The organism is Lactococcus sp. S64 (genome assembly GCF_016516525.1).
In the GTDB taxonomy this organism is placed as follows: domain Bacteria; phylum Bacillota; class Bacilli; order Lactobacillales; family Streptococcaceae; genus Lactococcus; species Lactococcus lactis.
In genome coordinates, this window is sequence record NZ_JACVUQ010000007.1 from 1 (window position 1) to 57,671 (window position 57,671).

At 34.4% G+C, this 57,671-nt stretch carries 47 protein-coding genes, 8 tRNA genes, 1 rRNA gene, 1 other RNA gene and 1 other annotated feature (1 of these 58 running past the window's edge); of the genes, 42 read left to right on the forward strand and 15 right to left on the reverse strand.

Annotated features, from left to right (window positions below; translation table 11 throughout):
- Positions 1-668: 668 nt before the first annotated feature.
- From dnaA to IAE51_RS08390, 5 genes are all read left to right on the forward strand, one after another.
- Positions 669-2,036, forward strand: a complete 1,368-nt coding sequence (dnaA, locus tag IAE51_RS08370) for a chromosomal replication initiator protein DnaA (RefSeq protein WP_015425593.1) — start codon at positions 669-671, stop codon at positions 2,034-2,036.
- A gap of 156 nt (positions 2,037-2,192) precedes the next feature.
- On the forward strand, positions 2,193-3,335 hold the full coding sequence (gene dnaN, locus IAE51_RS08375) for a DNA polymerase III subunit beta (RefSeq protein ID WP_003130856.1): 1,143 nt from the start codon (positions 2,193-2,195) through the stop codon (positions 3,333-3,335).
- A gap of 105 nt (positions 3,336-3,440) precedes the next feature.
- Entirely contained in the window at positions 3,441-6,740 is a 3,300-nt protein-coding gene (gene rexB, locus IAE51_RS08380; protein WP_200095177.1) for an ATP-dependent nuclease subunit B, read from the forward strand.
- Positions 6,733-10,344, forward strand: coding sequence for a helicase-exonuclease AddAB subunit AddA (addA, locus tag IAE51_RS08385; protein WP_200095178.1), 3,612 nt, complete (start codon positions 6,733-6,735; stop codon positions 10,342-10,344). Before rexB ends, addA begins: the two co-directional genes overlap by 8 nt.
- Positions 10,345-10,380: 36 nt before the next feature.
- A complete protein-coding gene (locus tag IAE51_RS08390) occupies positions 10,381-10,581 on the forward strand; it encodes a DUF951 domain-containing protein (protein ID WP_003132155.1) in 201 nt (66 codons plus the stop codon).
- 54 nt (positions 10,582-10,635) lie between these two features.
- Here the strand turns inward: IAE51_RS08390 and IAE51_RS08395 are convergent, their stop codons facing one another.
- A complete protein-coding gene (locus tag IAE51_RS08395) occupies positions 10,636-11,148 on the reverse strand; it encodes a helix-turn-helix domain-containing protein (protein WP_200095180.1) in 513 nt (170 codons plus the stop codon).
- Between the two features lie 281 nt (positions 11,149-11,429).
- Here IAE51_RS08395 and ychF point away from each other — a divergent pair, with 281 nt between their 5' ends.
- The 30 genes from ychF (at position 11,430) to IAE51_RS08545 (ending at position 35,780) form a co-directional block, all read left to right on the forward strand.
- Positions 11,430-12,545 carry a redox-regulated ATPase YchF gene (gene ychF, locus IAE51_RS08400; protein ID WP_015425597.1) on the forward strand — a complete coding sequence of 372 codons (1,116 nt, stop codon included), beginning with the start codon at positions 11,430-11,432 and terminating at the stop codon, positions 12,543-12,545.
- 111 nt (positions 12,546-12,656) lie between these two features.
- Positions 12,657-12,980: a helix-turn-helix domain-containing protein gene (locus IAE51_RS08405; RefSeq protein WP_010905027.1), complete on the forward strand. Its 324-nt coding sequence runs from the start codon at positions 12,657-12,659 to the stop codon at positions 12,978-12,980.
- Positions 12,981-13,235: 255 nt separating this feature from the next.
- Positions 13,236-13,577, forward strand: a complete 342-nt coding sequence (locus tag IAE51_RS08410; protein WP_058212275.1) for a hypothetical protein — start codon at positions 13,236-13,238, stop codon at positions 13,575-13,577.
- Positions 13,578-13,586: 9 nt separating this feature from the next.
- A complete protein-coding gene (locus tag IAE51_RS08415; RefSeq protein WP_058212276.1) occupies positions 13,587-15,557 on the forward strand; it encodes a DUF1430 domain-containing protein in 1,971 nt (656 codons plus the stop codon).
- Position 15,558: 1 nt separating this feature from the next.
- Entirely contained in the window at positions 15,559-16,194 is a 636-nt protein-coding gene (locus IAE51_RS08420) for an ABC transporter ATP-binding protein (RefSeq protein WP_200095182.1), read from the forward strand.
- Positions 16,195-16,356: 162 nt separating this feature from the next.
- Positions 16,357-16,923, forward strand: coding sequence for an aminoacyl-tRNA hydrolase (pth, locus tag IAE51_RS08425; protein WP_003132167.1), 567 nt, complete (start codon positions 16,357-16,359; stop codon positions 16,921-16,923).
- Complete coding sequence (gene mfd, locus IAE51_RS08430; RefSeq protein WP_017863935.1) at positions 16,924-20,409, forward strand: transcription-repair coupling factor; 3,486 nt, start codon at positions 16,924-16,926, stop codon at positions 20,407-20,409. It begins immediately after the preceding gene.
- Between the two features lie 158 nt (positions 20,410-20,567).
- Positions 20,568-21,038: a hypothetical protein gene (locus IAE51_RS08435; protein WP_003132169.1), complete on the forward strand. Its 471-nt coding sequence runs from the start codon at positions 20,568-20,570 to the stop codon at positions 21,036-21,038.
- Between the two features lie 118 nt (positions 21,039-21,156).
- Entirely contained in the window at positions 21,157-21,426 is a 270-nt protein-coding gene (locus IAE51_RS08440) for an RNA-binding S4 domain-containing protein (RefSeq protein WP_003132170.1), read from the forward strand.
- Between the two features lie 28 nt (positions 21,427-21,454).
- Positions 21,455-21,829 (forward strand): septum formation initiator family protein, encoded by a 375-nt coding sequence (locus IAE51_RS08445; RefSeq protein WP_003132171.1) that lies wholly within the window; start codon positions 21,455-21,457, stop codon positions 21,827-21,829.
- Positions 21,829-22,152: an RNA-binding protein gene (locus IAE51_RS08450; protein ID WP_200095184.1), complete on the forward strand. Its 324-nt coding sequence runs from the start codon at positions 21,829-21,831 to the stop codon at positions 22,150-22,152. The genes IAE51_RS08445 and IAE51_RS08450 overlap by 1 nt, the downstream gene beginning before the upstream one ends.
- Before the next feature lie 137 nt (positions 22,153-22,289).
- On the forward strand, positions 22,290-23,639 hold the full coding sequence (locus IAE51_RS08455) for a serine hydrolase (RefSeq protein WP_200095208.1): 1,350 nt from the start codon (positions 22,290-22,292) through the stop codon (positions 23,637-23,639).
- On the forward strand, positions 23,636-24,907 hold the full coding sequence (gene tilS / locus IAE51_RS08460; RefSeq protein ID WP_033900585.1) for a tRNA lysidine(34) synthetase TilS: 1,272 nt from the start codon (positions 23,636-23,638) through the stop codon (positions 24,905-24,907). Before IAE51_RS08455 ends, tilS begins: the two co-directional genes overlap by 4 nt.
- Positions 24,888-25,439, forward strand: coding sequence for a hypoxanthine phosphoribosyltransferase (hpt, locus tag IAE51_RS08465; RefSeq protein WP_010905038.1), 552 nt, complete (start codon positions 24,888-24,890; stop codon positions 25,437-25,439). The genes tilS and hpt overlap by 20 nt, the downstream gene beginning before the upstream one ends.
- A 205-nt stretch (positions 25,440-25,644) precedes the next feature.
- The gene (gene ftsH / locus IAE51_RS08470) at positions 25,645-27,732 is read left to right on the forward strand and encodes an ATP-dependent zinc metalloprotease FtsH (protein ID WP_003132177.1); all 2,088 of its coding nucleotides are present in this window, start codon (positions 25,645-25,647) and stop codon (positions 27,730-27,732) included.
- A gap of 221 nt (positions 27,733-27,953) precedes the next feature.
- Positions 27,954-28,025, forward strand: a tRNA-Glu gene (locus IAE51_RS08475).
- Between the two features lie 5 nt (positions 28,026-28,030).
- Positions 28,031-28,120, forward strand: a tRNA-Ser gene (locus tag IAE51_RS08480).
- Between the two features lie 10 nt (positions 28,121-28,130).
- A tRNA-Met gene (locus IAE51_RS08485) sits at positions 28,131-28,204 on the forward strand.
- A 4-nt stretch (positions 28,205-28,208) separates the two neighbouring features.
- Positions 28,209-28,281, forward strand: a tRNA-Phe gene (locus IAE51_RS08490).
- An 11-nt stretch (positions 28,282-28,292) separates the two neighbouring features.
- Positions 28,293-28,363 (forward strand) — tRNA-Gly (locus IAE51_RS08495).
- Between the two features lie 14 nt (positions 28,364-28,377).
- Positions 28,378-28,451: transfer RNA gene (locus IAE51_RS08500), tRNA-Ile, on the forward strand.
- A 2-nt stretch (positions 28,452-28,453) separates the two neighbouring features.
- Positions 28,454-28,569: ribosomal RNA gene (gene rrf, locus IAE51_RS08505) — 5S ribosomal RNA — on the forward strand.
- 6 nt (positions 28,570-28,575) lie between these two features.
- A tRNA-Asn gene (locus IAE51_RS08510) sits at positions 28,576-28,649 on the forward strand.
- Between the two features lie 149 nt (positions 28,650-28,798).
- A complete protein-coding gene (locus tag IAE51_RS08515; protein ID WP_058202945.1) occupies positions 28,799-30,622 on the forward strand; it encodes a PTS transporter subunit EIIC in 1,824 nt (607 codons plus the stop codon).
- Between the two features lie 59 nt (positions 30,623-30,681).
- Positions 30,682-32,619, forward strand: a complete 1,938-nt coding sequence (locus tag IAE51_RS08520) for a transcription antiterminator (protein ID WP_012896914.1) — start codon at positions 30,682-30,684, stop codon at positions 32,617-32,619.
- A 48-nt stretch (positions 32,620-32,667) separates the two neighbouring features.
- Positions 32,668-33,099 (forward strand): PTS sugar transporter subunit IIA, encoded by a 432-nt coding sequence (locus tag IAE51_RS08525; RefSeq protein ID WP_003132182.1) that lies wholly within the window; start codon positions 32,668-32,670, stop codon positions 33,097-33,099.
- A gap of 137 nt (positions 33,100-33,236) precedes the next feature.
- Complete coding sequence (locus IAE51_RS08530; protein ID WP_003132184.1) at positions 33,237-34,394, forward strand: mannitol-1-phosphate 5-dehydrogenase; 1,158 nt, start codon at positions 33,237-33,239, stop codon at positions 34,392-34,394.
- A 105-nt stretch (positions 34,395-34,499) separates the two neighbouring features.
- Positions 34,500-34,692: non-coding RNA, 6S RNA (gene ssrS, locus IAE51_RS08535), on the forward strand.
- A gap of 319 nt (positions 34,693-35,011) precedes the next feature.
- Complete coding sequence (locus IAE51_RS08540) at positions 35,012-35,461, forward strand: GNAT family N-acetyltransferase (RefSeq protein ID WP_047205962.1); 450 nt, start codon at positions 35,012-35,014, stop codon at positions 35,459-35,461.
- A gap of 76 nt (positions 35,462-35,537) precedes the next feature.
- On the forward strand, positions 35,538-35,780 hold the full coding sequence (locus IAE51_RS08545) for a TM2 domain-containing protein (protein WP_012896919.1): 243 nt from the start codon (positions 35,538-35,540) through the stop codon (positions 35,778-35,780).
- An 80-nt stretch (positions 35,781-35,860) separates the two neighbouring features.
- Here IAE51_RS08545 and IAE51_RS08550 read toward each other — a convergent pair whose 3' ends face one another.
- A complete protein-coding gene (locus IAE51_RS08550) occupies positions 35,861-37,483 on the reverse strand; it encodes a SulP family inorganic anion transporter (protein ID WP_200095186.1) in 1,623 nt (540 codons plus the stop codon).
- 209 nt (positions 37,484-37,692) lie between these two features.
- On the opposite strand from IAE51_RS08550, the gene IAE51_RS08555 reads away from it, so the two are divergent.
- The 5 genes from IAE51_RS08555 (at position 37,693) to IAE51_RS08575 (ending at position 40,995) form a co-directional block, all read left to right on the forward strand.
- On the forward strand, positions 37,693-38,214 hold the full coding sequence (locus IAE51_RS08555) for a GNAT family N-acetyltransferase (RefSeq protein ID WP_033900573.1): 522 nt from the start codon (positions 37,693-37,695) through the stop codon (positions 38,212-38,214).
- A 241-nt stretch (positions 38,215-38,455) separates the two neighbouring features.
- Positions 38,456-38,528, forward strand: a tRNA-Lys gene (locus IAE51_RS08560).
- A 150-nt stretch (positions 38,529-38,678) separates the two neighbouring features.
- Positions 38,679-39,854, forward strand: coding sequence for a pyridoxal phosphate-dependent aminotransferase (locus tag IAE51_RS08565; protein WP_200095188.1), 1,176 nt, complete (start codon positions 38,679-38,681; stop codon positions 39,852-39,854).
- Between the two features lie 98 nt (positions 39,855-39,952).
- Positions 39,953-40,708: a DNA repair protein RecO gene (gene recO / locus IAE51_RS08570; protein ID WP_003132217.1), complete on the forward strand. Its 756-nt coding sequence runs from the start codon at positions 39,953-39,955 to the stop codon at positions 40,706-40,708.
- Between the two features lie 113 nt (positions 40,709-40,821).
- Entirely contained in the window at positions 40,822-40,995 is a 174-nt protein-coding gene (locus IAE51_RS08575) for a helix-turn-helix transcriptional regulator (RefSeq protein ID WP_021214949.1), read from the forward strand.
- A 70-nt stretch (positions 40,996-41,065) separates the two neighbouring features.
- Here the strand turns inward: IAE51_RS08575 and lpdA are convergent, their stop codons facing one another.
- From lpdA to trpS, 8 genes are all read right to left on the reverse strand, one after another.
- Positions 41,066-42,484: a dihydrolipoyl dehydrogenase gene (gene lpdA / locus IAE51_RS08580; protein WP_010905074.1), complete on the reverse strand. Its 1,419-nt coding sequence runs from the start codon at positions 42,482-42,484 to the stop codon at positions 41,066-41,068.
- Positions 42,485-42,677: 193 nt separating this feature from the next.
- On the reverse strand, positions 42,678-44,276 hold the full coding sequence (locus IAE51_RS08585) for a 2-oxo acid dehydrogenase subunit E2 (RefSeq protein ID WP_012896925.1): 1,599 nt from the start codon (positions 44,274-44,276) through the stop codon (positions 42,678-42,680).
- Complete coding sequence (locus tag IAE51_RS08590; RefSeq protein WP_010905076.1) at positions 44,269-45,249, reverse strand: alpha-ketoacid dehydrogenase subunit beta; 981 nt, start codon at positions 45,247-45,249, stop codon at positions 44,269-44,271. Before IAE51_RS08590 ends, IAE51_RS08585 begins: the two co-directional genes overlap by 8 nt.
- Before the next feature lie 2 nt (positions 45,250-45,251).
- Positions 45,252-46,376, reverse strand: a complete 1,125-nt coding sequence (locus tag IAE51_RS08595; protein WP_010905077.1) for a thiamine pyrophosphate-dependent dehydrogenase E1 component subunit alpha — start codon at positions 46,374-46,376, stop codon at positions 45,252-45,254.
- A gap of 88 nt (positions 46,377-46,464) precedes the next feature.
- Positions 46,465-47,466: a lipoate--protein ligase gene (locus tag IAE51_RS08600; protein WP_200095190.1), complete on the reverse strand. Its 1,002-nt coding sequence runs from the start codon at positions 47,464-47,466 to the stop codon at positions 46,465-46,467.
- Positions 47,467-47,664: 198 nt separating this feature from the next.
- A complete protein-coding gene (locus tag IAE51_RS08605; RefSeq protein ID WP_012896926.1) occupies positions 47,665-48,510 on the reverse strand; it encodes a glycerophosphodiester phosphodiesterase in 846 nt (281 codons plus the stop codon).
- Between the two features lie 80 nt (positions 48,511-48,590).
- Positions 48,591-49,241: an HD domain-containing protein gene (locus IAE51_RS08610; protein WP_200095192.1), complete on the reverse strand. Its 651-nt coding sequence runs from the start codon at positions 49,239-49,241 to the stop codon at positions 48,591-48,593.
- A gap of 116 nt (positions 49,242-49,357) precedes the next feature.
- Positions 49,358-50,383: a tryptophan--tRNA ligase gene (trpS, locus tag IAE51_RS08615; protein WP_033900570.1), complete on the reverse strand. Its 1,026-nt coding sequence runs from the start codon at positions 50,381-50,383 to the stop codon at positions 49,358-49,360.
- A 104-nt stretch (positions 50,384-50,487) separates the two neighbouring features.
- Positions 50,488-50,722: a binding site (T-box leader), on the reverse strand.
- A gap of 161 nt (positions 50,723-50,883) precedes the next feature.
- Between trpS and IAE51_RS08620 the strand changes: the two genes are divergently transcribed.
- Together IAE51_RS08620 and IAE51_RS08625 are read left to right on the forward strand one after the other, a co-directional pair.
- Positions 50,884-51,321 (forward strand): OsmC family protein, encoded by a 438-nt coding sequence (locus IAE51_RS08620; protein ID WP_003132235.1) that lies wholly within the window; start codon positions 50,884-50,886, stop codon positions 51,319-51,321.
- 160 nt (positions 51,322-51,481) lie between these two features.
- A complete protein-coding gene (locus IAE51_RS08625; RefSeq protein WP_023163567.1) occupies positions 51,482-52,795 on the forward strand; it encodes an APC family permease in 1,314 nt (437 codons plus the stop codon).
- Positions 52,796-53,262: 467 nt separating this feature from the next.
- Here the strand turns inward: IAE51_RS08625 and plsX are convergent, their stop codons facing one another.
- The 5 genes from plsX to IAE51_RS08650 all read right to left on the reverse strand — a co-directional run.
- Positions 53,263-54,258 carry a phosphate acyltransferase PlsX gene (plsX, locus tag IAE51_RS08630; protein WP_058212291.1) on the reverse strand — a complete coding sequence of 332 codons (996 nt, stop codon included), beginning with the start codon at positions 54,256-54,258 and terminating at the stop codon, positions 53,263-53,265.
- Between the two features lie 102 nt (positions 54,259-54,360).
- Positions 54,361-55,173, reverse strand: coding sequence for a Cof-type HAD-IIB family hydrolase (locus IAE51_RS08635; RefSeq protein WP_180259430.1), 813 nt, complete (start codon positions 55,171-55,173; stop codon positions 54,361-54,363).
- A gap of 125 nt (positions 55,174-55,298) precedes the next feature.
- On the reverse strand, positions 55,299-56,936 hold the full coding sequence (locus IAE51_RS08640; protein ID WP_033900563.1) for an ABC-F family ATP-binding cassette domain-containing protein: 1,638 nt from the start codon (positions 56,934-56,936) through the stop codon (positions 55,299-55,301).
- A 312-nt stretch (positions 56,937-57,248) separates the two neighbouring features.
- Complete coding sequence (locus IAE51_RS08645; protein WP_012896934.1) at positions 57,249-57,452, reverse strand: hypothetical protein; 204 nt, start codon at positions 57,450-57,452, stop codon at positions 57,249-57,251.
- A 21-nt stretch (positions 57,453-57,473) separates the two neighbouring features.
- On the reverse strand, positions 57,474-57,671 hold the 3' portion of the coding sequence (locus tag IAE51_RS08650; RefSeq protein WP_012896935.1) for a hypothetical protein. 270 nt of this gene lie beyond the right edge of the window; 198 of the gene's 468 nt are visible here — the last part of the coding sequence; its start codon lies beyond the right edge, outside the window; it ends in the stop codon at positions 57,474-57,476.

Genomic DNA, 57,671 nt, shown 5'->3' on the forward strand with positions numbered 1-57,671 from the left:
TAAACTTGTCAAGAATTAACTGTGACTTTTATACCTTTTTTTATCTTACGTTCGCTTTTTCCCTCTCCTGTATTCGCTTTATTTCATGCCACCACTGATTTTCATTAGTTTTTATTTTTTCTTTTTTTAATAAGATAAGGTCCTTATTTTAGTCTTTCTTACCTTCTGAGAATAAAATTCTTTGATTTTTTATGTAGAAATGATGTTTTTAAACTTAAGTAAATTTTTATTATGGATAGTAGAAAATTGAACTTTCTCTTATTTTGTAGCAAATAGTTCGTCTCTATATTATGTCTTTATATAGTAGAAAACTTAAAATTTAACAATTTATTTTCAAATTCTTGGATTTTATTACATTAGAGATAAAATATCCCCAAAGATAGAACTGACTGTCTAAAAGCTGTGGTAAATTTTTCTTAATTTTTTCTTTTTCCACAGTAAATAATCTATAAATTTGACTTTTTTTGATTTGTGGATAAGTCCGTATGCATTTGGTATTCCTTATCTTTTTCTGTGGATAAAAAAACTTTTACACATTATCCACAGTTTTGTTAATAACTTTTTCTTATGGTGGAAAACTTTCTTTTGTTAATTTCAACAGACTGTGGAAAAATATAATGTGAAATGATATAATGAGTTATCAACAAACTAAAAAGTAAAGGAGTAATATGGCATCCCTTAATGAAAATCAAAAATTTTGGGCCCGTGTAACCGAACTAGCTCGGCAGAGTATCGGTAAACAAGCTTATGATTTTTTTATTGAGCCTGCTCAATTAATGTCTGTCGAGCAAGATACTGCCAATATCTTGCTTGATAGTGGAATGAAAAAAGATTATTGGAAAAAACAGTCCGATTTGATCACAACGGCGGGATTTGAGGTCTTTGGTCGGATGATTGATTATGAACTCTATGCAAATGATGAGTTAACTGAACTGGAACTTCATCGTTTAAATAATCAATCTTCTATTGAAGAGCAGCCGCATTCTACTGCTAAACCCGCTTCTCCTTTGGTTAGTGGTCTCAACGAGAAATATAATTTTGAAAATTTTGTGCAAGGTCCTGGTAACCGTTGGACTTTGGCTGCGGCAATTGCTGTTGCTGATAAACCTGGTGATACCTATAATCCACTATTTATTTATGGTGGAGCTGGTCTAGGTAAGACGCATTTAATGCATGCAATTGGAAATCAGATTTTGACTGACAATCCGACGGCTCGAATTAAATATGTTTCTTCGGAGAATTTCGTTAACGACTATGTTAATGCAACGCGAAAAAACCAAATGGAGAATTTTGAAAATACTTATCGTAATTTAGATTTACTTCTATTGGACGATGTGCAATTTTTCAGTGATAAAGAGGGAACGAAAAATGAATTTTTCAATACCTTCAACGCACTCTATGATAAAGGTTCCCAAATTGTTTTAACTTCTGATCGTATTCCGCAAGAATTAAATAATTTGGAAGATCGCTTGGTTTCACGCTTCTCTTGGGGTTTGACTACTGATATTACGGCTCCTGACTATGAAACTCGGATGGCTATTCTTTTGATTAAATCTGAATCAAGTCGTTTAGAATTTCCGAGTGAAACTCTATCTTATATTGCTGGTCAGATTGATTCAAACGTTCGAGAACTCGAGGGCGCTCTAAATCGAGTCGAATTTGTGGCTCGAGCAAATGGCATTGCCGTGGTCGATATTGAGACAGCAAGTCAGGCTTTGCGTTCTTTAAAAAATGCAACTCAGCAATCTTTATCAAATCTTACTATTAAAAAAATTCAAGATGAAGTTGCTAATTATTATCATATTTCATTCTCAGATCTTGTTGGTCCTAAGCGTCCTAAGGAAATTGCCTTTCCAAGACAGATTGCGATGTATCTTGTCAGAGAACTTTTAGGTACAAGTCTTCCGGCAATTGGAACTGCTTTTGGCGGCCGTGACCACACAACGGTAATGTATGCTTATAAACAAATTTCGGATAAGATGAAAAATGATATGGATGTTCAAAAAGACATCGATAGCATTAAACGTAAATTTTAAAACTGTGGAAAACTCAAGGACTTATAAAATGTTTATTCTTTAATTATCCACAGGGGAAAAGCTTATACTTCTAAGTGGATTTGTCTTATACAGATTATCCACAGGACCTACTACTATTACTATTATATTTATAAAAAGAAATTATAAAGGAATCTCATGATTAAATTTTCAATTAATAAAAATGCGTTTCAAAATGCTTTGAGAATTACTAAACAAGCAATTGGTTCTAAAGTAACAATTCCTGCTTTAACAAAGTTAAAAATTGAAGTTGAAGAAAATGGAATTACTTTAATTGGTTCAAATGGTCAAATTTCAATTAAGAATTTTTTACCTGTTGATAATAAAGATGCAAGTATGCTTATTTCAGGAACGGGTTCAGTTTTGTTAGAAGCTGCTTTCTTTGAAAATGTGGTAAGTCAATTACCAGAAGTCACTCTTGAATTTACTGAAAAAGAACAAAAGCAAGTTTTGTTAACTTCTGGTAAGTCAGAAATTACTTTAAAAGGCCTGGATTCAGAAATCTATCCGCATTTACAAGAAATTTCCGAAGGCTCTTCATTGAAAATGAAAGTTAAAGTACTTAAAGAAATTTTTACAGAAACAGTTTTTGCTGTAAGTACTCAAGAAAATCGTCCCATTTTTACAGGTGTTCATTTAGAAACTTTATCAACTGGAGAATTAAAAGCAGTCGCAACTGACTCACATCGGATGAGTCAACGTTTATTGCCTTTAGAAGATTCAGAATTAAAATTTGATGTTATTTTGCCAAGTAAATCAATCAATAGTTTTAAAAATGTTTTCACAAATGATGAAGAAGAGATTGAAATTTTCATTAGTGGAAGCCAAATGCTTTTTAGAAATGAAACAATTAGTTATTATAGTCGTTTGATTGAAGGATCTTATCCTGATACTAATCGTTTAATTCCAAATGAAGCTGATTATACTTTAGATTTAGTTTTTGATGCTGCGCAATTGCGTCATACAATGGATCGTGCGCGTTTGTTGACAGTAATGACAACTAATGGAACTGTAAAATTGACGGTTTCTGGTGATTCTGTAGTAACCACAGCCAACTCTCCTGAGGTCGGTTCTGTCCATGAAGAATTGACGGCCTTATCAAAAGAAGGAAATGACTTAGCAATCAGCTTTAATCCTGAATATTTGATTGATGCTTTGAAAGTGATTAAAGCACCAGAAGTTCGTATTCGCTTTATTTCTAATGTTCGTCCGTTCACTTTACAACCACGTAATGAAGAATCTGGATTTGTTCAATTGATTACACCAGTACGTACAAATTAATTTTACTGACAGCTCTTTTGTCAGCTTCGATTTACTGACGAAAATTTCTGTCAGTAAATTTAGATTTTGTTATAATGGACTTAACGAAAGTTAGGTCTATTTTTTATGGAAATTTTATATACTGAAATTACACAAGATTTAACAGAGGGACTATTAGAGATTTCTCTTGAAGAACTTGGAAAAAATCGAAAAGTTTATTACATTGTGCCTTCTTCAATGTCATTTGAGAAGGAGAAAGAAATTTTAGAGCGCTTGGCTAAGGGAAGTGATGCAGCAGTTTTTGACTTACTCATCACTCGTTTTAAGCAATTGCCTTATTATTTTGATAAGCGGGAAAAAGCGACAACAAAGACAGAGTTAGGCACAGCAGGCCTTTCAATGCTTTTTCGACGTGTTTTGAGGAGTTTTTCAAAAGAAGAAATTCCGCTGTATTTTTCTCTACAGGATTCTGCTGGTTTTTTGGAAATGCTAATTCAGTTAAGAACAGAGTTACTGACAGCAAATCTGTCAGTAGAAAATTTACCTGACAGCCCTAAAAATCAAGAATTAAAAAAAATTTTAAGTAGATTTGAAGAAAAATTAGCAAATGACTATGCTAACTACTCAGAATTTGGTGATTTTACTAGTCGTCTTGCTGATGGGGAATTTGATTTTCAACTCAAAGATGTGACAATTGTCATTGATGGATATACTCGATTTTCTGCGGAAGAAGAGCTTTTTATTGAAAGTATTCAAGATAGAGTGGCACGTTTTGTCATTGGAACTTACAGTGATGAAAATTCACTGACAGCCGGATCTGAAACAATTTATATCAGTACGAGTCAAATGATTGGGCGTTTTCGCAGTAAATTTCCAGTAGAACTAAGAAAAATGGCTTTTTCATCTGTCAATGAAGTTTACAATAAGTTGACAAAATTACTCGATTTGGATTCACGATTTGCCATTTCTGATCAAAATATTGAAATAAATTCTGCTGATGCAAAATATTTCAGAATTTGGGAAGCCGAAAATCAAAAAGTTGAAATTGAAGGTGTCGCAAAGGAAATTAGACAAAAAATAAGTCAGGGGGCTTTTTTCAAAGATTTTACAGTTTTAGTAGGCGATCCAGCTGCTTATGAAATTACTTTGAAAGAAATTTTTGAACTTTACGAGATTCCATTTTTCTACGCCCAAGAAGAATCAATGAGTCAGCATCCTTTGGTTATCTTTTTTGAAAGTTTACTTTCAATTAAAAAGAATAATTATCGGACAGATGATGTTGTCAATCTTCTAAAAAGTAAGGTTTACACTGATGTCAACCTAGATGAAGAAGTCATTGATTACTTTGAATACTATGTTCAAAAATATAAGATTTCTGGTCGAAAAAAATTTACGGAAGCATTTAATGAAAGTGAGTTTTCTAAAATTGAATTAGTGAATCAACTTCGCGAAAACTTATTGGGAAATGATTCTCCTTTACAAGCCTTTTTGGGGACAAATCGGCAAAAAACAGGAAAAAAATGGGTTTCTGATTTACAAGTTTTACTTGAAAATGGAAATGTAATGGCCAATATGAACACTTATTTTTCAGAAGCAGAATCTGAAAATAAGCACCAAATGGCTGATAAACATGAACAAGTTTGGCAAATGCTTATTTCGATATTGAATGAGTTTTTGGCCGTTTTTTCTGATGAAAAATTGAAAAGTGTGGAGTTTTTAGATATTTTATTAGCAGGATTGAAAAATGCGAAATATCGACAAATTCCAGCAAACGTTGATGTTGTAAACATCAAAGATTATGAACTTGTTGAACCTAAAACTAATAAATATATCTATGCCATTGGTTTGAGTCAAACCAATTTTCCAAGAATAAAGAAAAATTCAACACTTTTATCCGATGAAGAACGACTAGAAATCAATCAAACAACTGATGAAAATCAGTTTATTGAACAGTTGAATGTTGTCAACTATCAAAAAAATCAGTTTACAGTCCTTTCTTTAGTGAATTCAGCAAAAGAAACTTTAGTTTTGTCCATGCCACAAATTATGGCAAATGAGCAAGGAGAATTTTCACCAGTTTTCCAATTATTTTTGAATCATTCGGATGAAAAAATTCTTCAAAAAATTCAAGAAGTCAATCTTTTTGAAAGCTTAGAGCACATTGGAAACAGTCGTTCAGTGATTTCTATGATTGGAAAAATTGAGCGTGAACTTGTTGAAACTGAAGAAAAAAATGATGACAAAAGAGTTTTTTGGTCTAGTATTTTCCGAATCTTAGTTAAGTCAAATCCTGATTTTCAAAAAATATTATTGGATTTAGCTAAAGATATTGATACGGTCAACTTATCAAAAGAAACCTTAGACAAAATTTATGGTGATAAACTTTATGCTTCTGTCAGTTCTTTTGAACGCTTTTATAACTGTGAATATCAGTACTTTTTAGAGACCACTTTGGGTCTGGAAACTTTTGAAAATATTGATATAAATTCCAAAATTGTCGGTAACTTTTTCCATGAAGTTTTTGAAAAAGTCATGCAAGAAGAAGCTTTGTCAGCTGAAAATTTTGATGAAAAATTGACAAAAGTTTTACATGATGTTGACAGTAATTACTCTCGTTATTTTACTCAGGATGCAACAGCAAGATTTACTTGGACCAATTTAGAAGAAATTGTTAGACAGACTGCAACAGTTTTAAAGGAAACAGTTTCTACTGATGAACTTAAAACTTTACTGACAGAAAGTAGTTTTGGCTTACCAAAAAGTGAATTAGGTAATTTTTCTGTTGACGATATTTACTTACGAGGAAGAATTGACCGTTTGGACCAACTTTCTTCTGATTATTTAGGAGCTATAGATTACAAATCAAGTGCTCATTCCTTTAAATTACAGGATGCTTATGACGGTCTGAGTTTACAATTTATGACCTATTTAGACGTGATTAAAGAAGCTTTTCCTAATCAAAAAATATGGGGTGCTCTTTATTTACAATTTAAAAATCAACCAATTAACTTATCAGAAATCAATCATTTATCAGAGATTGCTGGCTTATTGAAAGAATCAATGCGCTATGATGGTTTAGTTTTGGAAGAGGCAGCTGACCAAATTAAAGCAATAGAAAATATTACTGTAAAAAAATCTAATATTTACAATCAAGAAGAATTTGAACAGCTTTTAAAATTGAATGAAAATCATTATCAGCATGCTGGTCAGCGACTTAAGAGCGGTCAGATTGCAATAAATCCAATTATGAAACGCTCCGAAGGGATTGATCAAACAGGTAATGTTCGAGGTTGTCGCTACTGTCCGCTTAAATCTATTTGTCGATTTGAAGCAAATGTACACATGAAGGATCACAGTCGTGAAATTGGTCAAAAATCTCAAGCAGAAATCTTAGCAGAATTAAAAGGAGAAGGGCGAAATGAGTGAAGTAAAATTAACTCCAGAGCAAAATGAAGCCATTCATAGTTCTGGTAAGAATATTCTAGTTTCAGCGAGTGCTGGTTCCGGAAAAACTTTTGTTATGGCTCAAAGAATTGTCGAGAAAGTCAAACAAGGAATTGAAATTGATCGACTTTTCATTTCCACATTTACAAAAAAAGCAGCAAGCGAATTACGGATGCGGCTTGAGCGAGATTTAAAAAAAGCCAGACAAGAAAGTTCTGATGAAAATCAAGCTCGTAGGTTGACACTTGCTTTACAGAACCTGTCAAATGCTGATATTGGAACTATGGATAGTTTCACCCAAAAATTGACAAAAACGAATTTCAATCGAGTAAACATTGACCCGAATTTCCGAATCTTAGCTGATCAAACAGAGAGTGATTTAATTAGACAAGAAGTCTTTGAACAATTGGTTGAGTCTTATCTATCAGAAGATGATGGATTGAATATTTCAAAACAAAAATTTGAAGAACTTATAAAAAATTTTTCTAAAGACAGAAATATTGCTGGTTTTCAAAAAGTAGTTTACACTATTTACCGTTTTGCGTCAGCAACTGAAAATCCAATAAAGTGGTTAGAAAATCAATTTTTAAAAGGTTTTGAAACATATAAATCACTGACAGACTTGTCTGCAGATTTTTCAGCAGATATAAAAGAGAATTTACTGATATTTTTTGAACTTCTAGAAGCTTCATTAACCAATGGAGTAATTGCTAAAAAAGGGGCTGGACGTGATAAGGCCAATCTTATTTTAGATAATAAAAATGAACTCTTAGAAGCAATAACCACTAAAGATTTTGCAACTTTCACAGAACTATTTTTATCAATAGATACAGATATTCGAGTGGGTTCTTCAAAAGATGAAATACTTTCGGCTCTGAAAAAAGATTTTTCAGCACAAAAGCAAGACTTAGTCGGCTCAAAATCCAAACCTGGAGAAATTCGGAAGTTTGTTGATAAAATAAAACATGGTCAGTTGATTGAAAAATATCAAAATCAAGCATTTGAAATCGCAGAAAACTTACAAAAATTTGTTATTGAGTTTTACCAAAGTTATTTAGAACGTAAAAAGAATGAAAATGCCTTTGAGTACTCTGATATCGCACACTTTGCCATCGAAATTTTAGAGGAAAATCCAGATATACGTGAAACTTTAAGAGAACATTATGATGAAATCATGATTGATGAGTATCAGGATACCAGCCACACTCAGGAGCGAATGCTGGAACTTTTATCGAATGGACATAATCTCTTCATGGTTGGTGATATTAAGCAATCAATTTATGGCTTTCGTTTAGCTGACCCTGGCCTCTTTTTAGAAAAATATAAAGACTATGCCAAGACAGAAAATCCAAATCAACTAATTCGCTTAAAAGAAAACTTTCGTTCACGTGGTGAGGTTTTAACATTTACAAATGATATCTTTAAACACCTGATGGATGAAAAATTAGGTGAGATGACTTATGGCAAAGAAGAAGCATTAGTTCAAGGAAATATTACTGATTATCCAGTTGAATCTGAGAAAGATTTTTATCCAGAACTTCTTTTATACAAAGAAAATACAAGTGATGAAGAAACAGATGAATCCGAAGTAAGAATTTCGGATGGAGAGATTAAAGGAGCAGCTCAAGAAATAAAAAAATTGATTGAAGCTGGAGTTGAACCAAAAGATATAGCAATCTTGGTTCGTTCTAAATCAAATAATAATAAAATTGAGGATATTCTGCTTAGTTACGATATTCCGGTCGTTCTTGATGAAGGTCGAGTTGATTTTTTGAAATCAATGGAAGTCTTAATTATGCTAGACGTTTTACGAGCAATTGATAATCCACTCTATGATTTATCATTGGTTGCGATGTTAAGGTCTCCGTTATTTGGATTTAATGAAGATGAATTAACTAGAATCAGTACTCAAGGAAGCCATGACCTTAGATTTTGGGATAAAATTCTTTTGTCACTTAATAAAGAAGGACAAAATCCAGAACTTATCAATCCTTCCTTAGAGAACAAGCTTAAAGCATTTCATAAGAAGTTTACAGAGTGGCGTAAACTTGTAAACCAAGTTGCAATTCATGATTTACTTTGGAAAATATATACTGAAACCTACTATTTTGACTATGTTGGTGCCTTAAAAAATGGTGAAATGCGCCAAGCGAACTTACAAGCCTTAGCGGTTCGAGCAGAATCATATGAAAGTTCTGGTTATAAAGGATTATTTAAATTTGTAAGATTAATCAACAAATTTATGGAACAAAATAATGATTTAGCTTCTGTTAGTATAAAACTTCCTCAAAATGCTGTTCGAGTGATGACCTTCCATAAATCAAAAGGATTAGAATTTGATTATGTCTTTTTAATGAATTTACAATCTCGTTTCAACGATCGTGATTTGAAAGAAGATGTTATCCTAAGTCGTGAAAATGGTTTAGGAATGAAGCTTATTGCTGATTTAAAGGATGAAGCAGATGTTATAACTGATTTCCCTTATGCTTTAGTGAAAATGGAAACATTCCCTTATATGGTGAATAAAGACTTAAAACAAAGAGCAGCTCTCTCAGAAGAAATGCGTGTTTTATATGTTGCATTTACACGAGCAAAGAAAAAACTTTATCTTGTTGGAAAAATAAAAGAAACAGATAAAAAATCAGGACTTGACCTTTATGATAATGCAAGTTTAGAAGGGAAGATTTTAGAAGATAAATTTCGTAATTCAAGTCGCGGTTTTCAACACTGGATATTGGCGCTTCAAAATGCCACAAAACTTCCGATGAAACTCAATGTCTACACAAAAGAAGAGTTGGAAGCAGAAAAACTTGAATTTACAAGTCAACCTGATTTCAAAAAATTGGTCGAAGAATCGGAAAAATTTGATAATGTCATGGCCTATTCTGATGAAATACAAAAAGCTCAAAAAATTATGAATTATGAATATCCACATCAAGCAGCAACAGAGCTTTCAAGTATTCAAACACCAAGTCAGGTTAAAAAACGAAGCTACGAAAAACAATTACAAGTGGGTGAAATTCAACCGAAAAGTGAATTTACTCGGGTCAAAAAACTAGATTTTTCTGATTTTGGTCCTAAGAAAGTTACTGCTGCAGAAATCGGTTCGGCAACACATAGTTTTATGCAGTATGCAGATTTTTCTCAAGCAGATTTATTTAGTTTTCAAGCGACACTTGATGAAATGGGATTTGATGAAAAAATAAAAAATCAAATTGATATTGCTAAAATTTTGACTTTGTTTGATACAGATTTCGGTCAGTTTTTATCAGAAAATGTTGATAAAACAGTTAAAGAAGCACCATTTTCAATGTTGAGAACAGATGAATTTGCTAAAGAGCAGTATATTGTTCGGGGAATTTGTGATGGATTTGTTAAACTTACTGATAAAATCGTTCTATTTGATTATAAGACAGATAGATTTACAAGTTCTTCAGCTATTTCTGAAATAAAAGAGCGTTATAGAGATCAGATGAATCTTTATAGTGAGGCTTTGAAAAAAGCCTACGATGTCAACCAAGTTGACAAGTATCTCATTTTATTAGGAGGCCCTCAGCAAGTTTTTGTTGAAAAACTAGATGATTAGATTATAATGACAGGAATTGTATAGAAAGGATAGATAATGCTGGAATATGAATTAGGTTCGATTGTCGAGATGAAGAAACCTCATGCCTGCACTGTTAAGGCGACTGGTAAAAAAGCAAATGCTTGGGAAATCACTAGATTGGGTGCAGATATCAAGATAAGATGTACAAACTGCAATCATGAAGTGATGATGAGTCGTTTTGACTTTAATAAAAAAATAAAAAAGGTACTCAAGTGAGCCCTTTTTTTAATTATAAACCGATTTGAGATTAAATTTGATGTATTTAATAAGTCAAAAGTAAAGTAACTTTGTAAATCGCCAAATCAAAGGGCTAACAAGAACCATCAGCGAACAAGTGATAATCGCAACTAACCAGTACCACCAGTCAAAACCTGTTGCTCCATTCGCATTCCCAAAAGTAATATGTGGGTTATGAGTAGCAACAGCGAAAATCATAATAAATGGAGCAAGGAATAAAGCTAATATAATAGCATAGAGAGCCAAAAGAATCAAAGCAGTAGTAATTATCAACCAGAAACCAAGAACGAAGTTAAAAAAGACTAAGCCAAAACCAGCAAATAGGTTGATATGTTTCTTTCTTTTTTGTGGTTCAATTCCTTGAGCAAAAGCTGATAAATCTGATTCATATAATTCGGCTAGGGCAATCAATGTTTCAAAATTTGGTTCAGTTTTATTGGATTCCCAACGTGAAATGGCTTGTCTACTAAAATAAAGTTCTTTTGCAACTTCTTCTTGTGTGAGCTTCTGGGCAAGACGAGCTTTTTGTAAATTTTCTCCGAGCATTTTTTCTCCTTAAATCTAAATGGGTGATTTAGTGATTTGTTTCTGATTTCATTATCAACTAAAGCGAAGTTAAAAGCAAGAACATAGGTGGTATTTTAGGGTAACATTTTGTGGCAAGCCTTTAAAATAAGGGCTAGTGATGACATGCTCTATTGTTTACGAGCCTTGTGTAAACTTGTAAACTTAGAGATTTTCTATGATTTTCCTTGCCTTTATTGTGTTTTTAGGCGATTTACAGTATAATTAGAACTAATTAATCTTAATTTTGGAGAATATAAAACATGGCTTTAACAGCAGGTATCGTTGGTTTACCAAACGTTGGTAAATCAACTCTTTTTAATGCAATTACAAAAGCAGGCGCAGAAGCTGCAAACTATCCTTTTGCAACAATTGACCCAAATGTTGGGATGGTAGAAGTACCGGATGAACGTTTAAACAAGTTAACAGAGTTGATTAAACCTAAGAAAACTGTTCCGACAACTTTTGAATTTACAGATATTGCTGGGATTGTTAAAGGGGCTTCACGCGGAGAAGGTCTAGGAAATAAATTTCTTGCCAATATTCGTGAAGTAGATGCCATCATTCACGTTGTTCGAGCTTTTGATGATGAAAATGTAATGCGTGAAAATAATCGTGAAGATGCTTTTATTGATCCAATGGCAGACATTGAAACAATTAATCTTGAATTAATTTTGGCCGATTTAGAATCAGTCAATAAACGTTATGCGCGTGTTGAAAAAGTTGCTCGTACGGCAAAAGATAAAGATGCGGTCGCAGAATTTAATGTTTTGAAAAAGCTCAAACCGGTACTTGAAGATGGTAAATCAGCACGAACAATTGACTTTGACGAAGATGAAACAAAGGTTCTTAAAAGCTTGTTCTTATTGACAAGTAAACCAGTTCTTTATGTAGCTAATGTTTCAGAAGATGAAGTAGGCGAACCTGATAATATCGAATACGTGAAACAAATTCGTGAGTTTGCGGCGACTGAAAATGCTGAAGTTGCTGTGATTTCTGCTCGTGTTGAAGAAGAAATCTCAGAGTTGGAAGATGATGAAAAAGCAGAATTTTTGGAAGCAATTGGCTTAAAAGAATCTGGTGTTGATATGTTGACTCGTGCAGCTTACCACCTTCTTGGCCTGGCCACTTACTTTACTGCTGGTGAAAAAGAAGTCCGTGCTTGGACCTTCAAGCGTGGAATGAAAGCTCCACAAATGGCAGGAATTATCCATACAGACTTTGAAAAAGGCTTTATCCGCGCAGTAACTATGTCTTATGATGATTTGCTTAAATACGGTTCAGAAAAAGCTGTTCGTGAAGCCGGTCGATTGCGTGAAGAAGGAAAAGAATATGTTGGTCAAGATGGCGACATTATGGAATTCCGTTTCAACGTGTAAACCTTGTAAATGAAATGAAGAAATGCACCGAATCGGTGCATTTTTGCAACCTAAAAATGCTTGAGTTGAAGAATAAAAAACGATACTCTTAAAGCATGAAAGGAAGGCAACATGGAAATCTCTCAGATAATCAAAGAAAATCGTAAAATGAAAAATCTCAGTCAGGAAGAATTGGCGAAAAAAATGCATATTTCTCGTCAATCAATTTCAAAATGGGAGACAGGAAAATCACTACCAACAACAGACCAAATTATCTTACTTAGTGAAATTTTCGATTGTTCTTTGGACACGTTGCTCAAAGGTGACAAAAAGATGGAAGAAAAAGCAAAACATGAAATTGATGACAAACGGACATTGAAGTTAATCTATAAGGTGGGGTGGGGATTTATCATTCCATTTCTCTTTACTTTAAAATTTATTTTACATTTATTTTGATGAAAATAAAAAGGCCATTTTGGTCTTTTTTTGTTTAGCGAAAGTAATTGATTGAATACTACACTTGTTCATAAATTACATTTAATAAATAAAAGTGTTTATAAAATTAAAATATTGACAAACAAGTTAATTAAGACTATAATCACAATAAAGAAAGCGCAAACAAAAAAGTATTACATTGTCTTATCAGAAAAAAAGCACTAGCGCTCTGATGGAGACTTTAGCTAGCTTATTAATATTTAAAGGAGGAACACAATGGAACTTACAATGACACGCGCTCTGATTAGACGCAGAAATCTAAAGAGAAAAGTATCGGTTTTAGTACTGGGGACTGCACTTATCTCTGGAACAGCTTTTGCTTCGGCACAGGTTTTCGTTTCTGGTGGTTGGAATACGAACTATATTGAGCGGTTTAATCCGACGATTAGTCAAGCTACTGGACATGATAATGCAAAAATTAACCAAAGACATTATAGTTGGGTCAAAGTTGGCAGTCGTAAAGGCTCCAGTGGCTGGGTTGGTCATAACCAAATTGCTTATGCAAGAATTGTCGGACAATGGTATAGCCCATTAGATGGTTGGTATGTCAAAGGATAGGGAGAAGTTATGAATAAGGTAATTAAATTTGTGCTCCTTATATTATTTGCTGTAATTGCCTTTTCAGCAGCTAATGTTGCTAAAAATGATTTGGCAGATTCAAAAATTAAACAAATATATAATGTTCAAGGATATAAACAAATATTTCTTCCCTCATCCATTGATAAAAACGAAGAGTTAGTTTCTATTATGAAGAGTGTATCAGAAAAAAATGATACACCCTTTCTTTTTAGAAGTGTATATATTGGAGTTGAAAACAATAACAATGGAAATCCAAATTTATTAAAAGAAAAAAATGACGTTATATTTTTTAGTAGTAAAAACTCACCACAAAACTCAAAAACTATTTTATCTCATGGTTTTACTTATAACTTTTTTTATGAACCCTTATCCGAAATATCATTAGTTCAGTTAACAAATAGTGATATTTATATATATGATAAACATTTAAATATCACACTTCAAGAGCTTTCAAAGATACTTAATCAGAAATATAAATTAAAAATTAGTTCACAAAAATTGGTAGTTCGTCCTAGTGACTATCCTCCAACTAGTTATACTGATTTTATCTCTTATAACAACTACAATTTAGTTTTCTTTATAACTGTTTCTATCATCTTTTTTTCTATCTTTTTATTTGTCTGGCTTATGGCTAATAATAAAGCAATCTCCATTAATCGCTTAAATGGTCTGAGTGCTTATAAAATAGGGAAACAATTATTTTTAAAAGAATTCGTTATGCTTTCTTTGACAACTTATATAATAGCGAGTTTGGTTGCTTTTAGAGCTTTCAATCTTAATTATACGATTCAAATGCTTTTACTTAGTGGACTAGTAATTATTTTTTCTTATGTTGCCATAGTAATTGTGTCTAGTTTTTCTCTTACAAATCAACTTAATTCTAAACCTTTTTTTAAATATAGTTACTATATTCTTTATGCCGTAAAAGCATTTGTCTTTTTAGTGACGGTTTCTACTACCGCATCATTACTATATTTTATGAACGCTGATATTGGAACAAATTCTAAAATTGGACAAGAATATGCTGTTCTTTATCCGGAATTTGTGGGTTATGGTCTAAATAGTAATCAGATGCCCTCGTCAGTTAAATTATTTGATTATGCAGAAAAGCATGAGGGACTTTATGTTTATTTGGCTTCTGCTTATGATGAAAATAATATTAATGTTCTGCAAGTAAATGATAATTATCTTTCAAAATTTTCGATAATTTCTAGTGATAACCAAAGAATAAAAATAAATTCTCAAGAAAAATCAGGAATTGTTTTGATTGCTGAAAAGGACAAGTCAAAACTATCTGAAATAAAAAAAGAATATGATTTTTCTAATTCGTTTAAAAGTTCTAAGATTAAATATTATTTTATTAAAAATAATCAAAGAGCACCACTTCTAGATGGCAATAATGGAACAACTGACCCAGATGTAATGGAGGTTTTTACTTCAAAAAATGCGTCCAAAAATACTAATTTTCTATATAATTCAGTTTTAAAATTTAAAATTAAAGATTCAAAAACGAGAACTTATGAAAAAATAGCTCCAACTTTGAAAACTATGGGAGCTTTGACAACTCATCCTTCAATGATAACTGTGAATAGTATAAATAAAACAACGAATATGTCAATAGTTGGTTCTATACCTAGTTATATTGTTTTGAATGGCTTGATTATTGTTATTTTTCTTTCGATGATTTTGGCAACGACTTTATTTTATTTTGAAACATACAAAAAGAAGATTGCAGTCAAAAGATTATACGGAATTTCTTTCTTCGTAACTTATAGATCTCTTTTTACAATAGTTTTTGTGCAGGGACTTTTATACTTTGCCTTTGCTTTAACTCGAAGTAACGTTAACATTACTTTGGAAGCATTGGGAATTTATTTTGTCTTAGAAATTTTGATTATTATTTTGATATTGCTAAAACTACAAAAAGGACTATTTTTGAATGTCTTGAAAGGAGAATAGAATGATTGAGATTGAAGAACTGACAAAAAGTTACAAAGGGCATATTATTTTTGATAAATTAAATTTAAAAATTCCGGAAGGAAAAATGACCGCAATTTATGGGACAAGTGGTGCGGGAAAGTCAACGCTTTTGAATATTATTGGTTTAATTGAGGATTATGATGATGGGAAATATTATTTTAACGGTCAGTTTGCACCACCTTTTAATAGTTCCTTAGCTTTAAAGATGAGGAGAAATAAAATTTCCTATCTTTTTCAAAACTTTGCTTTATTGGAAGATGAAACAATCGAAAAAAATTTAGAGATAGCACTGATTTATTCTAGAATTTCAAAAAAAGAAAAACGAAAAAAGATGAAGAAATTGTTACTCCAAGTAGGCATAAATCATCGATTAAATACAAAAGTTTATAGTCTTTCTGGTGGAGAGAAACAAAGAGTAGCAATTGCACGGGCTTTATTAAAAGAAAGTCAGCTGATTTTGGCAGATGAACCAACAGGTTCGCTTGATACAGAAAATAGAAATGAAGTGATTGCTCTTTTGCGTCAAGAAGTTGATAAGGGAAAGACGGTTGTCATTGTGACACATGATTCTTACCTGAAAGAAGTTAGTGATTTGGTTATTGAGATTGGTGAATAATGAATTATCTATGATAAAAGTTAATAGGCTCAATAGAAATATTGGGTCTTTTTTTTGCTCCTCTAGGTAAATAAACATGTTATAATAAACTTAATTGCTGATTTTTATAAATCGGCCTTTTGGCATTTATTAGACAAAATAAGGAAAAGAAAATAAGAGAAAATGACAAAAATGATTGTTGGCTTGGGAAACCCAGGCGATAAATATGAAAAAACAAAACATAATATGGGCTTTATGGCACTTGATTTACTGGCAAAAGAACTGAATGTTGATTTTAAAGAAGAAAAACCTTTTATGTCGCTTGTCGCGTCAACGTTTGTGAATGGTGAAAAATTGTTTCTCGTGAAACCTCTGACTTTTATGAATGAATCTGGGCGTGCGGTGGCGCCACTTTTGAAATATTATAATATAGACGAGGCAGATTTAACGGTCATGCATGATGACTTGGATTCACCAGTCGGGCGCGTGCGTCTAAGACAAAAAGGGTCATCAGGTGGACAAAATGGAATAAAATCAGTCATTACACATGTGGGAAGTCAAACTTTTAACCGTGTAAAAATTGGGATTGGCCGTCCAAAACATGGGATGACAGTTGTGAATCATGTACTCTCTGGTTTTGACAATGAAGATAAGGAAATCGCTCAAGATGGAATTTTCAAAGCTGTTGATGCAATGAAATTCTATCTTGAAAATGGTGATTTTCAAAAGACAATGAATAAATTTAACTAAATGAATATTATTGAATTTTTTGACCAAAATTGGCAACTACAAAAATGGCAACAAGGTTTTTCAAAGCGTGAGCGAACTTTACTGACAGGATTGTCAGGAACAGCAAAGAGCTTAGTGATGGCAAATGCTTATGAAAATGTTGCTGACAAATATATTATTGTTACTGACAGCCAGTTTCATGCGAATGAACTTTATGATGAACTGTCAACTTTGCTTGGTGAAGAAAAAGTTTTTCAATTTTTTTCTGACGATAACATCTACGCAGAGTTCGCACTTGCATCTAAAGATCGAGTTGCTTATCGACTTGAGGCACTTAATTTCCTACTTGACGAAAAGTCAACAGGATTTTTGGTCGTACCTTTTTTGGCATTACGGAGCTATTTACCAAGTCCCGAAAATTTTTTAGAAAATTATCTTTTACTGACCTCTGGGGATGAGTATGATTTATCAAATTTAGTTAATTTATTATCAAAAGCTGGTTATGAAAAGACACAGCGCGTGATGACGCCAGGTGAATTTTCAATGCGAGGAGATATCGTTGATATTTATCCTTTAGATGCGGAAAATCCGGTACGTTTAGAGTTTTTTGGTGATGAAGTAGATACGATTCGCTCATTTGATGTGGAGAGTCAACGTTCACTGACAAGCCTTGAACGTTTGGAAATATATCCGGCCAGTGATTTTATTTTGACTGACAAAGAATTTGACAAGGGTGCAAAATCACTGACAGAAATGACAAATTTACTGACAGACCCGTCAGCAAAATCATATATGGAAGAAGTGATTTCAGCAGCTCAAAATCACTATTATCACAAAGATTTACGAAAATTTGCGGAGTATTTTTATGATAAAAAAACTTCACTTTTAAATTATTTTCCAAAAAATGTTCAAATATTCATTGATGATTTTCAAAAAGTAAATGAAATGAATAATAAGTTAGAAATGGAATTAGCAGATTTCATTTTATCTGAAAAAGCAATGGAAAGAGGATTTGAAGGGCAGACTTATTTGCTAGATACAATGGCAAAAGTTAGAAATTATAAGCCTGCTACCTTCTTTTCAAATTTCCAAAAAGGGCTCGGAAATCTCAGATTTGAACAACTTTATAATTTCAAACAACATTCAATGCAACAATTTTTCGGTCAATTAGAACTTTTTTACACTGAAGTTGAACGATTTATTAAGCAAGAGTTTACAGTTGTTTTAGCTGTATCATCAGAAAAACTCCGTAAATCACTCCATGAATTAGATTTAAGTTTACAAGAGGTTGACAGAGAATCTATTCAAGTGGGTAAAGTCAATCTGATTGATTTGCAATTATCCAATGGTTTTAATTTCCTCGATGAAAAATTAGTCGTCATGACTGAGCATGAAATATTTGGTAAAATGCGTAAGAAAAAGGCACGCAAACTGAATATTACAAATGCAGAAAGGCTAAAAGATTACAATGAACTCGCTGTTGGTGATTTTGTTGTCCATAAGAATCATGGGATTGGGAAATATTTAGGTTTACAAACGCTTGAAGTCGGCGGAATGCATCGTGATTATCTGACCATTCAATATCAAAATGGGGATACAATTTCTGTTCCAGTTGATCACTTAGATTTACTCAGTAAATATACAGCTGGTGAAGGAAAAAGTCCTAAAATCAATAAACTGAACGATGGGCGTTGGCGTAAAACCATGTCTTCTGTCAGTAAACAAGTTGAAGATATTTCAGATGATTTGATTAAACTTTATGCTGAACGTCAGGCGAAAAAAGGATTTGCATTCTCGCCGGATGACACCAGTCAAGAAGAATTTGATTCTGGTTTTTCATATGTTGAAACTGAAGACCAGATGCGTTCAATCAATGAAATTAAGCATGATATGGAACTTGAACGGCCAATGGACCGCTTGTTAGTTGGTGATGTTGGTTTTGGTAAAACCGAAGTTGCAATGCGAGCAGCCTTCAAAGCCATAAATGACGGGAAACAAGTCGCAGTTCTTGTGCCAACGACTGTTCTTGCTGAGCAGCATTTTAATAATTTTACTGAACGTTTTATCAACTTTGGTGTAAATGTCGAAGTTCTCAGCCGTTTTCAAACGAAAACACAGCAAACTGAAATTCTAGCCAAATTGAAAAAAGGACGAGTTGATTTAATTATTGGAACTCACCGTTTACTTTCAAAAGATGTTGAATTTTTTGATTTAGGTTTGATGATTATTGATGAAGAACAACGTTTTGGGGTTAAGCATAAAGAACGTTTGAAAGAATTAAAAACCCAGGTTGATGTTTTGACATTGACAGCCACACCTATTCCTAGGACTCTACATATGTCAATGCTTGGAATTCGTGACTTGTCAGTTATTGAAACACCACCAACAAACCGTTATCCAGTTCAAACCTATGTCATGGAAACAAACTACGGTGTGGTTCGTGATGCAGTGTTGAGAGAAATCTCTCGTGGTGGACAAGTTTACTATGTTTACAATAGGGTTGACACGATTGAGCAAAAAGTTTCTCAATTAGAAGAATTAATTCCTGAAGCAAGAATTGGTTTTATACACGGCCAAATGACTGAAGTACAACTTGAAAATACTTTACTTGCCTTTATCGCAGGTGATTATGATGTGCTTGTTGCAACGACAATCATTGAAACTGGGGTTGATATTCCAAATGCGAATACGCTTTTTATTGAAAATGCGGATATGATGGGCTTGTCACAACTTTATCAATTAAGAGGGCGAGTGGGGCGTTCAAATCGGGTGGCTTACGCCTATTTCATGTATCGACCTGAAAAAATATTGTCTGAAGTTTCGGAAAAACGTTTGGAAGCTATTAAAGGCTTTACAGAATTAGGCTCAGGTTTCAAGATTGCCATGCGTGATTTGTCTATCCGTGGTGCTGGTAATTTACTGGGAAGTGAGCAATCAGGATTTATTGATTCTGTTGGTTTCGATTTGTACTCACAACTGTTGGAAGAAGCCATTCACGCTAAACTTGGGACAAGTAAGCAAAAACGGACTTCAAATGTGGAAATTTCTTTGGAATTGGATGCCTTTATTCCTGCTTATTATATTTCTGATGAACGTCAAAAAATTGAAATTTACAAACGAATTCGTCAAATTGATAGTCGGGAGATTTATGAAGAACTACAAGAAGAATTGGTTGACCGTTTTGGAGAATATCCAGATGAAGTCGCTTATCTTCTGGAAATTGGTCTCTTAAAACACTTTGCAGATAATGCCTTAGTTGAAAAAATTGAAAAATCGAGATTTGAAGCAACTGTTACTTTGGAAAAAGTGGCTAATACCACCTATGACCCACAAGATTATTTCAAAGCCTTGGCTAAAACAAGCATGAAAGCTTCTGTGGGGGAAAAATATGGTAAAATGACTTTCCGCTTTAAAATTGAAAATCGAAACTCCGTTGTTCTTTTGAGCGAAATAATGAATTTTATTGAAGAATTATCAAAAATACGAGACAGTTACGAAAACAAGTAATTATTTTGTAAAAAAAGATAAATATGATACAATACTTTTATATAAAACTATAAAAAATAGAGTTTAATAATTTTATGGAAACAAAAAACATAAAGAGAAAAAATTCTCAAGATGTAATTTATAAAATTAAACTCATATCTTAAAGGAGATTTATAAAAGTGGATTTAAAAGCAGCAAAAGCGGAGTTGAGAGAAAAAAGCCGACCCTATCAAACTTATTCTTACTATCTTATTATTCCAATCTTTATTATTCTTGTTTTTCTATTATCTTTAGTGGGGTACAATAAAGGAACTTTTGGAACAATCGTTTTTGTTTTTGTGATTTTTGCTCATGTTTGGGCAAGTAAACTGGATTTAGTAAGAAAAAGAAAACATGTGGCACCAATTTTAATGTATGTAACTCAAGGATTAGGAGTTGTTCTTATGGTTTTATTAGTTACCGAAGTTTCAGCGGGTGGGACAGGAAATATTGCTTTAGGACTTTCAAGTCTTATTCTACTTCCAATTGAAATTATTGCGATTGTTTTCTTCTTTATTTCAGCTAATGATATAAAAAAAGCTTATCCAACAATGAAAGAAGACGCCAAAGCAGCAAGGCTAGAATATCAAGAACTTAGACGTTCAAAATAATAAAAAAATTACTGACAGGGCTGTCAGTAAATTAATAAGGTTCTGTCACTAATGATGGAGCCTTATTATTATAAATAAAGGCATTTTCAAACAAAATGAAATATGTTATAATCAAACCATGAGATTAGATAAGTTTTTAAAAGTTTCGCGCTTGATTAAACGCCGTCCAGTTGCGAAAGAAGTTGCCGACAAAGGTCGGATTAAAATTAACGGAAAATTAGCGAAATCTTCATCTGATGTAAAATTTAATGACACAATTGAAATTCGTTTCGGAAATAAAATTGTTGAAGTTCGGGTTGCTGAATTAAAAGAGTTTACACGTAAAGAAGATGCTGATAAAATGTATGAAATGATTAGCGAAACTCGTATTACAGAAGAAGTTGAGTAATTATCATCAAAATAGATTGGAGGTTGTCATGGCAAAGCAAGTGATTCAACTAAATAATAAGTACACTCAGAAGCATAAAAAAAGAAATTTAAACCCAGTACCAAAAAGAAAACATTTAGGGCTTATTTTGATCGTGGCAATTTTACTTTTTAGTTTAGCAAGTATGAGTTTGATAAAATCATATGAAACTTTGCACAGTCAAGTAGCTTTAGAACAAAGTGCAAAGAAACAATATGAGAGTCTTTCTAAAGAAGTAACGATTAAAAAAGAAGAAATATCAAAACTTCAGGATCCTAACTATCTCCAAAAATTTGCTCGGAGTGACGGTCAAGAATATTCACAAAGTGATGAAAAAGTTTTTACTACTGACAGTCCCTTGATTGGAAGTAACGGGTCAAAATAATGATTGGACAAGTTGAAAACATTACAAAATTTGGACTTTTTGTAAAAATTTCTACTGACAAACTTGACGAAAGTACAGAAAAACTTGCTGACAAAGCTGTCAGTAAAAATAGAGGACTTTTGCGTTGGTCACAAATCCCTAAAAATGTACCCAAAGTACAAATTGGAGATTTGATTGGTGTTGAAATTTCAAAAATACACGAAGATGGTAAGGTTGATTTAAATTATCAAGAAAAAATTTTTAAAAATGTCTATGCCGAATTTTTAGAAACAAGTCACCAAAGACTTACAGAACTTGAGCAAAAAAATCGTGAATTGAACTAAATAATTAAAAAGAAAAAATATTATTTAGTTTTTTCTTTAACTATTCTATTGACTAAAAATAGCACCTATTTTATGAAAAATTCTAGGAATTAAAAAGATAAAGATTACAACAGAAATTATTCTATGGAATGGATAAGATGTTGGGCAAGGTTTTAATCATGCAAAAACAGAGAACAAAAATTAATAGTGGAGTAGCCTTGGTGATGCTTTTAATGATTATCACAGGCTTTTTTGCTTTTTCACAAACAAGATATTTTGCTGACAAAAAGGTCAGTAAATCAAAAAATATTGTTGCAGCTGACAAAGTTACAGACAAAGAAAAAGAAACTGAAACTTGGACTGCAATCCCCCAAAGAGCAGTGGCTTATCAAGAATTAACAACTTATGAGGACTCAAACCTTACTAAATCAGTTGGTGAAATTCCAGCTAAGACACAATTAGATATTGCCGAAATCGTTGGGAAATCCTTTAAGTTAAAGACAGGAAAGTATATTTCTACTGACAAAAAAGCTGTGATATCAGATCTTACAATTTCTAAAGAGTCAACAAATACAACAATATATACTGATAAAAGTGTCAATGTATTTTACAACCCCGTAACCACTTATGATAATCAAATAATGACAAATTTAAGTGGTACACATCAACTTTCTGCTGATAAAATGGCTAAGACTAACTGGGGAACTTACTACGAAGTATCTTTGGATAATGGCCAAACGGGTTGGGTTTCAGAAAATGATATTTCTTTGGAAAATCCCAAAATCAAACAAGTTCAGGCATTATTGAATCAGAAATACAATGACAAAAAGTATTCAATCTATGTCAAAGAACTTGACGATAAGTTTACAGCTGGTGTAAACCAAGAACAGAAAATGTATTCAGCGAGTCTTTCTAAAATTCCAATTCTTTATTGGACTCAAAAACGACTTAATGAAGGTTTGGCTTCACTTGATGACAAACTATTGTACACCCCAGCCATTAATACTTTTTATGGAAGTTATAAACCAGAAGGAACTGGAAATTTACCAAAAACAGCAGATAATAAATATTACAGTCTTCAGGATGTTATCAATAGAACAGCCAAACTCTCAGACAATGTCGGAAGTAATATGCTCGCCTATTATGAAACCCAGGAGTTTAATCCAAACTATCAAAAAGAAATAAATAGGATTGCTGGACAAGAGTGGAATCCAAAAGAGCGAAATGCCTCAGCTCAAATGGTAGGTAGAATGCTAGAAGCTCTTTATAATGAAGGAGGGGCTTCCTTTAACGCTTTATTTGATACCTCTTTTGATGATGTTAAAATTAGAGCAGGCGTTCCTAAAAATATATCGGTTGCTCACAAAATTGGTGGTGCAGATACAGATAATCATGATGCAGCCATTGTATTTGCAAGTAAACCATATCTTTTGGTAATTGAAACTGATGGGGCAACAGATGATGAAATAAAAGCAATTTCTCAAGATGTTTATGGAGTTATGAAATGACACCAGCTCAACGTAAATTTTTAAAAATAGTCAAAGATGAACACTATTTTGATAAAGATTCAAAAATATTATTGGCTTTATCAGGTGGTAAAGACTCAATGACCCTTTTTAACTGGCTCTATGATTTAAAAGAAGTTCTCGGTATTGAACTGGGACTGGCTCACATTAATCATGGCTTACGAGAAGAGTCAAAGTTTGAAGAAATTGCTCTTCGAGAAATGGCAACAAAACTTAAAGTACCAATTTATGTTGACAAGTTTACAGGAGAGTTTACAGAAAAAAATGCACGTGATTTCCGTTATCAGTTTTTTGAAAAGCTAATGATAGGAGAAAATTACAATATTTTGCTGACAGCTCATCATCAAGGAGACCTTGTTGAAACGGTATTAATGCGTCAAATTACAGGACGTCCTTTGAGAAGTCTTCAGGGTATTGCTGACCGTCAACCTTTTGCAGGTGGGCAATTAATCAGACCATTATTGAAATTTACAAAAGAAGAACTTGATGCACAAATCTATTATGAAGATTCAACAAATCAAGGACTAGATTATTTTAGAAATAGAATACGTAATCAACTAATTCCAGAATTAACAAAAGAAAATCCTCAATTTTCACAATCAATCAGTGATTTGAGCTCGGAAATTAAAAAGGCGTTGGCAGTAATTAATCAAAAAATTTCGGAACTTGAAATTGTTGATGAAAAAATATCATCTAAAAAATTCATCTCCCAAACAAAAGAATTACAACATTTTATCTTACAAGCATTTTTTGCTCAATATCCAGAAATAGAAGTAAGTAAGAAAAAATTTGCGGAAGTACTTCATATTATCAATCGCCCTCAACAATATTTCGCAAAATTGAATAAGGAATTTTATTTTGTGAAGACTAAAGATTTCTTTTATCTTGAAAAAATTCAACTTGAAAGGGAGAATTCAGTAGAGATTGTAAGTGAAAATCCGCAAGATGAATCATTTATGGAAGTTTATTTGCCTCTTGAAGGGGAAATTGAAATTCGTAAACGCCAGCCTGGGGATCAAATTCTAATCAATGGTCATCATAAAAAATTACGCAAGTTTTTTATTGATAACAAAGTTCCATTAAAGGCCCGAGAGAATCCACTTATCTTCGTTGATAAAAAACTCTATGCCATTGTCGGTCTTGCGTGTTCTGATTTGAGTAAAATGCTCAAAAATGATAAAATTAGAAGAATATTATGGGTCAAACCCAGTATAGGAGAGGAAATCAACGATGCTCGAAAAAAATCTTGATAAGGCCATTGAAAAAGTATTAGTTTCAGAAGAAGAAATTATAGAAAAATCCAAAGAACTTGGAGAAATATTAACAAAAGAATACGAAGGAAAAAATCCATTAGTCTTAGGAATTCTTCGTGGTTCAGTTCCTTTCTTAGCTGAATTAATCAAACATATTGATTGTCACTTAGAAACTGACTTTATGACTGTATCAAGTTATCACGGCGGAACAAAATCTTCTGGTGAAGTAAAATTAATCCTAGATGTTGATACAGCAGTAAAAGGTCGTGATATTTTAATTGTTGAAGATATTATTGATACTGGTCGTACTTTAAAATATCTAAAAGAACTTTTGGAACATCGTGGAGCAAACGTAAAAATTGTAACACTTCTTGACAAACCAGAAGGACGAATTGTTGAAATTAAACCAGATTATTCAGGTTTTACAATTCCTAATGAATTTGTTGTTGGATTTGGTTTGGACTACGAAGAAAACTATCGTAATCTTCCATATGTCGGAGTTTTAAAACCAGAAGTTTATAACAAATAATTCGTTGATTTTAGTCATCTAAAATTTTTCTCAGACTAAAGTATGAAAAAATCTCTGACCAATACTTACTATTAGCATTCCAAAAGGAAATATGCTATAACTAGGTATAGCTGTTATTGACTAGCCTGTATCCTTTATTACCAGTGATACTAAGAAGTAAATTCTTGGCTTTTCTAATAATAAATAAACAAAAGATAAGGAAAATATGAATAACAACAAACAACCAAAACAAGGAAATTTTGTAAAAAATATCTTGATGTGGGTAATCTTGGCTATTGTTGTTGTTGTCGGTTTCAATTTCTTCTTCAGTAGTAATCAATCAAGCGTGGATAAAATTAGCTATTCACAATTGATGACGAAACTTGACGGTAACAAGATTGAAAACGTCACAATGCAACCTTCTGATAGCTTAATTACTGTAACAGGTGAATATAAAGAACCTGTAAAAGTAAAAGGAACAAATAATTTCCCACTTTTAGGTAATTCTAGTAGTGAAGTTAAAAACTTCCAAGCTTATATTATTCCAACTGACAGTGTTGTCAAGGATATCCAAAATGCAGCTAAAAGTAATGATGTAAAACTTAGTGTTGTTCAAGCTTCATCAAGCGGTATGTGGGTTCAAATTCTCTCATACATCATTCCAATGCTTCTATTTGTTGGTATATTCTGGCTCATGATGGGCGGAATGGGCGCTCGTGGCGGAGGCGGCGGTGGAAATCCGATGTCCTTCGGTAAATCTCGTGCTAAACAACAAGATGGTAAAACATCTAAAGTTCGTTTTGCTGACGTTGCCGGTTCTGAAGAGGAAAAACAAGAGCTTGTAGAAGTTGTTGATTTCCTTAAAAATCCGAAAAAATATCATGATTTAGGAGCTCGTATCCCAGCAGGTGTTCTTCTTGAAGGCCCTCCAGGTACAGGTAAAACATTGCTTGCTAAGGCTGTTGCCGGTGAAGCAGGAGTTCCTTTCTATAGTATCTCAGGTTCTGATTTTGTTGAAATGTTTGTCGGTGTCGGTGCCTCACGTGTCCGTGACTTATTTGAAAATGCTAAGAAAACTGCACCATCAATTATCTTTATTGATGAAATTGATGCTGTTGGTCGTCAACGTGGCGCAGGTCTTGGTGGTGGTAACGATGAACGTGAACAAACCCTTAACCAATTGCTCGTTGAAATGGATGGTTTCCAAGATGATGGCAACTCAGTAATCGTTATTGCTGCAACTAACCGTTCAGATGTGCTTGACCCAGCGCTTTTACGTCCAGGTCGTTTTGACCGTAAAGTCTTGGTCGGAGCTCCAGATGTTAAAGGTCGTGAAGCCGTTCTTAAAGTTCATGCTAAAAACAAACCTTTAGCAAGTGATGTTGATTTGCACAATGTTGCTACACAAACTCCAGGCTATGTCGGAGCTGATTTGGAAAATGTTTTGAATGAAGCTGCACTTGTTGCTGCGCGTCAAAATAAAAAAGAAATCAATGCTGCTGACATTGATGAAGGAATGGACCGTGCAATGGCTGGTCCAGCTAAGAAAGATCGTATTCAATCAATGCGCGAACGTGAAATTGTGGCTTACCACGAAGCAGGTCACGCTATTGTTGGACTCGTTCTTGAAAATGGATCTACTGTTCGTAAAGTTACCGTTGTTCCACGTGGACGCATCGGTGGTTACATGCTTGCTCTTCCAGATGAAGAAATCATGCAACCAACTAATTTCCATCTTCAAGACCAACTTGCCAGCCTTATGGGTGGACGACTTGGTGAAGAAATTGTCTTTGGTGTAGCTACTCCAGGGGCATCAAATGATATCGAAAAAGCAACACACATTGCTCGTTCAATGGTAACTGAATATGGGATGTCTAAGAAACTTGGTATGGTATCTTATGAAGGAGACCATCAAGTATTTATTGGTCGCGACTATGGTCAAACTAAGACTTACTCAGAAGCAACTGCTGTTATGATTGATGATGAAGTGCGTCGTATTCTCGGTGAAGCTTATGACCGTGCTAAAGAAGCAATTGAAACACACCGTGAGCAACATAAAGCAATTGCGGAAGCTCTGCTTAAATATGAAACACTTGATGCGAAACAAATCATGTCACTCTTCAAAACAGGAAAAATGCCTGATGAAGCAGCGGCAGCAGAAGTACCAGAACCAAAAACATTTGAAGAATCTCTCAAAGATGCAAATGCGAATGTTGATGATTTTTCAAACATTAATATCTATAATGGTGATGAAAAAACAGATTCTAAACCAGAAGAAAATAAGGAAAAATCAGAAGATGAAACAGCCGAATAAGGCTGTTTTTCTTTTTTTTTATGTTTTAGAATAAGTGGTCTAGTTTATTCTTGACAAAAAATAATATTTTGATATAATTAAATAGTTGTCGTTTGAGACGACTGACTTTCTTATTATTCATCTAAAATATTATTTTGAAAAGATAACACAGTTTATTCTTGACAAAAAAATATAAAAGTGTATAATAGAAAAGTACTGTTTGAGACAGCACAACAATATATGGTCCGTTGGTCAAGGGGTTAAGACACCGCCTTTTCACGGCGGTAACACGGGTTCGAATCCCGTACGGACTATATCTGGAGGATTACCCAAGTCCGGCTGAAGGGAACGGTCTTGAAAACCGTCAGGCGTGTAAAAGCGTGCGTGGGTTCGAATCCCACATCCTCCTTTTTAATTATCGCGGGATGGAGCAGCTAGGTAGCTCGTCGGGCTCATAACCCGAAGGTCATAGGTTCAAATCCTATTCCCGCAATTTTGGCTCGGTAGCTCAGTTGGTAGAGCAATGGATTGAAGCTCCATGTGTCGGCGGTTCGATTCCGTCTCGCGCCATTCCTTATTTAGCGGATGTAGTTTAATGGTAGAACCCCAGCCTTCCAAGCTGGCTACGCGAGTTCGATTCTCGTCATCCGCTTAACTTAATATTTTGGGAGTTTAGCTCAGTTGGTTAGAGCACTGTGTTGATAACGCAGGGGTCCCAGGTTCGAATCCTGGAATTCCCATATTTGGTATTTATTGCATAGGAGATATACCTGTTCCCATGTCGAACACAGAAGTCAAGTCCTTTTGCGCTGGAAGTACTTGGGGGTTGCCCCCTGGGAGATAAAGACGATGCCAAGTTTACATTGCGGATTAGCTCAGTTGGTAGTAGCGCATGACTGTTAATCATGATGTCGTCAGTTCGAGTCTGACATCCGCAGTAACTAAGTCACCTAAGGGTGACTTTTTTTATTTTATAAATATCATCAATAAATCTTGGCACGCCTTTTTGTGTCAAGGTTTTTATTTACAGCTTTATTGGTAGCGGTTACAATATAATTATACTAGTTACTATGTAAAGGAGTCTGAAATGACTGATACTGTAAACTTAAAAGTACGAGTGCAAAAACTTGGTACCGCATTATCAAATATGGTAATGCCAAATATTCCTATTTTGATTGCCTGGGGGGTGTTGACGATGTTCTTCATTCCTGATGGTTTTACCCCTAATAAAACATTTGCAGCAATGGTTAGTCCGATGCTTGCTTTTCTTATTCCCCTAATGATTGGTTACACTGGTGGAAAAAATATTTATGAACATCGTGGAGGAGTGGTTGGTGCAATTGCGACTTTCGGTTCAATTATTGCCACAGCTAGTCTTTCTCTAGGAGGTCTAAACACTAAAGGAAACGTTCCTATGATTTTAGGTGCAATGATTTTGGGTCCTTTTGGTGCTTGGGTAATAAAAAAATTTGATGACTATGTTCAACCGCATATTAAAGCAGGTCTAGAAATGTTGATTAATAATTTCTCAGCTGGTTTAGTTGGATTTGGACTTGCACTTTTTGCTGTAAAAGTGGTTGGTCCACTTGTAGCTTGGTTAACCGACGTGATGGGACATGGGGTCGACTTTTTAATTGCTAATCATTTGATTCCCCTTGCTAATCTTTTTATTGAGCCAGCAAAAATATTATTTTTAAATAATGCAATCAATCAAGGGATTTTATCGCCATTGGGAATTCAGCAAGTTTCTGAAAATGGAAAATCACTTCTATTTTTACTAGAAGCAAATCCTGGACCAGGACTTGGAATTCTGATTGCTTTTATGCTTTTTGGTAAGGGTTCAGCTAAAGCGACGGCACCTGGTGCGATTTTGATTCAATTTGTCGGTGGTATACACGAAATCTATTTTCCTTATGTCATGATGAAACCTGCGCTCTTTTTTGCTGTGATGGCAGGTGGGGTATCAGGAACCTTGACAAATAATTTACTAGGCTCGGGTCTTGCGGCTCCTGCTTCTCCTGGTTCAATTATTGCAATCACAGGAATGGCATCAGCTAAATCAGCGGGTGGTTTTGTAAATGTCTTATGTGTCTGGTCAGGAATAGCTGTGGCAGCAATTGTTTCATTTCTAGTTGCATCTTTTATTTTAAAGCGAGATAAATCAATGATTGATGATTCTGCTTTTGAGAATGCAAAAGTAGGTGTAGCTGCAGATAAAGCTGTCAGTAAAGGACAAGTTTCTGTCAGCAATAATATTACTGACCAAGTCGATTTCTCTACGATTAATCATATTATCTTTGCTTGTGATGCAGGAATGGGTTCATCAGCAATGGGAGCCTCTATTTTGAGGAATAAAGCTAAGAAAGCAGGTTTGCTACAAGATGTTACTAATGTCGCTATAGCTAACTTAAAAGCAGGTTCTGACACAATTGTTGTGACACAAGATGAACTTGCTCCACGAGCTGCGATAATGGCTCCTGAAGCAATCAGATACTCAGTGGCTAATTTCCTCAATTCACCTCGCTATGATGAAATTATCAGTAGTTTATTGACTACTGATAATGATACAAATCAAACAATAATTACTGACAGACCTGTCAGTAAAAATGAGATAGACTTGAACCAAATTGATGAAGTTGTCTTTGCTCATGATGATTTACATATTGGTTCAAATACAATGGGCAAAGAAACATTAAAAGCAATATTCCAGATGCATGGTGTTAAAATTCCTATTTCTGATGTTGAATTTATTGGTTTAGGAGCTTTTAATGCCAAAAATATCATGATTGTTTCAACAAAAGAATTTACGACAAGTGTAAAAAACGAAGCTCCAAATGCTCAACATCTTTTTGTTGAGTCATTAATTACTACTCCTGAATACATCAATATGGTGAAACGGATGAACAAATAAAAATACTAGCTGTTAATTGGCAGTCTAGTTATGAGTAGAATTTTAAAAAAGGAATTTTTATGTTTTTAACAAGTCGTGAGCAAAAATTAATCCAGACATTTTTGAAACGTGGAAAGCTTACGATAGCAGAAATGATGGAAATTACAGATACAAGTCGCAGAACGCTTTATCGCGATTTGAACAATTTACAAAAGTCTTTACCAGAAAATATCAGTTTGGAAAATACTGATGAAGGCTATTTTTTGAAAGGGGATATCAATCAACTTACTCAAGCTCATGAATTAATAGACTATTCAATAAGTGAACGTTTGTATGGTGAGTTGCTTTTATTAATTGAAAATAAAGCATCTATCGCTTCTCTAACAGATTATTTTGGAATTAGTCAACCGACAGTAACTAGTGATTTGAAGCAAATTGAGCAAGCTCTGTTTGAAAATGAACTAGTACTAATCCGAGATCGTGGCTTAAAACTTAAAGGGGCAGAAGAAAATATTCGTCCAGTATTTGTGGCAGTGATTTATAATTCAGCAAGCATTCAGGAACTACTTCTTAATCAACTTTCTAACAATAAAATTTTAAGAATAATAGATTTAAATAAATTTAAGCAAGTCAATGAGGCTTTTAAACGTATAGATTTACCTGAAAAAATGACTGACAAAGTCAAAGTTTTAATGCAACTTTTTTGCTTAGTTGTTTTGCTGCGTTTGGATGAGGGGTATTCTGTCAGTAGTGAAACCCTGGGCAGACCAAGTAAGCAAGCCTTAAACTTTGTCAATAAGTTACTGACAGAGTTGCCAGTAACAAAATTTGTTGTTTCTGAGATCACTTATCTTGCATCAGTTTATGATATTTTATATTTTGGCTTTGGAAGAGAGCTGCTATTTATGGAAAAATTTGATACCGATTTTTCTTATAAAATTCGCCAACTCATTGATAAAGTTTCAACAATTCTTGAGATAGAATTTGGGAAAGATGACCGTTTATATGGTTTACTATATGCTCATCTCAAAGAATCAGAGATGTTACCAGTCCTCTTTCCTAAAAAAGAAAATGATTTTATCAAAAAGATAAATAAAGATAATCCTGAAATTTATAAAACAGTCAAAGAATCATTAAGGGAGGTCTTTGATAAGAATTTTTCAGAAATGGAAATTGCTTTTATAAGTCTTCACTTTGTGGCGACTCTTGAACGCAGTGACCTAGTTTTACCTTTAAGTGCGGCACTTGTCAGCAGTCGTGGAAGAATTTCTTGCGAATTTATCATGAGTAATTTAAGAAAGAATTTTCCCTTCTTAAAAAAGATAGAACTTATTCAAAGTTCAATCCATATCACTCAGGAAAAATATGACGTCATTTTTACAACAGAGAAAGAGTTAGATTACCTCTACATCAATCCAATGCTAGATCAAAAGAATTTGGAAAATATTCGTCACCAGCTGAGGTTAATTCAACAAAAATCACGAGCACTTACCTCTGATTCAGAAAAAGAAAAGAATTTTTTAAATCTCAATGACTTATTTTCAATAGGCAATGAAATATTAAAATCTTTTGAAATCCTATCTCTTGAAAATAAGGCAGAATTACATGATACTGTAAAACAAATTATTCAGAGAGTAAACCCAGAGGATAGTGGAGAACTCGTTCATTTGGTGGAAGAAAGATTTAAAGAAACACATCTAGCAATTCCAGAAACAAAAATTGCTCTCTTTCACGCAGTTCATTCATCAATCTCAAGTCCAATTTTTAAAATCTTTGACTTAAGTCAACCAATTGAAGGAATAGCAATGGATCATCAGGCTATTCAAATTGGACGAGTTCTATTGTTATTAGCGCCTCCAGAAGTTCCAGAGTATGTTTCCTTTTTATTAGGTAAAATCTCAAGTTCAATTATTGAAAACAAGCTTTATACTAGGATATACGATTCCGGAAATTATGAAATTGTAAGTGAGTTACTAAGAGAGATAATTATCGAAGCTGTTAAACATTATGATGACTAGGTTTACATAAGTTGTAAACCTAGTAAACCAAGAAAGGTAATTTTAAAAATGGAAATTCAAAAAAGTCTGATTAAAATTAATCAAAACTTTTCAAATAAAGAAGAGGCCATAAAATATTGTGGAAGTTTGTTGGTTGATGGAGGTTATGTCAAACCTAACTATATCTCAGCGATGATTGAACGAGATAGAGAATTGTCAGTCTATATGGGAAACTTTATTGCAATTCCTCATGGAACTGATGAATCAAAAAAAGAAGTTTTAAAAACAGGAGTAGCCATTGTTCAAGTTCCTCGTGGTGTAAATTTTGGAACAGTAGAAAATCCTAAGATAGCAACAATGCTATTTGGAATTGCGGGCATTAAAGAGGAGCATCTTGAGCTGATTCAAAAGATTTCAATTTTTTGCGCGGACGTTGACAATGTTGTAAAACTTGCTGATGCTCAAACAATCGAAGAAATTGCAAAATACTTTGAAAATTAATTAAAAAATGGCACAGCTTTTAGTGCCATTTTTTATATTTACCAGCATAATGTAAAAGCTTACAATTGCTTATATAGAGGGATTTTAGAGAATTCTATTTGAACTTTTACTTTCTAAATAAAGGAGCAGTAAGTAAGATGAAAAAAGCAGTACATTTTGGTGCAGGAAATATTGGACGTGGTTTCATAGGTGAAATTTTGAGTAAAAATGGATTTGATATTCACTTTGTTGACACAAATAAATCTATAATTGACGAACTTAATAATCGGCATTCCTATGAAATTGGGATTGCAAGTAGTGAACATGAAAAAATTTCTGTAAAAGCTGTCTCTGGTATTAACAATAGTGAGAATCCTGAGGCAGTCATTGAAGCAATTGCAAAAGCTGATATTCTAACAACAGCGATTGGTCCTAATGTCTTGCCTTATATTGCTGAGCTTATTGCAAAAGGACTTCAGAAACGTAAGGAAGAAAAGGTTCAGAGCCCGTTAGATATTATTGCCTGTGAGAATATGATAGGGGGCTCTGAATTTTTGGAAGAAAAAGTGTCCGATTATCTGTCGGAATCTGATAAACTTTATCTTTCTAAATTTATTGGTTTTCCTAATGCTGCAGTTGACCGTATTGTTCCTGCTCAAAAACATAAAGATGTTCTCTATGTTGAGGTAGAGCCTTTTAGTGAGTGGGTAATAGATGCAAGTCATTTAAAAAATAAAGAAATCAAACTTGAAGGAGTTCATTATACAACTGACCTCGAACCATTTATTGAGCGTAAACTTTTTTCTGTAAACTCAGGACATGCTGCAGTTGCCTATTCTAGCGCATATAAAGGTTATAAAACAATATTAGAAGGTTTACAGGATGAAGAAATTTTGAATATCCTAAAAGCAGTTCAAAAAGAAACACGCGCTTTACTTTTAGCAAAATGGGCTCAATATTTTAAGCAAGATGAGTTAATTAAATATCATGAACTAATCATTTCTCGCTTTTCTAATCCAGAAATTATTGATGAAGTGTCACGCGTGGCAAGAACACCTATCCGGAAATTAGGATATGATGAACGTTTTATTCGTCCAATAAGAGAATTAAACGATCGTAAGCTTTCTTATCAAAATCATCTAGATATTGTTGGAAAAATTTTTGCTTACCATGATGAAAATGATGCTCAAGCCATTCAACTCCAAGAAAAACTAAAAATAACAGAACTCCCAATGCTCATTGAAGAAGTGACTGGTCTAAGCAATCAAAAGTTGATTTTGGAAATCGAAAAGGTTATTAATCACTATAAAAAATAAAATTTGGGAGAGATGATGATTTTTTATTAATACAATTTATGATTCAAAATTTAACCGCTTTCTATTGAAAAAAAAGATAAAAAGTGTTATTATAGAATCATAGAAAAAGCACTGGAATGTGCGAGCTCTTTCATTTTTTTGACCGACTATATTTGTATTGCATAGGGGTTCATGAGACATTCGGTAGCGTAATACCTCGAACGAAAGTAGGGGAAGCTGATGCGAAGCGAGAACACCCACCTGGCGTTTTAGCGGGTTCAATACACGGAAGAGCATACGGCATTCAATCAGTGTTTTTTTGTGTATCAAAAATTAGACAAATCAATAATAAATCTGGGGCTACGGGACTATATATTTAAATAGAACGGCTTTAGAGCTTTAGATTTGTTTTTGCATTCATTTGTTAACAATTTTTGTTAATTTATTCGTTGGATAATTTTTGTAGAATAAAGATACCTCAAATGTGTAGACCTTACACGAATAATAAAAGGTCAGTCTAACTTTGTTTGTACCTAGATATGTACTTCAAACTATCTTTCGATTTTGAAAGCCCATAGTTTAACTTCTATGAGTTTTTTGTTTGTAAAAGGATATGAATCTAAAAGGAGTAAAGATTTATGCTGATTAGAAATTATGAAACAAAAGATTTAGATGAAGTTATTAATCTGTTTAAAAACACTATTTTTGAAGTAAATATTTCTGATTATACTTTGGAACAGATTAAAGCTTGGGTTGACGTTGACACAAAGTTATTTGATGATAATCTTGGCAAAACCTACGCCAGAGTCATTTCTAATCATGAGCAGATAGTAGGATTTGGTAACATTGATGATAAAGGATATATTGATTTATTTTATGTCAGTGCAGATTATCAAAGGCAGGGAGTAGGGCAAAAACTTCTAAATGATTTAGAAAAAAGCTCGAATTATACTAGCTTTATGGTTAATTCATCTATTACTGCTAAGCCCTTCTTTGAAAAAATGGGCTATAAAGAAACAAAAAAGAACTGTGTACACTTGCGAGGGCAAGATTTTGTTAATTTTACTTTAAAAAAAGTTGTTGAATAAAGTTGATTTTATTTAACAACTTAAAATAACGTGCAGGTACTGAGCCACGTAAAAAGCTGATAGGAGTATTGTTATTATGACAACGAAAACAGTTAACAAACATTTGTTTGTATGGTTAGGAAGTTTTCTATTTGGGGGATTTGGAGTTGACCGTTTTATGCGAGGACAAATTGGAGTGGGAATTTGTAAATTGTTATTCAACTGGGCTACTTTTGGCATTTGGTCTTTTGTCGATTGGATTGTAGCCTTGGTCAAGGCTTATAGTACTTACAACGATACTGAAGATATTACATTTATTAATGGTGGATATTCTAGATAAAAGCTCATCTATTGGAGTTCTTTCTCAATTTTCTTTTAGGAGTTTATAAATAAAAAATAGACCAATTATTGGCCTATTTTTTATTTATTTTTATCAACTAAATCTAAAAGGAATTGATTGACACTTGGGTAAATGGCTTCTTCACCAACCATGCTAATAAGTCCAGTTCTCTTAAATGATTCTTTTAATTTAGGATTCATTGAGGCGAAGACGATTTGGCGTTCTTCCTTATGAAAAATACTGTAAATATCAATCAATAGTTTTATAGAAGTAACGTCAATCATCGGTACACCTCTTAGAGAAAGAACAACATTAGTATTTGCTGGAAGTTCATCAATTGCTTGTTTTAACTTGCTACTATTTAAAAAGAAGAGCGGGCCAGAAATATAAATAACTGTCCAGTCAGTAAATACTTCATGATGATTTTGACTGATTCGTTCGGGTTCAATTTGTGAACTATTAATCTCAATTTGGGAAATTTTTACGATAAAGAGTAAGAAACCAACAATGATTCCTGCTAATATTGCAGTACTTAAATCGAAAATAACAGTGATAATCATCGTTACAAAAAATTCGATGATTCCACTTTTTAATTTATTTTTGAATAAGAAACGAATGGCTTCCCACTCGTTCATTCTTACGGCGGTCATGATAAGAACACCAGCAAGGGCACTTAGTGGAATATGAGTCATAAATGGTGCAAATAGAAACATTGAGAGGAGAAGAATAAGGGCGTGAATAATACCAGTTAAGCGAGTTTGAGCACCTGCTTTTATTGCTACACTTGTTCGAGCAATTGCGGCTGTTGCTGGAATTCCTCCGAAAAAGGGAATGAAAATATTTCCGATTCCTTGAGCAACGAGTTCTTGGTTATTGTCCATTGGGTGATTGGTTGCACGGCCTGCTGAGGCACCACAAAGGAGACTTTCGGTCATTCCAAGTACGGTAATGCTTATGGCTGGGATAAGTAGAGTTTTCATGTCTTGAAGATTCAATTCAGTCAAACGTAGATGAGCTTGGGGAATAAGGGTGGTTGGAATTTTTCCTACTAAAGGAATATCTAGTTTTAGGGCAAGGACTGCTAAAGTTGACAGAAGGATAGCCAACAATGAAGCTGGGAATTTTTTACCCCATGATTTAGGATAGAAAATCATTAATAAGATTGTTAAAAGTCCAATAATTGTTGAAGGATAATCAATGTGTAAGCCAGAGATAAATTTCATTAAATCAAAAAAAGAACCTGTAAAATGTTCTATTCCGAAAAAGTTTTTAATTTGTCCGCTGGCAATGATGATGGCAATACCAGAAGTAAAACCTGTTATTACTGGTGAGGGAATAAGTGAAATTAAATTTCCTAAACGGAAAATACCAGCGAGTAATAGAAAGATTCCTGCCATAAAAGTAGCAATAAATATTCCATTCATTCCGTATTTACCAATGAGTGAAATTAAAATAGCCGCCATTGCTCCTGTTGGACCAGAAATTTGATAGAAAGCTCCAGAAAGTGAGCTAATAATTATACCTGCAACAATGGCTGTTATAAGTCCGGCTGCGGCTGTTGTACCACTTGATACACCGAAGGCAAGGGCTAGAGGGAGGGCAACGGCGGCTACAGTAATTCCTGCCATCAAATCTTGTAAGAATTTTCGTCGGTTGTAGTCTTTGAATTCTGAGTTAATAATACCTAAAAATTGTTTAATCATAATAATTCCTTTAATTTTTTATCACAATATTCTATGATAACAGAGATGAGTAATCATATCAAATAATTATCGGAATCGAAATGAAATCAAGATTAGGTAAATTTCTTGTAATTAAAAAACCAGAAAATAAATTTTTTACTAATATCTAATGAAAAATAGAAGAATAACTGCTAAAATGATGATAGAGATTTTATTAGGAGAGGAAGATAATGATAATTAAAACAATAAATTTGGAAAACTATAATGAAGTTACTGAACTTATTCGTGAATCTTTTAGTCAGTCAGAACATGGTTATGGTAATGAGGCTGAACTTGTTGATAAAATTCGTAATGAAGAAGGTTATATCAAAGATTTGGAAATTGTTGCTTTTGAAGATGGTAAAATCGTTGGTCACGGTCTTTTGAGTGAGGTAGAGATAGTAAGTGACTCACAAAAATTCAAAGGTTTGGTCTTAGCTCCTCTTGATGTTTTAACTACTTACCAAGGTAAAGGAATTGGGGCAGCAGTATTATTGGAACTTGAAAAAAGAGCAAAAATTTTGGATTATCCGTTTATTAGTATTTTAGGTCATGAAACTTATTATCCTAAGTTTGGTTATGTACCAGCAAGTCAATATCAAATCAAAGCACCTTTTGAAGTTCCTGATGAGAACTTTATGATTAAAGAATTAACTGACGGTGGCTTAGAAGGAAAATCAGGAGTAATTCACTACTCAGAAGCCTTTAACTAAGTAACAATTTTGTTTAAAACTCTTTGTTAGTAACTCTATATTTAAGACTTAAATAATAAAAATTCTTGCATTTTGGTCTATAAATCGGTATAATAAGCTAGTAAGTTGGCCCGGTAGCTCAGTTGGCTTGAAGCACTGCTTCAAGGTTGCGGATAGAAAAATTGCGAAGCAATTTATCATTACTACCACAGAATTTTAGAATTCTAGAAGTGGTCACAAAATATTCAACTTTTTATAAGTTGGCCCGGTAGCTCAGTTGGTAGAGCAGTAGACTCTTAATCTATGGGTCCAGGGTTCGAGCCCCTGCCGAGCCATAAATAGTAAAAGCACTCTAAATTTTTAAAGGTTTAGAGTGCTTTTTTTACTGACAGAAATCTGTCAGTAAAGTAAATAGTCTGAAAATAGTGTATAATATTGTCAAAAGATTTCTGTCAGTAGAACAGGATGTAAGTAGAGGATGTTTTATGGATTTATTAAAAAAATTTAACCCTAATTTAGATAAAATTGAAATTTCATTGATTCGTCAGTTTGACCAACAGGTTTCATCTATTCCTGATATTATTAAGTTGACTTTGGGAGAACCTGATTTTTATACGCCTGAGCATGTTAAACAAGCAGGGATTGCGGCGATTGAAAATAATCAAAGTCATTATACTGGAATGGCTGGTTTACTAGAACTACGTCAGGCAGCTAGTGAATTTATGAATAAAAAATATGGTTTATCTTATGCAGCAGAAGATGAAGTTTTAGTTACTGTTGGAGTAACGGAAGCCATTTCTAGTGTTTTGTTATCAATTTTGGTTGCTGGTGATGAAGTTTTGATTCCCGCGCCTGCATATCCTGGTTATGAGCCATTAATTACGCTTGCTGGCGGTTCTTTGGTTGAAATTGATACAAGAGCTAATGATTTTGTTCTTACGCCTGAGATGCTTGAACAAGCGATTGTTGAGCGTGAGGGAAAAGTTAAGGCCGTTATTTTGAATTATCCAGCAAATCCTACAGGGGTAACTTATAATCGGGGGCAAATTAAGGCTTTAGCTGAAGTTTTGAAAAAGCATGAAGTATTTGTGATTGCTGATGAAGTTTATTCTGAACTAAATTATACTGACCAACCGCATGTGTCAATTGCTGAATATGCACCTGAGCAAACAATCGTTCTTAATGGTTTATCAAAATCGCATGCGATGACTGGTTGGCGGATTGGATTAATCTTTGCAGCGCGTGAATTAGTGGCACAGATTATTAAGACTCACCAATATTTGGTGACTTCGGCTTCAACTCAGTCACAGTTTGCAGCGATTGAAGCTTTGAAAAATGGTGCTGATGATGCTCTTCCGATGAAAAAAGAATATCTTAAACGTCGTGATTATATTATTGAAAAGATGTCAGACCTTGGTTTCAAAATTATTGAACCAGATGGAGCTTTCTACATTTTTGCAAAAATTCCAGCTGATTTAGAACAAGATTCATTCAAATTTGCTGTGGATTTTGCAAAAGAAAATGCAGTTGCCATTATTCCTGGTATCGCTTTTGGTCAGTACGGTGAGGGATTTGTCCGCTTATCTTATGCGGCTTCAATGGATGTGATTGAGAAAGCAATGGCAAGATTGACGGATTATGTGACTAAAAAACGCGGTTGAGCAATCGGTCAGTAAAATTAAAAATCATTGATAACAGTTAGAAGAGTTGTCAGTGATTTTTTTGATATAATGAAATAAAATATCGAAAGGAGAAAATCATGCGTGATGCCGAAACTCAAGGTCTAGTGCTTTACAGTCGTAATTACAAAGAAAAAGATAAATTGGTCAAGATTTTTACAGAGTCTTTTGGTAAACGGATGTTTTTTGTCAAAAATTTTGGAAAATCGCCTTATGCTAGTTCCTTACAAGCTTTTACTGATGGAAAATTGACGGCAACGATTAATGACGGGGGATTTTCTTTTATCGAGGATGTCAGTGAAGTGGTCGTTTATAAAAATATTAGTTCAGATATTTTCATCAATGCTCATGCTTCTTATATCATAAGTTTGGCTGATGCGGCCATTTCTGATAATCAATACGACCCAGGGCTTTATGGATTTCTAAAGCGAAGTTTAGAGCTTTTAGATCAAGGATTTGATATGGAAGTCGTGACTAACATTTTTGAATTACAAGTTCTTCATCGTTTTGGGATTTCTTTGAACTTCTCAGAATGTGCATTTTGTCATAAAACCGTTGGACCCTTTGATTTTTCTTATAAATTTAGTGGCTGCCTTTGTCCCCAACATTTTGATGAAGATTTACGACGGAGTCATCTTGACCCAAATGTGATTTATTTGGTCAATCTTTTTCAAGAAATATCTTTAGATGAACTCAAAAAAATCTCGATAAAAGCAGATATGAAACTAAAAATTCGTCAATTTATTGATGGGCTTTATGATGAATATGTCGGAATTCATCTCAAATCCAAAAAATTCTTGGACGGAATGTCTGGTTGGGCAGATATTATGAAATAAATCTGTGGATAAGTCGCTAGAAGTTCTGTCAGTAAATTTATCCACAGTGGAAAACTTAAAATTACTGACAGAAACCTCTAAATATTTCTGTCAGTAAAAAATGAGGATAATTTATGGACTCAAAATCATGGGGAAGAGTTTTTCGTGAAATTCGCGAAATGAAAAATTTGTCATTAGCCAAAGTTGCAGGAGATTATGAGAATTCACCAAATTTTATTACTTCAAAGCAACAAGTTTCACGTTTTGAACTTGGTAAATCTGATATCACACTCACAAAAATTTACTGACAGATTTTCCGTTAGTAAATTTATCCATAGAAAAAATCACTGACAAATCCGTCAGTGATTTTTAATTTTATTAAACGTGAATTGGTAAGCCATCAGCCAATTCAGCTGTATCCATAATCGCTTCACCAAGTGTTGGGTGAGGTTGGATAGTCAATGAAATGTCTTTAGAAGTCAATCCATTTTCAATCGCTAGTGATAAACCAGAAATCAAGTCAGATGCACCAGGGCCAACGATTTGAGCACCGATTAAGGCCCCTTCTTTAGTTTCAGTAATCAAACGTAAGAAACCAGTCGTATCATTCATTGAAATGGCACGGCCATTTGCAGCAAATGGGAACTTAGAAATTTTAACATCTTTACGGTCTTTAACTGATTCAGGCGTTTCTCCAACTGTTGCCAATTCAGTTGTTGTATAAGCTACAGCAGGCAAAGCAACGTGTAAGTCCACGTCGTCCTCAGCTCCAGCAATCGCAGCAGCAGCAACTTTAGCTTGGAAAGAAGCTTTGTGAGCGAGCATTGGACCAGGAACCACATCACCGATTGCATAAATGTGAGGAACATTAGTTGCATAAGAATCGTCAACTTCAATCAAACCACGGTCAGTCAATTTAACATCAGTGTTGTTCAAGCCGATTAAATCAGTATTTGGACGACGTCCAACAGAAACGAGTAAGTAATCACCAGTCACTGTTTGTTCTTTTCCATCAACCTCAAAAGTCAAAGTTACATCTTTATCAGTTTGAGTAGCTGATTTAGCCATTGCTGAAGTAAAGATTTCAGAACCAGCAGATTTAACGCGATTAGCAATGATATCAGACATTTCTTTATCAAACCCGTTTAAAATGTGGTCCAAACCTTCAACAATTGTAATCTTAGAACCAAGCATACGGTAAGCTCCACCAAGCTCAGAACCAATAACTCCTCCCCCAACAATAATCAAATGTTTAGGAACTTCTGGAAGTGACAAAGCACCAGTAGAGTCAATAATGCGACCACCAAATGGGAAAGAAGGAATTTCGATAGGACGTGAACCAGTTGAGATAATCACATCATTAAATTGCAAAAGTTGGAACCCATCTTCTTGTTCAACATTTATTGTATTGTTATCAATAAATTCTGCAGTTCCTTGAATCACGTCAACTTTGTGTTTTTTAAGTAGCATTTTAACGCCACCTGTCAACTGGTTGACAACTTTATCTTGTTTCCATTTTTGGGCAGATTCCCAGTTTAATTTAACATTTCCGACAGAAAGACCAAAAGGATTTTCTCCTTTTTCTTCCTCCAAAGATTCTTGGTAATGATGACCAATATTAATCAATGCTTTTGATGGGATACAACCAATATTTAAACAAACCCCACCAACATTATCTTTTTCAATAATTGTAACTTTTTTACCAAGTTCAGCCGCACGGATGGCTGCAACATAACCACCAGGGCCTGAACCAATAACAACCAAATCAACTTCTGTTGCTTGTGCACCAACAACCATAATATATCCTCTTTCTTGTAAACATTAGTGTCAACTTGAATTTACAATACTGTAAACTAGTTTTTTAAATCTATGACAGAAAGAAACGAAAAAAATATTTTTTCGTTCCTTTACTAATAAGACAATTAGCGAGTATCCTCTAGGAGACACGCCTGTAATAAATAGATGCTTTAGCACCATTTATTACAGCCTATTAGATTTCCATAAGCATGAACTCAGGGTCAGCCAATAGAGATTTCAAGTAGTTAAGTGATGTTTGACCCAACATTCCATCAATCAAACGGTGATCATAAGTCATAGACAATTTCATGTTTTGTCCGACAACAATTTCGCCTTCACCATTAACAATTGGTTCTTTAACGATTGAACCCAGTCCTAAAATTACGACATCAGAACCATTAATGATTGGTGTAAACCAAGAACCACGAGCAGATCCAATATTTGAAATTGTAATTGTTGAACCTTGCATTTGTTGAGGTTTAAGTGTTCCTTCTCGTGTAGCAGTAGCTAATTCAGCGATTTCTTTAGCAATCTCAAGAATTGATTTAGTTTCAGCTTCATGAATCACTGGAACGTACAAACCAGTTGGAGCATTTACAGCGATTCCAAGGTTGACATGTTCGTGATAAACAATTTCTTGTTTTTCATAGTCAACAGAAGCATTGATATCTGGGAATTTATGAGCAGTAGTAGCCAAAGCTTTAGCAACATAAGCAAGATAGGTTAATTTAATATCTTGTTTTGCAGCAATTTCTTTAAAGACAGCACGATGTTTCACGAGTTTAGAAACTTCAACTTGGTCAAAGTTTGTTACTGGTGGAATGTGTGTATGTTGAGCAGTCATAACTTTAGAAACAACTTTACGAGTTGGATTCATTGCTTCACGTCGATCACCAGCTCCTGCTTTAACGCTTGGCGCTTTTTCAGCAACAGGAGCAGCTGGTTTATCAGCCTTAGGTGCTGGAGCGGCTTCTGGTGCTGTTTGAGCGATAGGAGCGACACTGCCAGATTCAAAAGCTTTAACATCGGCCAACGTTGTGTGACCGTGACGACCAGTTGCAGGAACTTGACTTAAATCAATACCAGCCTTGCGTGCATAATGACGAACAGAAGGCATCGCAAGAATGTGACCAGTAGAAGTTGTTTTAGTCAATGGAGCATTTGCAGGACTTGCAGGACTAGCTGCTTTAGGTGCTTCTGCGACTGGAGCAGGACTAGCAGCTGCTGGAGCAGCCCCATTTCCATTGTATTCAATTAAAGGAGCCCCAACTTCTACAGTCGTTCCAGCTTCAACGAAAAGTTTAGTGACTTTTCCAGAATATGGAGAAAGAATTTCTTGCATGAGTTTATCATTTTGAACCTCTGCAACAGGATCATCTTCTTTAATTTCATCTCCAACTTTAACTAACCAGTTGGCGATATCTCCTTCATGCATTCCTTCACCAATATCAGGCATCGTGAAGATTTGAGCTTCTCCAGAAGGTGCATCAGTTGTAGCAGTATCAGAACCAGCTGTTTCTTGAGGAGCAGGAGCAGCTGCAGAAGAGCCTGAACCGTCACCATCAAACTCAACCAAAGGAGAATCAACTTCTACGGTTGTTCCAGCTTCAACGAAAAGTTTTGTTACGGTACCAGAATAAGGAGAGAGAATTTCTTGCATAAGTTTATCATTTTGTACTTCAGCAATTGGGTCATCTTCTTTAACAACATCTCCAACTTTAACTAACCAGTTGGCAATGTCTCCTTCGTGCATTCCTTCGCCAATATCAGGCATTTTAAAAATCTCAGTCATAGTCAACCACCTCTTTAACTTTATTCACAATATCTTCAGCTTTAACTGCCCAGTCATTTTCTGCTTGTGCAAATGGGAAAATTGAGTCAGGACCACTAACACGTCCAATTGGCGCTTTAAGGTTCAAAACAAAACGTTCTGAAATTTCGGCCATGACATTCGCTGCGATACCGGCTGTACGTTGAGCTTCTTGAACAACGACCACACGCCCAGTTTTTTCAACTGTTTTACCAATTGACTCAATATCAAGAGGAGCAACTGTTCTGAGGTCAAGGACTTCAGCTTTAATTCCATCTTTTTCGAGTTGTTCAGCAGCTTTAAGAGCAAGTGGAACTGTTCCACCATAAGCAATGATTGAAACATCAGATCCTTCTTTAGCGACTGCAGCAGTATCAAGTGGTGTAGTATAGTAACCTTCAGGAACTTCACCTTTAAGTGAGCGATAAAGGTGAAGGTTTTCAAGGAAAATAACAGGGTCGTTATTTTCAATTGAAGCCAGCAATAATCCTTTAGCATCAGCTGGATTTGAAGGCATTACAACACGAATTCCGGGGATTTGTGAAAATAGCCCTTCAATTGAATCCGCGTGCATTTCAGGCGTTTTAGTTCCGATTCCATAAGGTGTACGCACGACAATATTATTTGAACGTGTGTTATTAAAACGGTAACGTGTCCGGCTCATTTGTCCAGCAATTGAGTCGAAAACTTCAAAGATAAAGGTTCCGAATTGGATTTCCATAATTGGGTGGAAACCTTGTGTTGCAAGACCAATTGCCATTCCACCAATTCCTGATTCAGCAAGTGGAGTATTGAAAACACGTTCTTCTCCATATTTTGCTTGCAGACCATCAGTAGCACGGAAAACCCCACCATTTTGTCCAACGTCTTCACCAAAAATGAGTGCATCTTTATCTTTTTCGAGCGCCAAATCAAGCGCTTCTGTAATTGCTGCAATATAAGTTTTTACTGCCATTCTTATTTGCCCTCGCTTTCAAATTTTGCAATTTGTTCTGCCATTGCTTGGCTTGGCACTTCAAGTGTATTTTTAATGAAGCTAGAAATTTTTTGTTTTTCAACATTGTTGGCTTTCTTAATGTCGGCATCAATACCTGCATCAAGTTCAGCAATATAAGCTTCCTCTTTCTCTGTATCCCAAAGTCCTTTTTCAGTCAGGAAATTACGCATACGAACGAGAGGTTCTTTTTTCCACCAAGCTTCAATGTCTTCTTTAGTACGATAGCGAAGTGGGTCATCACCAGCTGTTGAGTGTGGTTCTAAACGGTTTGTAATTGCTTCAATAACAACTGGACCATTTCCAGCTACTGCCCAAGCACGAGCTTCTTTAGAAGCAAGATACATAGCAATCGCGTCCATTCCATCAACTACGATCGAAGGAGCACCTGCGGCCCAACCTTTAGCAGCTAAATGAGGAGCGGCACTTTGGAGACTACGAGGTGTCGAAATTGCATAGCCGTTATTTTGGATAAAGGCAACAAGTGGGGCTTTATAAGCTCCAGCAAAGTTAATTCCTTCATAAGTATCACCTTGTGAAGAACCACCATCACCAGTGTAAACGAAAGCTACAGCATCTTTTTTACGTTTTTTGAGTCCGAGCGCGACACCAGCAGCTTCAACGTATTGAGCACCAATGATAATTTGTGGGAACCATGAGTTTACAGGTTTACCATCATCGGTAGTGTACTCATTACCAAGTTGATGTCCACGAGACCAAAGAAGACCTTTCCAAATTGGCCAACCTTTTGCGTAAATTTGTGGCAAGTCACGGTAACCTGGGAAGAGCCAGTCTTCGTCAGTGAAAGCGAATGATGAGGCCATTTGAGAAGCTTCTTGACCAGCGTGAGGTCCAAAGAATCCCATACGTCCTTGTTTAGCTAATTTCATTGAACGAATGTCAACTTGACGTGCAAAAAGCATACTTTTAAAGAGTTCAACGAGTTTTTCATCAGAAAGTCCTGCACGTTTAAGACCATCTTCGTCAACAATTTTTCCTTCTTCGTTAAGAATTTGAAGCATTGGAAATGTAGTGTCTTGCAGTTCTAGCTGCGCTTTGAAATCTAAGATTTGTTCTGAATTTGACATAATAGATTCCCTTTCTATTTTATGTGTCTATAATTAGAAATTTATCATTTTTTGGAGAAATTTCCTAAGGTTATGCTTGTGAAATAACTTAATCTGTTCGATAGTCAGCTTTGAACATTTCAGAAAGTTCAGTATTTTGAATTGTTCCAAAATATTGTCCTTCTTTATTTGTTTCAAGGACTTCAAGAATTGCTGAAGGTTCAAATTCAAGACCAATAAATTGCTCTTTGATATCTCGCCAATCTCGAACGCCTAAGAAATCTCCTTGGAAATTAATTTCAGTGATTTTACCATTTTCAACATTGACTTGAATATCAATGGCTCCGCCAGTAAATTTAGCGTGATTTTGGAAGGAGAATTTTGGTGATTCGCCATAATTCCAATCCCAAGTTGCAAATTGCTCATCTCGTATTTTTTTGATTGAGCTAAGTTGGTCATCAGTTAAAACTAATTCATCATCTTTTCCTTCGTCTGTGAGATAGTATTTTAATGCGTCAATAAAACTATCTAAGGTTAAGTCCTCAGGGGCAAAATCTTTGATATTTCCCACACGAGCGCGAACTGATTTAGCCGCTTTACTGACAAATTTTTCATCAGAAACATTGAGAGAACGAATCATTGCTTCAACATCAGTGTCCCAAAGGAGGGTTCCGTGATGCATCAAATAACCTCCAGCATAGCGTTGGGCATTTCCCGAAATCTTTTTACCCTCAACTTCAAGGTCATTGCGTCCAGTGATTTCAGCTTTGATTCCAACAGCATGGAGTGCTTCATACATCGGTTGAACAAATTTTTTAAAGTTGACAGAGCCAGAATTTTCGACAGGAACAAAAAATGTGAAACAGATGTTTCCTTCATCATGATAAACTGCACCACCGCCAGATACTCGACGAACAACTTGAACATCATGACTGTCAATGTAGTCTTGATTCACTTCAGCAAAAGTGTTTTGGTTGCGCCCCACAATAACTGCACGTTTATTTTGCCATAAAGCAAAAACAGGCTCAGTTGGTTTTAGGTGATAAAGTAGCCAGCTGTCCATCGCGATATTTGTGTAAGCGTCTTGACCTAGATAGTTAATAAATTGCATGTTTATGCATCCCTTCCAAATCCTTGTGCTTATTTTGTCAAACAAGTTTGACAAAATAACACGCACGATTTAATTATACCCTTTGTGAAACAAAATGTAAAGAGAAATGCTTTACGCTTACAATTACTGTACTATGTGATTTTCACCTCAAAATATTGTGAAATAGATATCATTTGTGACAGATGAAAAAAGACCAGTCTATTTTGACTGGTCTTGGATTTCTTGACGAATTTCGAGGGCACGTTCCGGAAAATCGGTGATGATTCCAGCTACATGTTGTTGAAAAGCTTGTCGTATTTCTGTTTCTTGATTAACTGTCCAAAGACGAAGGGGTCTTTTTGAACTTTTGAGAAGAAGTGGGTGCTTGAAGGCGTAGGTTCTTCGGGGATGAATTCCTGAAATAAAATCTGTTGAGCTGCCTTTATAATGACTTTTTAGGGTCAAAAGATTTTTCGTCAGATAATTAACTTCAGCCTTTGAATCAAAAGTGTGTATTTTTTTTAATGAATCGAAATTAAACGAACTATAAATATAGCTAAAAGGCCATTTAGTTTCTGTCATTAAGTCTGAGAGCTTTTTTTCAATTCCGGGATAGTCAAATTTATCAGTTTTAATTTCGATATTTAAATAACCAGTAAATGATAGGTCTGTCAGTAATTTTAAAACCTCTGACAAAGTTGGAATTTTTTCGTCAGTAAATTTTGGATTGAACCAAGAACCAGCATCAAATTTCTTTAAATCTATAGCATTCATATTTTTGACAAGACCTTTACCATTTGTTGTCCGGTCAATTTTCTCATCGTGAATAACAATTAATTCATTATCGAGTGATAAGTGGACATCAAGCTCAATTCCGTCAGCATGGACACGAACAGCTTCATGAAAAGCGGCCAATGTATTTTCTGGACAGTTGGATTTAGAACCACGATGAGCAAAAACCAATGTTTTAGAAGTGAGGCTTGGCTTGAATTTCAAATTGTTTTTTATTTTTTTTCTGTCAAGAAAATTATGAAGTTTAAAAACTATTTTTGTGAAGCCAGACATTAGTCACTTCCTTTCGATTTGGGAATGATTTTTACTGACAAGGCCATAAAATAAGCACTGATAGGGTCTGTCAGTAAAAATTAAAAATGAGTTTCCTTGTATTCTTCTTCGATTTGGCTGACAAAAAGGTGCATTATTTTATCACGCTTTTCGCCTAGTCTTTTTCCTTCGGTTGTATTTAATAAATCTTTTAACAAAAATAATTTTTCATAAAAATGATTGAGTGTGGAGTTATTTTTTTGACTATGATAGTCTTCTTTAGAATTGTAATCTAAAGGTGGCAGATTTGGGTCATAAAAGACTCGATTTTTTGCCCAACCATATTCAAGTGTCCTTACAATTCCCCAAGCTCCCATTGCATCAAGGCGGTCAGCATCTTGCGCAATTTGTCCATTCAAAGAGAGTGTTTTTCTCTCAATTAAATTACTTGAAAAACTCATGTTGTCAATAATCATAAAAAGTTCATCAATGAGCTTTTTATCAATTTTAAGCTCATTTAAAAATTGCGCAACTTTAGCTTTTTGTTTAGGAACATCATCTGTTAATTTTTCATCATAAGTATCATGTAAATAACAAGTTGCTAGAACAAGTTCTTGATTTGCTGACGGCTCTGTCAGTAAAATTTTTTGAGCAAGAGCAACGACCCGTTCAATATGGTCAAAGCCATGTCCATCATTATTTTTATCATGAATTTCTTGAGCAAATCTTTTAATTTTCTTTAAATCAATCAAGTTAAATCTCCAAAATAAATGACTTGAGTTTACACCAGTGTCAACTAAAACCAAATAGTGTAAATTGGTAAATCCTCAAGATTAGTAAGGCTAAGGAAGTAAAATTTGAAAATAAATTATTTGAAATAGTTGATTCCCATTGCAGACTTAACTTCATCAAGAGTTTGACTGGCTACAGCTTGGGCCTTAAGTGAGCCTGCTTTAAGCATATCGTAAACGTAGTCCATATTTTGTGCAAACTCAATACGGCGTTCACGGATTGGTGAAAGTTCGCGGTCAAGAACATCAAGAAGGAAACGTTTTGTTTTCACATCACCAAGACCACCCGCTTGATATTGGGCTTTCATTTCAGCAATTTGCTCTGCATCTTCAGCTTTACCAAAAACGTCAAGATAATGGAAAACCATGTTTCCTTCAATTTTACCAGGATCTTCAACTTTGATATGGTCGGGGTCAGTATACATTGACATCACTTTTTTCTTGAGTGTGTCCATGTCATCAGCAAGGAAAATTCCGTTTCCAAGAGATTTCGACATTTTGGCATTTCCGTCAAGTCCAGGTAAACGACCAGCAGCTTCATTTTCAGGGTAAATTCCTTCTGGTTCAACTAAAACATCTGTGTGATAAGCATTATTAAATGAGCGAACAATTTCTCGTGTTTGTTCAATCATTGGTTTTTGATCATTTCCGACTGGAACATGAGTGGCTTTAAAAGCAGTAATATCAGCAGCTTGAGAAACTGGATACACTAAAAAGCCGGCAGGGATTGATTCACCAAAAGCTTTTTGTGCAATCTCTGTTTTTACAGTAGGATTGCGTTCAAGGCGGGCAAGTGAAACTAAATTCATATAATACATTGAAAGTTCAGCCAGTTCAGGAATTTGACTTTGAATGAAAATGGTTGATTTTTCAGGGTCAAGTCCTGCTGCTAAGTAGTCAAGGGCAACATCACCGACAGATTGACGAATGAGTTCAGGTTCTTTTGCATGGTCAGTTAAAGCTTGTTGGTCAGCTAAAAAGACAAACATATTGTATTTATCTTCATTTTGCATTTTGACACGATTTTGCAAAGAGCCTACATAGTGGCCGATGTGAAGTTTTCCTGTTGGACGGTCTCCAGTTAAAATAGTTGGTTTTGTCATTTTGTTCTCCTTATGTGTGTTTGGATTAGATTGATTATTGAAGAGTGTAAACTGGTTTACACTAAATAAAAAATAAAAAAAGCACCCATAGAACTATAAAAAGTCCTACGGGCGCTATGAGCGCGGTGCCACCGTAAATTTAAAATCAAATGATTTTCTTAGAACTTGTCAAAAAACAAGTTGCTCTGTAACGGAAGCGGCCGTGATTCTTTATTTTTTTAAATCAAATTTATTAGTTAATCACAAGCCCATTCACTTTGCTGAAAACGTTGGTTTGCACAACCACCAACTTCCTAAAGATTTCAAAATCAAAGTTACTTTCTTGTTGTTTTAAATTTTACACTTTTTGTAATGAACTGTCAAACTTTAAAAAGTAGAAAATCAATTTGCTTGAATTCACAATTGCAAAAAGATATACTCAAATTACAAGAGAGAATTACAAATACAACTTAAGTATTCAATTCATAAGGCAATTGCACAGTTTTATTAAGGAGGAAAAAATGAAAAATATCTCTACTGCATCAGCACATTGGGAGGACACTTTAGAAAATGGTTTTGGCACAATTTCTGCTGAAAGTTCTCAAATTTTTACAGAAACTCCCTATAATTTCAAAGCACGTTCAGAAAGTCAAGCTCATATTACCACACCAGAAGAACTTTTGGGAGCTGCTCATGCAGCCTGTTTTAGTATGGCATTCTCAATGGTTTTAGGACAAAAAGGCTTAGTAGCAACTTCTATTGACACAACGGCAGATGTTACTTTTGAAGCAACAGCAGATGGTCCAGCGATTACAAAAATTAAATTGACTAATCGTTCAGTGGTACCAGAACTTTCTGAAGCTGATTTTCAAGAAATTGCCAAAGTAGTAAAGGAAAGCTGTCCAGTATCTAAGGCTCTGTCAGGAGTCGATATTGAACTTGAAGCAACTTTAGGCTAGTCTATTTTATAGAATAAATGAAAAACTAAGTTATCAATGAATAGCTTAGTTTTTTGCATAAACTGGTGAAATAATGACTAAAAATGAGGCCTTTCTGATATAATTTAACTAACAATAAATTTAACAAAGTCTTAACTTAATTAAAATAAGTGAGGTTTCAATGAAAGAAAATAAATTATTATCACCGGCAGCCATTTTTCTGTTGGGTGTGAATTCCATTATTGGTTCAGGAATTTTCTTACTTTCTGGCAAAATTTATGAAGATGCAGGAATTTGGAGTTTACTTGCTATTTTATGTGCTGGTTTATCAATTTTTGTGATTGCTTTTGCTTATGCCAACATGAGTAAGATTTATTCAAAAAATGGTGGAGCTTTTGTTTATGCTAAAGAAACTTTTGGGCGTTTTCCAGGCTTTATTGTGGGAATGGTGACATGGTTGCTAGGTACAGTGACACTAGCTACAGAGGTTTCGGCTTTACTGACAGCAATGAAAATGATTCTTCCAAATCTTAATAGTCGGTTAATTGGCATCATTATTATTTTGGCCTTAGGAATTATCTCCTATTTTGGGAGTTCAATTATTGCTGGTTTAGACAATCTGACTTCTTTTGTGAAAATTGTCTTAGTTCTTGTTTTTATTTTTACTTGTCTATGGTTGGTACGTGGTCTTAATTTTTCAAGTCCAAATTTACTGACAGCTTCGTCAGCAAATTTAGGTGGCTTTAAAGGATTTCTGTCAGCTTACGGCACTGTGTTCTTTTTCTTCACTGGCTTTTCATTTCTACCGGTGAATGCTGAAAAAATGAAAAATCCAGCAAAAAATTTACCAAAAATGATGTCCCTTGTCATGTTAACCTGTTTGGCTGTTTATCTGATTATTCAAACCATTACCATTGGGGCATTGGGGCCAGAGCTGACTAAAACACTTGTGCCTGCGGCAACAGCTTTTAGTAAAATCGTGGGTAGCATTGGAATTCCGCTCTTTGTTGTCGGAATATGTTTTTCAATTTTTGGTGTTATTGTTGCGACCACTTTTAATACACCAACAATTTTAGCCAGTTTGGCTCAGGCTCATGAAGATGTGCCTATGTTTGTTTCTAAAAATAATCGCTTTGGAACCCCCACTTGGGCAATTATTTTGACGACAGTTTGTGGAATAGCTCTCTTTTTGAGTGGAAATTATGTTTTTCTGAGTGGCCTGACTGTCTTTATGAGTTTTGTTCAATATTTATCAACTGGACTTGCTAACATTAAGAAAAAATTCCTTTTGATTGGAATTGGTTCGGTTCTCTTTTCATTGGTTTTACTGACAAGCTTTACTTTATCCGTCCTAATTTTAGGTTTAGGAATCTTGATATTACTTGTTATGATTTATTTTGTCGTTAAATTAGATGATGATGAACGTGAAAAATGGCTCAAAGAACACCAAGAAAAGTCAAAAGGAGCAGATGTCAATACTGTTAAACGTTTGTAAGTAATTTTTAGAAATTTTATTTTACTGAAGAAAGCTGTCAGTAAAATAAGGAGAAAAATATGACAAAAAAAGAATATACATTTTGGTTGTTGAGCAGTATTTTTTTAATAATTGGTCTAATTTTGCAATTCATCCCCAGTCATTCAATACAAATGCTAGTTTTACTGCTTTAATAATTGGACTAGTTTTAGTTTTTTTCATTAAGGACAAAAATGAATCGAGAAAACCATTACCCGAAAAGTTTTATCAGAAAAAAGTTTTTTGGGCTTGGATTTTTATTCCACTCTTTGTAATTTTGTTTATTTATTCTATTTTTTTGAAAAAAGAGTCTCCTTATAATTTTATGATACTAATTTTAGTTGTTGATATGATTATCTTTAACTGTTTCGGTACGAAGTATAAATGGTAGATAAAAAAATACTGACTGCTCAATTCTGTCAGTAAAAAAACTCGGTTTCCCGAGTTTTTTATTTGTCCATTTTTTCAAAATGTTCGACTAATTTACCAGAAACATCTGATTCCAACATTTTATGAATTTGTTTCAAGGCAGAGGCAATCGCCAATTCACTTGAATTTCCGTGAGCTTTAACAACAGGTGCTTTAAGACCAACAAAAGCAGCTCCACCAGCTCCATCTGTACTCATCAAATCTTTAAGTCCAGACAAAGGTTTTTTAATTAGAGCCCCACCGATTTTAGTGGTGACACTACCAGCCATGATGGCTGATTTTATTTCTTTCATGAGAACAGTTGCTGTTCCTTCAATCGCTTTTAAAATGGCGTTTCCCGTGAAACCATCGGTTACTACAACATCAGCCCCACCTGAAAGTAAATCACGAGATTCAATATTTCCGATGAAGTTGATTTCAGACATAGCTGACAAAATTTCATGCGCTTCTTTGACAGTTGGCGAACCTTTAGATTCTTCGGCACCATTAGAAATCAAAGCAACACGTGGTTTATTGATGCCGCGAACATTTTCAGCGTAATATGAACCCAAAATGGCAAAATCAACTAAGTGGTGGGCCGTATTTTCAGTATTTGCTCCCAAATCAAGCATATCAAAACCGCGACCATCAGCTGTCGGTAAGGTTGACATCAAGGCTGGACGTGACACTTGCTTAATTCTCTTAACCAAAAGTAAGCCGGCGGTTAAAAGTGCACCAGTTGAGCCGGCAGACAAGACTGCATCAGCCTCTCCTTTTTTCACAGCAGTCACAGCTCGGACAAGTGAGCTGTCTTTTTTTGATTTAATGGCAGCAACTGGATCATCATGAAAATCAATGATTTCAGTTGTTTCAACAATCTCAACATTTGTTTCATCGTCTAAAAATTGACGAATTTTTGCCCCATCTCCGTAGAGTTGGAAGGTAACATCAGAAAGTTCTTTCTTTGCCAAGTTTACACCTTTGACAATATTTTCGGGAGCAAAATCTCCTCCCATTGCATCAATTGCAATTTTCATATTTTTATTTTCTCCAAATCAAATAATCTCTCATTAAAATTATAACAAAAAAAGTGACCAGATAGTCACTTTTTTTCACAATAGGAAATCTATTGAATAAAATTATTCTTCATTTAAAATATTTTCAATCTCAACCAGTACAGCATCTTCGTCATTAGAAAGAATGACTTTATCAGCTAGTTCAAGAATTTCAGGCGCTGCGTTACTGACAGCAAAAGAAGAACCAGCGTATTCAAACATTTCCAAATCATTCATTTGGTCACCAAAAACAGCTAAATTTTCAGGGAGCCAGTTAAAATGTGCTAACAAATGTGCCAAACCAGAAGCTTTAGAAATACCATTTGGCACGATGTCAATACTAGTAAAACCAGTTGTTGTTGCCCTTACGAAAGAGAGTCTGTCTGTAATCCATTGTTCACAGACACGCACGTGGTCTTCGGGGAAGTTGGTTGTAACCTTGAGCAATTTGTCATCAATTTCATCTAAGCGATGGTAAAGTTGACAGTTAGGATAATAAAGTTTTGCATGAGCAAGGTATTCTTTAGAAATACCTTCAGGATAATAAGCACCTTTAAGACCAGAAATTAAATAATCATTTTTGGGACTAAACGGCATCTCTTGCAAGTCATCAATTAATTCTTGAGTTTGAGCAACAGTCAAATCTTTTGCAAAGAGAATTTCTCCTTTATAAGCAACAACTCCACCATTCTCAGCAACAAAAGCCATTTGATCTTTATATTCTGAAAAAACTTCAATCAAACCAAGTAAAGAACGTCCAGAAGAAGCAGCAAAAAGAAGATTTCTATCTTGAATTTTTTTAATTACTTCAGCGAGTTTTTTGTGATTATACGAATGGTCATTGCGCAGAAAAGTTCCGTCCATATCTGTCGCAAAAAGTTTTAAATTTTGATTCATGACTTCTCCCCCAGTCCACTGTTAGCGCTAACAGTGGATGAAAATGAATTCTGTCAGTAAATTTTACTGACAGAACTGTAAACTTGGTTTACACAACAGTGTAAACGAACTAAATAATAATAAATTTAATCGGCCCAGAGTGCTTTTACTTTTTCTTGTACTTCTGCATTATCTAAGAAATCATCATAAGTTTCACCAATACGGTCAATGACACCAGATTTACCAAGAACAACAATGTGATTGGCAATAGTATTAATGAATTCATGGTCATGTGAAGCAAAGAGGATTGAGCCTTTAAATGATTTCAAACCATCATTAAGTGCAGAAATAGATTCCAAATCCAAGTGATTAGTTGGGTCATCAAGAACAAGCACATTAGCTCGTTGAAGCATCATTTTAGAAAGCATGACACGAACTTTTTCTCCCCCTGAGAGGACATTGACAGCTTTTAAAGATTCTTCACCTTTGAAAAGCATACGTCCAAGGAAACCGCGAAGGTAAGTATTATCGTCTTCCTCTTTTGTCAATACAAATTGACGCAACCAGTCAAGAATAGAGTCACTTGTATCAAAATCTTTGGTATTATCTTTTGGAAGATATGAACGAGAAGATGTAACTCCCCATTTAATATCGCCAGTTACGGTCCAATTATCTTCCACATCATCCATTAAAGCACGAAGTAACGTTGTTTGTTGAATATCGTTTTGACCAATAAATACGGTCTTATCACCAGGATTTAAGATGAATGAAATGTTTTCGATAATCACTTCTCCTTCAATCGCAACTGAAAGATTTTCGACACGAAGTAAATCATTACCGATTTCGCGTTCTTGTTCAAAACCAACAAATGGATATTTACGTGATGAAGGAACAAATTCTTCAACTTCAATTTTATCAAGCATTTTCTTACGTGATGTCGCTTGTTTTGATTTAGACGCATTAGCAGAGAAACGAGCGATAAACTCTTTCAACTCGGCAATTTTTTCTTCAGCTTTACGGTTTTGGTCACCTTGCAAGCGAAGAGCAAGTTCAGAAGACTCTTTCCAGAAATCATAGTTCCCTGGGTAAAGTTTGATTTTACCATAGTCAAGGTCAGCCATGTAAGTACAAACATTGTTCAAGAAGTGACGGTCATGGGAAACAACGATAACGGTATTTTCAAAATTAATCAAAAATTCTTCAAGCCAAGCAATTGCTTGAATATCAAGTCCATTGGTTGGTTCGTCAAGAAGAAGAACATCAGGTTTACCAAAAAGTGCTTTAGCAAGAAGGACTTTAACGTGTTCGCCAGAAGTTAAATTGGCCATCAAATCTGTATGTTGTTCAGCTTTAATGCCAAGGTTTTGCAAAAGACGAGCAGCGTCAGCTTCGGCTTCATAACCACCCATTTCGCCAAATTCTGCCTCAAGTTCGGCAGCTTTCATAAAGTCATCATCTGTCGCCTCAGGATTCATGTAAATGGCATTTTTTTCTTGATTAATGGCGAAAAGTTTTTCATTCCCCATCATCACGACATCAAGTGGTGTTTGGTCTTCGTAATCGTAATGATTTTGACGAAGAACAGACATGCGTTCGTTTGGCCCCATTGAGATGTGACCTGTTGTTGGTTGAATTTCACCGTCCAAGATTTTCAAGAAAGTTGATTTACCAGCACCATTGGCACCGATTAAACCGTAACAGTTTCCCGGTGTAAACTTGATGTTTACTTCGTCAAAAAGCTTGCGGTCAGAGAATTGTAATGAAATATCAGATACTGTAAGCATGTATTTTCCTTTTTTATTGATGAGAATAAATCTCAAATATTTTTCGATAAAGTAGTTTGACTACTTTTGTGCTCAAAAATAAGCATTCTGCCCTTATTTTATCATAAATCTTGGACTTTATAAAGCCCACTTTTTTATAAATCTTGACAAGTTTTTCATTCATGTTCTTACAAAAAGACGAAGTTTAGTTTCAATTTAGCGTAATTTTAGCATTACTTAAGTCAAGTTGACTATAATATACTTATTCCAATAAAATTTTTCATAAAGTTTACTCCTAAACAAAAGAATGAGCGGCTGGTTACCGCTCATTTTTTATTTATCGCTATTTTTAATGAATAAAATAATTGAAATAGCTAAAGCCACAAAACCAATTCCATTAAATTCGATAAATGTTATGAAAACATTTGAAGAATATCCCAACTGATTAAAGATAAGCGTGGCGGGAATTCCTATTCCCCAAATTAATAAGGTTAGGGCTAAAAAAATTAAGGCTCCTATAAAATAATTTTTATTCATGTTTTTATTCCTCTCAATCATTCATTTATAGTAAACTCTGACATAATAGTTAAAAGGAGCTGATGTAACTTTATACGCAGTTCTTACTGGACTGCCATACATGTATTGTACCACCTTGTAACGTGTTAGTGTAGTATCTACCCAAATTCCTAATTTACTTAATTTGGACTTGTTGGCACTAATAGTAACAGATACGCTCTTTGTAATTGAGGCAGATAA

Bases quoted from the DNA above. Each gene is read 5' to 3' on its own strand.
- IAE51_RS08450 (WP_200095184.1), top strand. From the start codon at position 21,829: ATGATTGGACAAGTTGAAAACATTACAAAATTTGGACTTTTTGTAAAA.
- recO (WP_003132217.1), top strand. From the start codon at position 39,953: ATGCGTGATGCCGAAACTCAAGGTCTAGTGCTTTACAGTCGTAATTAC.
- IAE51_RS08635 (WP_180259430.1), bottom strand. From the start codon at position 55,173: ATGAATCAAAATTTAAAACTTTTTGCGACAGATATGGACGGAACTTTT.
- ftsH (WP_003132177.1), top strand. From the start codon at position 25,645: ATGAATAACAACAAACAACCAAAACAAGGAAATTTTGTAAAAAATATC.
- IAE51_RS08540 (WP_047205962.1), top strand. From the start codon at position 35,012: ATGCTGATTAGAAATTATGAAACAAAAGATTTAGATGAAGTTATTAAT.
- IAE51_RS08525 (WP_003132182.1), top strand. From the start codon at position 32,668: ATGGAAATTCAAAAAAGTCTGATTAAAATTAATCAAAACTTTTCAAAT.
- ychF (WP_015425597.1), top strand. From the start codon at position 11,430: ATGGCTTTAACAGCAGGTATCGTTGGTTTACCAAACGTTGGTAAATCA.
- plsX (WP_058212291.1), bottom strand. From the start codon at position 54,258: ATGAAAATTGCAATTGATGCAATGGGAGGAGATTTTGCTCCCGAAAAT.
- IAE51_RS08555 (WP_033900573.1), top strand. From the start codon at position 37,693: ATGATAATTAAAACAATAAATTTGGAAAACTATAATGAAGTTACTGAA.
- IAE51_RS08415 (WP_058212276.1), top strand. From the start codon at position 13,587: ATGAATAAGGTAATTAAATTTGTGCTCCTTATATTATTTGCTGTAATT.
- mfd (WP_017863935.1), top strand. From the start codon at position 16,924: ATGAATATTATTGAATTTTTTGACCAAAATTGGCAACTACAAAAATGG.
- IAE51_RS08585 (WP_012896925.1), bottom strand. From the start codon at position 44,276: ATGACTGAGATTTTTAAAATGCCTGATATTGGCGAAGGAATGCACGAA.
- IAE51_RS08550 (WP_200095186.1), bottom strand. From the start codon at position 37,483: ATGATTAAACAATTTTTAGGTATTATTAACTCAGAATTCAAAGACTAC.
- dnaN (WP_003130856.1), top strand. From the start codon at position 2,193: ATGATTAAATTTTCAATTAATAAAAATGCGTTTCAAAATGCTTTGAGA.
- IAE51_RS08395 (WP_200095180.1), bottom strand. From the start codon at position 11,148: ATGCTCGGAGAAAATTTACAAAAAGCTCGTCTTGCCCAGAAGCTCACA.
- IAE51_RS08640 (WP_033900563.1), bottom strand. From the start codon at position 56,936: ATGCTTACAGTATCTGATATTTCATTACAATTCTCTGACCGCAAGCTT.
- pth (WP_003132167.1), top strand. From the start codon at position 16,357: ATGACAAAAATGATTGTTGGCTTGGGAAACCCAGGCGATAAATATGAA.
- lpdA (WP_010905074.1), bottom strand. From the start codon at position 42,484: ATGGTTGTTGGTGCACAAGCAACAGAAGTTGATTTGGTTGTTATTGGT.
- IAE51_RS08605 (WP_012896926.1), bottom strand. From the start codon at position 48,510: ATGTCTGGCTTCACAAAAATAGTTTTTAAACTTCATAATTTTCTTGAC.
- IAE51_RS08515 (WP_058202945.1), top strand. From the start codon at position 28,799: ATGACTGATACTGTAAACTTAAAAGTACGAGTGCAAAAACTTGGTACC.
- IAE51_RS08600 (WP_200095190.1), bottom strand. From the start codon at position 47,466: ATGCAATTTATTAACTATCTAGGTCAAGACGCTTACACAAATATCGCG.
- trpS (WP_033900570.1), bottom strand. From the start codon at position 50,383: ATGACAAAACCAACTATTTTAACTGGAGACCGTCCAACAGGAAAACTT.
- dnaA (WP_015425593.1), top strand. From the start codon at position 669: ATGGCATCCCTTAATGAAAATCAAAAATTTTGGGCCCGTGTAACCGAA.
- IAE51_RS08565 (WP_200095188.1), top strand. From the start codon at position 38,679: ATGGATTTATTAAAAAAATTTAACCCTAATTTAGATAAAATTGAAATT.
- IAE51_RS08445 (WP_003132171.1), top strand. From the start codon at position 21,455: ATGGCAAAGCAAGTGATTCAACTAAATAATAAGTACACTCAGAAGCAT.
- IAE51_RS08625 (WP_023163567.1), top strand. From the start codon at position 51,482: ATGAAAGAAAATAAATTATTATCACCGGCAGCCATTTTTCTGTTGGGT.
- rexB (WP_200095177.1), top strand. From the start codon at position 3,441: ATGGAAATTTTATATACTGAAATTACACAAGATTTAACAGAGGGACTA.
- IAE51_RS08620 (WP_003132235.1), top strand. From the start codon at position 50,884: ATGAAAAATATCTCTACTGCATCAGCACATTGGGAGGACACTTTAGAA.
- addA (WP_200095178.1), top strand. From the start codon at position 6,733: ATGAGTGAAGTAAAATTAACTCCAGAGCAAAATGAAGCCATTCATAGT.
- IAE51_RS08545 (WP_012896919.1), top strand. From the start codon at position 35,538: ATGACAACGAAAACAGTTAACAAACATTTGTTTGTATGGTTAGGAAGT.
- IAE51_RS08410 (WP_058212275.1), top strand. From the start codon at position 13,236: ATGGAACTTACAATGACACGCGCTCTGATTAGACGCAGAAATCTAAAG.
- IAE51_RS08575 (WP_021214949.1), top strand. From the start codon at position 40,822: ATGGACTCAAAATCATGGGGAAGAGTTTTTCGTGAAATTCGCGAAATG.
- tilS (WP_033900585.1), top strand. From the start codon at position 23,636: ATGACACCAGCTCAACGTAAATTTTTAAAAATAGTCAAAGATGAACAC.
- IAE51_RS08405 (WP_010905027.1), top strand. From the start codon at position 12,657: ATGGAAATCTCTCAGATAATCAAAGAAAATCGTAAAATGAAAAATCTC.
- IAE51_RS08645 (WP_012896934.1), bottom strand. From the start codon at position 57,452: ATGAATAAAAATTATTTTATAGGAGCCTTAATTTTTTTAGCCCTAACC.
- IAE51_RS08530 (WP_003132184.1), top strand. From the start codon at position 33,237: ATGAAAAAAGCAGTACATTTTGGTGCAGGAAATATTGGACGTGGTTTC.
- IAE51_RS08520 (WP_012896914.1), top strand. From the start codon at position 30,682: ATGTTTTTAACAAGTCGTGAGCAAAAATTAATCCAGACATTTTTGAAA.
- IAE51_RS08440 (WP_003132170.1), top strand. From the start codon at position 21,157: ATGAGATTAGATAAGTTTTTAAAAGTTTCGCGCTTGATTAAACGCCGT.
- IAE51_RS08390 (WP_003132155.1), top strand. From the start codon at position 10,381: ATGCTGGAATATGAATTAGGTTCGATTGTCGAGATGAAGAAACCTCAT.
- hpt (WP_010905038.1), top strand. From the start codon at position 24,888: ATGCTCGAAAAAAATCTTGATAAGGCCATTGAAAAAGTATTAGTTTCA.
- IAE51_RS08420 (WP_200095182.1), top strand. From the start codon at position 15,559: ATGATTGAGATTGAAGAACTGACAAAAAGTTACAAAGGGCATATTATT.
- IAE51_RS08595 (WP_010905077.1), bottom strand. From the start codon at position 46,376: ATGTCAAATTCAGAACAAATCTTAGATTTCAAAGCGCAGCTAGAACTG.
- IAE51_RS08455 (WP_200095208.1), top strand. From the start codon at position 22,290: ATGTTGGGCAAGGTTTTAATCATGCAAAAACAGAGAACAAAAATTAAT.
- IAE51_RS08590 (WP_010905076.1), bottom strand. From the start codon at position 45,249: ATGGCAGTAAAAACTTATATTGCAGCAATTACAGAAGCGCTTGATTTG.